Origin of the sequence: Janibacter sp. Y6 (genome assembly GCF_040900765.1) — a bacterium.
In the GTDB taxonomy this organism is placed as follows: Bacteria; Actinomycetota; Actinomycetes; order Actinomycetales; family Dermatophilaceae; genus Marihabitans; species Marihabitans melonis.
This window is the reverse complement of sequence record NZ_JAKLYZ010000006.1, coordinates 56,558-111,658: the sequence shown is the minus strand read 5'-3', so window position 1 is coordinate 111,658 and position 55,101 is coordinate 56,558. Positions and strand designations below refer to the sequence as shown.

The following is a 55,101-nucleotide window of genomic DNA, read 5'->3' as shown; positions in this document are numbered from 1 at the left end:
CTCCGTACGAGACCCCCTTCGGCGTCTCGACCGTGGGCCAGGTCCTCGACGACTTCTACGGCTTCGACATGGTCGTCCACCGGTGGGACCTCGCCCGCGCCACCGGGGGTGACACCTCGATCGCGGACGCCGAGCTGGACGTGCTCGACGCCGCGGCCGACGGCTGGGGCGAGCGCCTCTACGGCGACGGCATCTGCTCCGGCCCGCTCGAGGTCGGCGCCGACGAGCCGCGCCCGGTGCGGGTCCTCGCGCGCTTCGGCCGGGACGCCCGGTAGGGGCACCCCGGCCGAGGTGGGGGGTGGCGGGTCAGGGGGAGGTCAGGAGGAGACGGCCGCCGCGAGGTTGCCGAGGCTGTCCTCGAGCTGGCCCTTGCTGACGAGCGGGAAGCTCACCTGCTGCAGCAGCTCCTTGTCGGTGACCTTGCTCCAGTCGTAGGTGAGGCTGACGAGGGTGCTGTCGGGGCCCTGCGCGTCGAGCTCCCAGAGCCACTCCCAGCCCTTGGGGTCGGTGCCGGCGGGGGCGGTCTGCCAGCCGACCATCGTGTTCTCCGCGTAGGCGGTCACGTGGTTGTCGGTCTGGTACTCGCCGCCCATGTGCTCGCCCTCCATGTTCATCGTGAAGACGTCGCCGACGCCCTGGATGCGGTTGGACCTCTCGTCCGAGCGCACGAAGCCGGAGCCGTCGAGCTCGGTGTGGCGCTTGGGGTTGGTGAGCACCTCGAAGAGGTCCTTCGCGGACGCGTCGACGGTGCGCTGGACGGTGATCTTCTGATCGCTCATCTGTCGAGCGTGCCCAGGCGCGCCGGTCATGTCCACACCCTGTCGAGGGTGCGAGCATGGCGTCATGAGCGAGCACCTCATCGTCCTGCCCGACCGCGACGACGCCGAGCGCGTCGCCGACGACCTGCGCGAGGAGGGGCTCGGCGAGGTCCGGGTCGTGCGCGAGGCGCTGGCGGGGGAGGACGACGGCGAGGACCACGAGTGGGCCATCTACGTGCGTGTCGAGACCGTCACCGACGAGGCGAGCGCCGTCGGTCAGGGGCTGAAGGAGCGCTTCAGCGCGCTCGCCGAGGAGCACGACGGCTGGTACGACGACCGCACGGGCGGGCCGGCCTGATCTTCGCTCGGCCGGACGACGTCCGGGACCCGGCACGACGCGGGGCGCATCTCCCTTCGCATCCAGGCGACCTCCAGCCCGGTGTGCCAGGATCAGGCGGCTGACCGTGCCCGGCAGCCAGCTCCCGAACGACCCCAGGACTGCCCGTATGAGCGAGATCGGCCGACACCGGCGCGACAAGCCTGCGACCCCGATGCTCTCCGAGCGCGCGCGGTCCCGGCTGAGCCGCCGCTTCTACGTGCTCACCGCCGCGAGCACCGTCGTGCCCGGGCTCGGGCTCATCCCCAGTCGTCGGCGCACCGGGCAGGTCATGGTCGCCGCCTTCGTCGTCGCGCTCGTCGCGGGTGTCGCCTACCTGCTGTCGAAGGGGGTGACGACCTCGGTCCTCGAGGTCGGCGTGAGCCGCCGGGCGCTCGCCGTACTCATCCCCGTGCTCGTCGTCGGCGCGCTCGTCTGGCTCTTCGGCATCGTCGCCACCGCCCGCGACAACATGCCCGCGGACGTGTCGGGCCGGCCCCGCGTCGCGATGCTGCTCTTCGCCTCCTTCGCCGCCCTGCTCGTCATCGCCCCCGCGGTCCAGGCCGCGCGCTACGCCCTCATCCAGCGCTCGGTCATCGGCGAGGTCTTCTCCTCGATCCGGCCCGAGGGCGCGGCCGCACCGGTCGACGCGGAGGACCCGTGGGAGGGCACCGACCGGGTCAACATCCTGCTCGTCGGCTCCGACGCGGGGCCCGACCGGACCGGCGTGCGCCCCGACTCGACGATGGTCGCGAGCATCGACACGACGACCGGCAAGACCGTGCTCTTCGGCATCCCGCGCAACCTGCAGAACATCCCGCTCTCGCCCGACAGCCCGCTGCGCGCGCAGTACCCGGACGGCTACAGCTGCGGCGACCAGTGCCTCTTCGAGTACGTGTGGACGCTCGGCGAGGACAACGCGGCGCTCTTCCCCGGTGACCCCAGCCCCGGTCTCACCGTCACCAAGGACGCGGTGAGCCAGATCCTCGGGCTCGACATCGACTACACGACGATCATCGACCTCAAGGGCTTCACCGAGCTCGTCGACGCCATGGGCGGGGTGCAGATCGACGTCAAGGAGCGGGTCTGCGTCGGGTGCAAGGTCGAGGGCGGCGTCGTCGTCGGCACGACCGGCTACATCGAGCCCGGCGTCCAGCGGCTCGACGGCTACCGGGCGCTGTGGTACTCGCGCTCGCGCGCCGACAGCCGGGACGGCGACTTCAGCCGCATGCGGCGGCAGCGCTGCATGGTGGGCGCGCTCATCAACCAGGTGAACCCCGTGAGCATGCTGCGCCGCTACCCCGAGCTCGCCGCGGTGCTCAAGAAGAACGTCGCGGTCGACATCCCGCAGGACGACCTGTCGGCCTGGGCGGTCCTCGTCGAGCGGATCCAGGACGGCGGCTCGATCAAGTCGCTGCCCCTGACGAACAAGGTCATCGACGTGACCAACCCGGACTACGGCGTCATCCACACGAAGGTGCGTGACGCGATCGACCCGCCGCGTCGCAGCGCGACGAAGAAGCCCACCTCGAGCGCGAGCCCCAGCGCGACGCCGAGCGGCAGCTCGACGACCGAGCCCACCGACGAGCTGGCGGACATCACCGCCACCTGCTGACGGGCGGGGCCAGCCGGTCACCCAGACGGGGTCGGCAGGGCCTGCTCGGAGAGGTCGAGCACCTGACGCAGTGCCGGGCTCGAGTCTCCCGTCCGCCACAGCAGGCGGGCGGGCGCCCGCTCCGAGCTGTCGCTGAGCGGGATGACGACGAGACCCTCCCGGCCCCAGCCGGCGCCGAAGGCGGTGTCGACCGTGAGGGTGACGCCGAGGCCGGCGGCAACCAGAGCGAAGATCGCCCACGAGTCGGGGGCGTGCTGAGCAACCCTCGGCACGTACCCTGCGGCCTGCGCCTTGTGCAGGGTGATCTCGCGCAGGGTCGACCCTGTCGACGGCTCGAGCATGACCCAGGGCTCGTCCGCGAGGTCGGCCATCGCCACCGCGTCCCGGCCCGCGAGCCGATGGTCCTCGGAGAGGACGACGACGAAGCGGTTGAGCGCGACGACGCGGGACTCGAGACCGGCGGGGACGCTCGGGTACATGACGACGGCGAGGTCGAGCGAGCCCTCCACGATCCGCTCGATCGCGCCGCTGCCGTACGTCGTGCTCGTGAGGGACAGCTCGATCCCGGGCAGGTCACGTCGTACCCGGCGGGCCAGCTGGCTGATCGGTCGGTGCGAGGACGGCCCGGCGAACCCCACCCGGACCTCCCCGATCTCGCCGCTGCTGGCGTCGGTGACGGTGCGCTCGGCGGTCTCGACGGCACGCACGATCTCGCGGGCCGGGTCGACGAACGCGGCGCCCTGCGGGGTGAGCCGCACCGATCGGGTCGTCCGCTCGAAGAGGGGGGTCCCGAGCTGGCGCTCCAGCTGCCGGATGGTGCGGCTCAAGGGCGGCTGCGCCATGTGCAGCCGTGCCGCCGCCCGTCCGAAGTGGAGCTCCTCGGCGACGGCGAGGAAGGCGGTGACGTGGTGCAGCTCCATGAGGTCCTTCCGGTCCGGCGTCGACGAACCCAGCTGTTTCCGCCGGTGTATCAGTGCGATACCAACTATGCCCTTGATCGACATAATCCCCACCGGCAGTCTGGCGCACCGACGAAGGAGATCGACGTGGAGAGCACCGAGTTCGACGAGGTCCTGGCGACCGTGGCGTCGCTCGTGGAGGAGGTCGTCGTGCCCGCCGAGGACGAGATCGAGAGCACCGACGTCATCCCCGAGCGCGTCCGGCGCGCCGCGGCCGACATGGGCCTCTTCGGGTATGCGCTGCCCGAGGAGTACGGCGGGCTGGGGCTGACGATGAGCGAGGAGGTGCGGCTGGCGATGGTCGTCGGGCGCACGACTCCTGCCTTCCGCTCGATGTTCGGCACGAACAACGGCACCGCCGGCCAGGTGCTCGTGAACTTCGGCACCGACGAGCAGAAGCAGGCCTACCTGCCGGGCCTGGCGGCGGGCGAGCTCGTCGCGTCCTTCGCGCTCACCGAGCCCGACGCAGGATCAGACCCCTCGGGGCTGCGCACGAAGGCGGTGCGCGACGGTGACGGCTACGTCATCAGCGGGCAGAAGCGGTACATCACCAACGCGCCGCAGGCCGATCTCGTCATGGTCTTCGCCCGCACGGGCGACGTCTCCGAGGGCACGAAGGGGATCTCGGTCTTCGTCGTCGACACCTCGCACGAGGGCGTGACGGTCGGCCCGAAGGACGCGAAGATGGGCCAGCGCGGCGCGCACACCGCCGAGGTCTCCCTCGAGGGGGTGCGGGTCGGGGCCGAGTGCCTCGTCGGCGGGGTCGAGGGCGAGGGCTTCGCCGCCGCGATGCGCTCGCTGGCGAAGGGCCGCCTCCACATCGGCGCGACCTGCGTCGGTCTCGCCGAGCGGCTCACCGACGAGGCCCTCCGGCACTCCCTCGACCAGACCCAGGGGGGCACCCGCATCGCCGACTTCCAGCTCGTCCAGGGGATGCTCGCGGACTGCCGCACCGAGGCGATGGCCGGCCGGGCGCTCGTCATCGAGGCGGCCCGCGCCTACGACGACGGGAGCGACCGGCGCCTCGGCCCGTCCGCGGCGAAGCTCTACTGCAGCGAGATGGTCGACCGGGTGGCAGACCGGGCGGTCCAGGTTTACGGGGGCATGGGCTACATGCAGGACTCGAAGGTGTCGCGCTTCTACCGCGACGCCCGTCCCTTCCGCCTCTACGAGGGCACGAGCGAGATCCAGCGCACGATCATCGCCAAGCAGATGATCCGCGGGGCGCCGACCCGATGAGCGTCGCCGCCCCCTTCGTCAGCCGGACCGCCCCACCAGCTCGGGAGATCTCTCATGCGTGACCCCCAGGACGTCGTCGTCTGCGCCCCGTACCGCACCGCGGTCGGCGCGTTCGGCGGATCGATGCGGCCGTTGCTGCCTGCCCAGATCGGCACTCAGCTGATGACCGGTCTGATCGAGCGCACGGGCATCGACCCGGCCGCGGTCGAGGACGTGATCCTGGGCCACTGCTACGCCACCGGCGAGGCCCCGGCCATCGGCCGGGTCGTCGCGCTCGATGCCGGTCTGCCGGTCACGACGACCGGGATGCAGCTCGACCGCCGCTGCGGCTCGGGTCTGCAGGCGATCATCCAGGGCGTGATGCAGGTCCTGACCGGTGCCAACGACTGCGTCGTGGCCGGTGGGGTGGAGTCGATGAGCAACGCGCCGTTCTACTCCCTGGACATGCGCTGGGGCGCGAAGGGGACGGGGATGCGGGTGCACGACATGATGAGCCGCGGCCGCGAGACCGCGGGCGGGGTGAACCACCCGGTGCCGGGCGGGATGATCGAGACGGCGGAGAACGTGCCCCGCGAGTACTCCATCAGCCGTGAGGAGCAGGACGCGCTGGCGGTGCAGTCCCATCAGCGCGCCGCGGCGGCGCAGCGCGAGGGGCTGCTCGCGCAGGAGATCGTGCCGGTGCGCGTGCCGCAGCGCCGGGGCGAGGACCTCGTCGTCGAGGTCGACGAGCACATCCGCCCCGAGACCTCGATGGAGTCCCTGGCGCGGCTGCGCCCGATCCTGGGCGCGGGTGATCCCGAGGCGACCGTGACCGCGGGCAACGCCTCGGGGCAGAACGACGCGGCCGCCTTCGTCGTGATCGCTGATCGTGCGACCGCGGCCGCGCAGGGCCTGACCCCGCTGATGAGCCTGCGGTCGTGGGCCGTGGCGGGCACACCACCGAAGACGATGGGCATCGGCCCGGTCCCGGCGACCGCGAGGGCGCTGGACGTCGCCGGGCTGACCCTGGCCGACATCGACGTCATCGAGCTCAACGAGGCCTTCGCCGCGCAGGCCCTGGCGGTGATGCGCGAGTGGGGCTTCACCGAGGCCGACCACGAGCGCACCAACGTCCACGGCTCGGGCATCTCCCTGGGTCACCCCGTCGGGGCCACCGGCGGCCGGATGACCGGCGCGCTGGCCCGCGAGCTGCACCGCCGCGACGGCCGGTACGGCCTGGCCACGATGTGCATCGGCGGCGGTCAGGGCCTGGCCGCGATCTTCAAGAGGGCAGACGCATGAGCACCCCGCGCACCATCGCCACCATCGAGGACCTGCGGGCGCTCGTCGGGGACGAGCTCGGCAGCACCGAGTGGGTCGAGATCACCCAGGAGCGGGTCGACCTCTTCGCGGACGCCACCGGCGACCACCAGTGGATCCACGTCGACGTCGAGCGCGCCGAGGCCGGCCCCTTCGGCGGCACGATCGCGCACGGCTTCCTCACCCTGTCGCTGCTGCCCTCCTTCGGCGCCGAGCTCTTCGCGCTCGAGCTCGGCAGCGCCCGGCTCAACTACGGCCTGGAGAGCGTGCGCTTCACCAACCCCGTGCGGGTCGGCTCGCGGATCCGGGGGACCGCGACCTTCGAGGAGGTCAACGACCTGCCGAAGGGGACCCAGGTCGTCACCCGCTACGTCGTCGAGATCGAGGGTGTCGAGCGACCTGCCTGCGTCGCGCGGCAGATCACCCTCGTCACCGGCTGACGAGGCCCACCCCTCCGGGGACGGCGAAGGGGGACGAGGCCAGGCCTCGTCCCCCTTCGCACGTCCGCTGCGGGCTACCACGCAGTACTGGTCGCGATCACGACCACTACTGCGCCGTAGCGCGGGTCTAGCCGAGGACGTCCACCGAGCGGTGCTCGGCGACCCGGCTGCCCAGGGTCGCGAGGTGGCTGCGGGTGCTGCCCCACGTGCGCGAGATCATCGTCAGCCGCGCGCTGAGATGGCCCACCGGGTACTCCGCGGTGACGCCGATGCCGCCGTGCAGCTGGATGGCCTCCTGGCCGATGAGCCGGGCGGCCTTGTCGACGACGACCCGGGCCCGCAGGACCGCGTCGACGTCGACCGGCGACTCATCCGCCGACATCGCGGCGAAGAGGGTCGCGCTGCGCGCCAGCTCGAGCTGGGCGTACATGTCCGCGGCGCGGTGGGTGAGCGCCTGGAAGGCGGCGAGCGGGACGCCGAACTGCTTACGCGTGCGCAGGTAGTCGGTCGTCATCCGCAGCGCCTCCTCCATCGCGCCCAGCGCCTCGGCGCACAGCAACGCTCCGGCGACGGCGAGCGCGTCGCGCAGCGCCTCCTCGGCGGCCTCGCCCTCGGCGAGCAGGGTGACCGACGCGCCGTCGAGGTCGAGCCGCTCGGCGGTGGCGCCCGGGTCGGTGAGGAGGAAGACGCCCGTGCCGCTCGCGGTGCGGGCGGTGAGGACGACGTGGGTGGCGGCCGGGGCGTATCGCACCGGGGCCTTGACGCCGGTGACCTGCCAGCCGCCGGCGCCCTCCTCGGCGCGCACGTCGTGCGGTGTCGGGTCGAAGGTGCGCATCGGCTCGTCGAGCGCCGGCACGAGCAGGGCCTCGCCCTCGCTCACCGCGCCGAGGACCTGCTGGCGCAGCGCGGCCGGCGCGAGGCGGGCGACGAGGGTGCCGGCGAGGACGGTCTCGGCCAGCGGGGCCTGGATGCGGCCCCGGCCGAGCTCGGTCGCAGCGGCCGCGAGGTCGGTGATGCCGGCCCCGACGCCGCCGTCCTCCTCGGACCACGGCATCGCCGGGATGCCGAGCTCGACGAGCGCCTGCCACAGCGCGGTGTCGTGGGCGGGGGGCTGCGCGGAGGAGCCGGACTCGGCGGCGGGGGAGCCGTGGCGCGAGAGCACGCCCCGGGTGGCGTCGGCGAGGGCGCGCTGCTCGTCGGTGGTCGTGAAGTCCATGTGTCAGCCCTTCAGCTTCAGGATCGTGGCCGCGATGATGCCCCGCTGGACCTCGCTCGAGCCGCCGTAGATGGTCGCCTTGCGGAAGTTGAGGTACTCCGGGACCGAGCCGGTCGCCCAGTCGGGCAGCTCGTCGTCATCCCACACGTGGGCCATCGGGCCGGCGACGTCGATCGCCAGCTCGAGGACCTCCTGCTGCAGCTCCGAGCCGCGCAGCTTGAGGATCGACGAGGCCGGGTCCGGCCGGCCGTCCTTGCTGCCGCCGCTGACGCGCACGACGGTGAGCTCGAGGGCCATGAGCTCGGCCTCGAGCTCGGCGAAGCGGGCCGCGATCGCGGGGTCGTCGAGCAGGCTGCCCTCGCCCTCGCGGACCTGCGCGGCGTGCTCCTTGACCTCCGAGAGCCAGCGCTTGATGAGCCCGACGTTCGCGACGCCGACGCGCTCGTTGCCGAGGAGGAACTTCGCGTAGTCCCAGCCCTTGTTCTCCTCGCCGACGAGCTGGTCGGCGGGCACGCGGACGTCCTCGAAGAAGACCTCGTTGACCTCGACGCCGCCGTCGAGCAGGCGGATCGGGCGCACGGTGATGCCCGGGGTCTGCATGTCGATGAGCAGGAAGGAGATGCCCTGCTGCTTCTTCGCGGTCGGGTCGGTGCGCACGAGGGCGAAGATCCAGTCGGCGTGCTGGCCGAGCGTGGTCCAGATCTTCTGCCCGTTGACGACGTACTCGTCGCCCTCGCGCACCGCGGTCGTGCGCAGCGAGGCGAGGTCGGAGCCGGCGTCGGGCTCGGAGAAGCCCTGGCACCACCAGATCTCGCAGCTCGCGGTCTTGGGCAGGAAGCGCTCCTTCTGCTCCTGCGAGCCGAAGGTCGCGATGACCGGGCCGACCATCGAGGTGTTGAAGGCCAGCGGCGGCGCGACGGACGCGCGCTGCAGCTCGCTGTCCCAGATGAACTTCTGCAGGCTCGTCCAGTCCTGGCCGCCCCACTCGCTCGGCCAGCCCGGCGCAGCGAGCCCGGCACCGGCCAGCGCGGCCTGGCTGCGGCGCAGGTCCGCGGGGTCGAAGTCGTCGGATCGGGCGAGCAGGCCGCGCAGCTCCTGGGGGAACTCCGTGGTGAAGTACTCGCGCATCCGCTGCTGGTGGGCGGCGTCCTCAGGACTCAGGCGTCGGTGCATGTCTGGACCCTAGCTGAGCAAGCGCTCACCTAGAAGGGTCAGGTGCGCGCGGTCACGAGGTGCTGCATCCGCGGGCGATGGCCGGGCGCCGCGCCGTGGCGCTCGTCGGCCTCGTGGACCTCGGTGAGGTCGCGCACGACGACGTCGGTGAAGCCGGCCTCGCGGATCGCCGCGACCGTCGGCTCGATGCTCGACGCGAGGGCCAGCGGCAGGTCGGCGAGCACCGGTCCGTACGCGTCGACGAACTCGGGCGGAGAGCCCTCGAGGCCGTCGGTGAACCACGTGCTGTCGACGACGGCGAGCACCCCTCCCGGCCGCAGCAGCCCGCGCCACCGCGAGAGCGCGGCCACCGGGTCGCGCAGGGTCCACGTGACGTATCGGCAGATGACGGCGTCGAGCGAGCCGTCGGCGAAGGGGGGATCCACGGCGTCGCCGAGGGTGAAGGTGGGCGCGGGGCGACCGTCCGCCCGGGCGCGGTCGGCGTGCTCCTGCGCGATCTCGAGCATGCCCGGCGAGCTGTCGACGCCGGTGACGTCGTGGCCGAGCCCGGCGACGAGCAGCGCGGCGTGCCCGGTGCCGGTGCCGAGGTCGAGCACCCTCGAGGGGGTGGTCGGCAGCGCCTGCGACCAGATGGACGACCACATCGCCGCGTCGTCGTCCCAGCGCTCGGGGCGGCGCTGGCCGGAGTCGTAGGCGGGGGCCCGGTGGGTCCAGTAGTCGTCGATGCGGGGCTGGATGCTCATGCGGAGATCTCCTCGTGGCGGGCCAGGGGGGTGAAGAGCAGGTGGACGCGGCCGTCCCGGTCGAGCCGGTCGACGTCGATCTCGTAGACCCGGCGCAGCAGGTCGGGTTCGAGGACCTCGGAGGTCGTCCCGCGCCCGGCGACCCGACCGCGGTCGAGCAGGACGAGGTCGTCGCAGTAGGCCGCGGCGAGGTTGAGGTCGTGGAGCACGACGACGACGGTCTGCTCGAGCCCGCGCAGCAGGGTGAGCACCTCGTGCTGGTAGCGGATGTCGAGGTGGTTGGTCGGCTCGTCGAGGAGGAGGTGGCCGGCCTCCTGGGCCAGGCCGCGCGCGACGAGGACCCGTTGGCGCTCGCCGCCGGAGAGCTCCGAGATGTCGCGACGGGCGAGATGCAGCGCGCCGACCCGCACGAGTGCGGCCCGGGCCGCGGCCTCGTCCTGCGGGCGGGCCCGCACGAAGCCGCCGAGGTGCGCGGTGCGGCCGAGCAGGACGAGCTCGGCGACGCTCAGCGTGCTCTCGCCGCCGGCCTCCTGCACGACGACGGAGATCTCGCGGGCGAGCTGGGCCGGCGACATCGCGCTCACCGGGGTGCCGTCGACCGCCACCGAGCCGGCTCGCGGGCGCAGGCCGCCGTGGAGGCAGCGCAGCAGCGTCGTCTTGCCCGAGCCGTTGGGCCCGATGAGGCCGAGGACCCGGCCGGGCCGCACGGTGAGGTCGACGTCGTCGAGGACCGTGCTTGCGCCGTAGGTGAAGGTCAGCCCGCGCGCCTCGATCACCGGGCGTCCCCCGTCGCCAGCTCCTCGACGATGCGCTCGAGGCCGTCGACGGCGAGCGGGCTGGCCGGCTCGGTGAAGTTGAAGAGCTGGGTGATGACGGCGTCGGCGCGCACGGCCGTGAGGCGCTCGGCGCCCGGCAGCGCCGTGAGGGCGTCCTCGACCTTCGCCGGGTCGCCGTCGGAGTAGAGCAGGACGACGACGTCCGGGTCCTCCTCGAGCAGGCTCTCGGTGGTCACCTCGAAGACCCGCTCGTCGACGTCCGCGTAGACGTTGGTCAGCCCGGCCGCCTCGAGCTGCGGGTCGGCCATCGAGCGGCTGCCGTAGGCGTACGTGGTGCCGCCGCCGACCGTCGGGTAGAGCACGGCGGCCGTGCGGTCCTCGTCCGAGGGCACGGAGGCGGTGATCGTCTCGACGCGCTCCTCGAGGTCGCGGGCAGCCTTCGCCGCCTCGTCCTCGCGGTGGAAGACCCGCCCGAGCTCCTCGAGCTCGGTGCCGATCGCCTCGAAGGAGGGGTCGGGGCCCCCGGTCGGGCACAGGCCCCCGACCTCGAGCAGGGGGATGCCGAGCTCGGCGAGCGAGGCGCGGTCGATGTTCTCGACCTGACCGAGGACGAGGTCGGGCTCCCGGGCGACGACCGCCTCCTTGGAGATGAGCAGGTGGCCGCTCGAGTCCATCCGGTCGGTGAGCGAGTCGATGCCCTCGACCGCTGCGTTCGTCTCGTCGTCGTAGTAGCCCTGGGGGTAGGCGCCGGCCTTCGCCGTCACGTGGTCGAGGACGCCGAGGGTGTCGAGGTAGGGCACCCACGCACTCTTGAGCAGCACGACCTCGGTGGGCTCGGCCTCGATCGTCACCTCCTCGCCGCAGCTCGTCGTCGTCAGCGGGTAGTGCCCGTCGTCGGGCGCCGTCGCGGCGGTGCCCGCCGGCTCGTCGGTGCCGCAGGAGGTGAGCAGGGCGACGGCGGCGGCGAGGGACGCGGCGCGCAGGGGGCGAAGGGGCATCGAGGGCCTTCCGGGATCAGGTGGACGAGACGTGCATGCGGCGGATGAGGACGAGCAGGAAGGGGGCGCCGACGAGGCTGGTGAGGATGCCGATCGGGATCTCCTGCGGCTGGAGCAGGGTGCGCGCGACGACATCGGCCCAGACGAGCAGGATCGCGCCCATGAGCGCGGCGACGGGGACGACGGCGCGGTGCGACGAGCCGACCGCCCGTCGGGCGAGGTGCGGGACGACGAGGCCGACGAAGCCGATGCTCCCGGCGGCCGAGACGACGACGCCGATGCACAGCGAGACGAGCACGAGCAGGCGCACGCGCAGCCGGTCAGGCGTGAGCCCGAGGGTCTGCGCCGTCTCGTCGCCGATGGCGAGGACGTCGAGCCGACGCCCGGCGTGGGTGAGCACGAGGACGGTCCCGAGGACGACGACGCACACGACGGCGAGCGGGGCGGTCCACGACGCGAGGCCGAGCGACCCGAGGAGCCAGAAGAGCACCGAGCGCGACCCCTCGGCGGAGTCGGCGGCGAAGATGAGGAAGCTCGTCAGGGCGTAGAGCGCGTACCCGACCGCGACGCCGGCGAGCAGCAGCCGGATCGAGGTGACGCGCCCGCCGGAGCGGGCGACGACGAGCACGAGGAGGGAGGCGGCGAGCGCCCCGGCGAAGGCGCTCACCGGGAGGGCGTGCTGGCCCAGGCCCGCGCCGACGCCGAAGAGGATGGCGGCGGCCGCCCCGCTCGAGGCCCCCGAGCTCACGCCGAGCAGGTAGGGGTCGGCGAGGACGTTGCGCACCATCGCCTGGAGCGCGACGCCGCACACCGCTAGGCCGGCGCCGACCGCAGCGCCCAGGACGACGCGGGGGAGGCGGACGTCCCAGATGATCGCGTCTCGCGACAGGCTCCACGTCCGCTCGCCGAGGCCGAGAGCGTGGTGGCCGACGACGCGCAGGGTGGTGCCGGCGGGCACCGTGACCGCGCCGATGCCGACGGCGAGGACGAGGGTGGCGAGCAGGCCTGCGCCGAGGCCGAGCAGCCAGGCCGTCGTGCGGCGACGGCGGCCCGCGACGCCGAGGTCGTCCTGCGCGAAGAGCGTCGTGCGGCGGGCGGGCGAAGGGGTCGCCGGCCCGGCCGTGGGCGGGGCGGGCTGGGGCACGACGGCTCCTCGGGGTCAGGTCGCGTGTTGCGAACGATGTGCAGGTAGACCATACGCCCCGGACGGCGACGACGACGAAGTTGAGCGGAATAGACTCAACTTCGCAGGCGTTGTACCTGCCAGATCACCTTCCCTGCTCGTGAAGACAAGGAGTCACATGGAGCTCAAGCCGACGACCAAGGTCGCCGAGGCCCTCGCCCTCGCCCAGCGTTCCGCCCAGACCGAGGGGCACGCCGAGATCACCCCGGCCCACATCACCAGCGCGCTGCTGCGCGTCGACACCGCGCAGGCCGACGCGCTGCTGCAGGCCGCCGGCACCGGGGCGAGCCATGTGCTCGCCATGGCCGACCGGGCGGTCGCCGCCCTGCCGTCGGTCGCCGGGTCGACGACCCAGGCACCCACCTTCGGCCGCGAGGCGATGGCCGTCCTCCAGCAGGGCGACACCCTCATGCGGGCGAAGGGGGACACCTTCCTCGCCTTCGACCTCCTGCTGCTCGCGCTCGCCGAGACCGGTCACCTCGCCGCCGTCGAGAAGCGCGGCGCCGCCGACCTCGAGGCGAAGGTCGACGAGCTGCGCGCCGGTCGCAAGGTGACCTCGGAGACCCCGGCCGAGGGCGGCGACGCCCTCGCCGAGTACGGCACCGACCTCACCCAGATGGCGCGTGACGGCAAGCTCGACCCGGTCATCGGCCGTGACTCCGAGATCCGCCGCGTCGTCCAGGTGCTCTCGCGCCGCACGAAGAACAACCCCGTCCTCATCGGCGAGCCCGGCGTCGGCAAGACCGCCGTCGTCGAGGGTCTGGCGCAGCGCGTCGTCGACGGCGACGTGCCCGAGAGCCTGCGCGACAAGCGCCTCGTCAGCCTCGACCTCGGGGCGATGGTCGCCGGTGCGAAGTACCGCGGCGAGTTCGAGGAGCGGCTGAAGTCCGTCCTCGAGGAGATCAAGGCCAGCGACGGCGAGATCATCACCTTCATCGACGAGCTGCACACCGTCGTCGGCGCCGGCGCCACCGGCGAGGGCGCGATGGACGCGGGCAACATGCTCAAGCCGATGCTGGCGCGCGGTGAGCTGCGGCTCGTCGGAGCGACGACGCTCGACGAGTTCCGTCAGCACGTCGAGAAGGACCCGGCCCTCGAGCGCCGCTTCCAGCAGGTTTACGTCGGTGAGCCGAGCGTGCCCGACACCGTCGCGATCCTGCGCGGCCTCAAGGAGCGCTACGAGGCGCACCACAAGGTCGAGATCGAGGACTCGGCGCTCGTCGCCGCGGCCGCCCTGTCCGACCGCTACATCAGCGGCCGCCAGCTGCCCGACAAGGCGATCGACCTCGTCGACGAGGCCGCCTCGCGGCTGCGCATGGAGATCGACTCGAGCCCCGTCGAGATCGACGAGCTGCAGCGCGCCGTCGCGCGGATGGAGATGGAGAAGCTCCACCTCGCCCGCGAGACCGACGACGCCAGCCGTGAGCGCCTCGACCGGCTCGAGACCGAGCTCGCCGAGCGTCGTGAGGAGCTCGCCGCCCTCACCGCCCGCTGGGAGCAGGAGAAGTCGGGCCTCAACCAGGTCGGGGAGCTGCGTGCCCGCCTCGACGACCTGCGCACCTCCGCCGAGCGGATGCAGCGCGACGGCGACTACGAGGGGGCCTCGCGGGTCCTCTACGGCGAGATCCCGGCTCTCGAGGCCGAGCTCGCCCGGGCCGACGCGGCCGAGAGCGCCCGCAGCGGCGACGAGGACCTCATGGTCAAGGAGCGGGTCGGCGCCGACGACATCGCCGAGGTCATCTCGGCGTGGACGGGCATCCCCGCCGGTCGCCTGCTCCAGGGCGAGAGCGAGAAGCTGCTGTCGATGGAGTCGATCATCGGCTCGCGCCTCATCGGGCAGACCAGTGCGGTCCAGGCCGTGAGCGACGCCGTGCGCCGCAGCCGGGCCGGCATCGCCGACCCCGACCGGCCGACCGGGTCCTTCCTCTTCCTCGGGCCCACGGGTGTCGGCAAGACCGAGCTCGCGAAGTCGCTCGCCGACTTCCTCTTCGACGACGAGCGCGCGATGGTGCGCATCGACATGTCGGAGTACTCCGAGCGGCACTCGGTGGCCCGCCTCATCGGCGCGCCCCCCGGGTACGTCGGGTACGAGGAGGGCGGTCAGCTCACCGAGGCGGTGCGTCGTCGGCCGTACAGCGTCGTCCTGCTCGACGAGGTCGAGAAGGCGCACCCGGAGACCTTCGACATCCTGCTCCAGGTGCTCGACGACGGGCGGCTCACCGACGGCCAGGGCCGCACGGTCGACTTCCGCAACGTCATCCTCGTGCTCACGAGCAACCTCGGCAGCCAGTACCTCGTCGACCCGCTCGTCGACCCGGCGACGGCGCGCGAGGCGGTCATGGGGGCGGTGCGGACGGCCTTCAAGCCCGAGTTCCTCAACCGGCTCGACGAGGTCGTCATCTTCGACCCGCTGAGCCGCGACGAGCTGGGCCACATCGTCGAGCTGCAGGTGCGCGAGCTGGCGACCCGCCTCGCCGACCGTCGCATCGACCTCGACGTCACCGACGATGCACGGGCCTGGCTGGCGGAGAAGGGCTACGACCCGGCGTACGGCGCCCGGCCGCTGCGCCGCCTCGTGCAGAAGGAGATCGGCGACCGGCTGGCGACCGGCCTGCTCGGCGGAGACATCCGCGACGGGCAGACGGTGGTCGTCGACACCGACGACGAAGGGGTGTCCCTCACCCTGCGCTGACGGGTGGGGTTCCCCCTTCGCCCGGGTCGAGGTGATCCACGCCGACGAGGTCGGCGCGGATCACCTCGACTGCGTCCGGGGCCGCTCGAGGCGCCACCAGAGCAGGACGGGCACGAGGCACACGACGAGCAGGCCGGAGCCGAGGCCGAGCGCGGGGTAGCTCGTCGTCGCGACGACCACCCCGGACATGACGCCGGCCGACGCGCCGGACAGGGCGACGAGGACGTCGAGGTTGCCCTGCACGCGCGAGCGCTGCGCCGGTGTCGTCGAGTCGACGACGAGGGCGGTGCCCGAGACGAGGCCGAGGTTCCACCCGAGGCCGAGCAGGACGAGCGCCAGGACGAGGACCGGCAGCGAGTCGGCCGGTGCGACGGACGCGGTCACCCCGGCGCCGAGGAGGGCCACCGCCGCGCCGGCCGCGACGGGCACCCGGCCGAGCCGGTCGACGAGCATCCCGGTGACGGGAGAGGGCAGTACATCGCGGCGATGTGCAGCCCGATGACGAGACCGACCGCGGAGAGGTCGTGGTCGTGCGCGCGCATGTGGACCGGGGTCATTGTCATGACGGCGACCATCGCCACCATCGCCAGCTGCGTGAGAACCATGGTCGCCCCGCCGACGACGGCGCCGCGGCCGACCGGTGCGGTGACCGCGCCGGCGTCGGCGGTCGTCGCGTCGGTGGCGGCACGGCTCTCGAGCTGCCGGGCGAGGAGCAGGGGGTCCGGGCGCATGAGGACGAGCACGGCGACCCCGGCGGCGGCGTAGGCGACGCACGCGAGGAGGAAGGGGCCCGCGAGCGCCGGCAGCCCGAGGCCCTCGGCGAGGTCGCCGAGCGGCGAGACGAGGTTGGGCCCGGCCACCGCGCCGAGCGTCGTCGAGACGAGGGCGACGCTGATGGCTTTGCCCCGCTCGTGCGGCTGGGCGAGGTCGGTGCCGGCGTACCGGGCCTGGAGGTTGGTCGCCGTGCCCGCCCCGTAGACGAAGAGGGCCACGAGGAGCAGCGGCACGGCGTCGAGCGCCGCGGCGACGACGACCCCGGCGGCGCCCACGCCACCGGCGACGAAGCCCGCCCCGAGACCCACCCTGCGCCCGCGACGCTGGCTCACCCGGCCGACGAGGTAGGCGGTGAGAGCCGAGCCGAGGGTGAAGAGCGCGGTCGGCAGCCCGGCGAGACCGGCGCTGCCGAGCATCTGCTCGGCGAGCAGCGCGCCGACGGTCACGCCCGCGGCGAGCCCGGCGCCGCCGAGCACCTGCGCGAGGACGACGACGCGCAGGACCCGTCGCTGGACGGTGGCGGGGTCGTGCTCGAGGACGGGTGCGCGCGGCTCGCCACGGGAGCGGCGGCGCGACGGATACCGTGGCGCCCATGCGCCGACGCCCGCTGATCGCCCTGCTCCCGCTGGCCCTGCTCCTGCCCGCATGCTCGGGCGGCGAGGAGGCCGCGGCGCCCGCGGACGCGATGCGCACGGCGCAGGAGCGCTTCGAGCAGGCCGGGGGAGTGCACATCGAGCTGAGCAGCTCTGGCCTGCCGCAGGGCCAGGACGGCGTGTCGAAGGCGAGCGGCGACGGCTCGGTCGACGCGAGGACCCCGGCCTTCTCCGGCGAGGTGACCGGAGTCATCGACGGCACCGCCGCGTCCGTCGAGATCATCGCCGTCGGGGCCAAGACGTGGATGTCCTTCTTCTCCTCCGACTTCAACCCCGTCGCCATGAGCGACCTCGGCGCGCCCAACCCGGCGGAGTTCTTCCGCACCGGCTCCGGGGTCGGCCAGGTCGTCGCCGAGAGCACCGGCGTCACGGCCGGCGAGCGCACCCGGGACGGCGACGTCGTCCTCCAGTCCTACACCGGCAGCGTGCCCGCGAAGCCCGTCCAGGACCTCTTCCTCCTCGGCGAGGACGCCGACACCTTCGAGGTGACGTACGGCATCGAGCCGGGGTCGGGCGAGCTGCGCACCGCCGAGATCACCGGGGAGTTCTTCACGGGCGAGACCACGACGTACACCGTCGACCTCAGCGAGTACGGCAAGGACGTCACCGTCGAGCCACCCGCGTGAGCGCCACCGCCGTGGGGCAGACCACCCGGCCCCGGGCGCTCCTCGCTCTCGCGTGCGCCGGCGTCGCCCTCGCGGCAGCCGACACCTACGTCGTCGTCCTCGCCCTCACCGACATGATGGCCGGGGTCGGCCTCACGCTCGACAGCCTGCAGCGGGCGACGCCGATCATCTCCGGCTTCCTCCTCGGCTACATCGCGGTGCTGCCGCTCATCGGACGCCTCGCCGACCTCGTGCCCCGCGGCCGGGTCCTCCTCGCCTGCCTCGTCCTCTTCGTCCTCGGCTCCGGGGTCACCGCGCTCGCCGTCGACCTCGACGTCCTCGTCGCCGGGCGGGTCGTCCAGGGGATCGGCGGCGGCGGCCTCGTCCCGGCGACCCTCGCGATCGTCGCCGACCTGTGGCCCGTGGGCCGCCGCGGCGTGCCGCTCGGGATGGTGGGCGCGGTCCAGGAGCTCGGCAGCGTCCTCGGGCCGGTCCTCGGCGCCGCCGTGCTCGCGGTCGCCGACTGGCGGGCGATCTTCTGGCTCAACGTCGCCCTCGCCCTCGTCCTCGCCGTCGCCCTGCGGGTCGTCGACCGTGAGGGGGCGAAGGGGGACCCGCTCACCCGCCCGGCCCGCCTGGGCCTCGCGCTGGGTGCGGTCGCGGTCGCCCTGCTGTGGCTGGCGCTCGCCGCGCCCCGACGGCTCGTCACCGACGTGACGCTCGGGCTCCCCTTCGTCCCCCTCGGGGGCACGGACCACCGCCTGGTCACGCCGGTGGGGGCGCTCGCGCTGGCCCTCGGCGCGATCGCGCTCGCGGTCGCCCTGCGGCGGGGGTGGCCGACCCTGCGCGAGGGCGACCTGGTCGGCGCGCTGCTGCTCGGCACCGCCCTCGGCTGCGTCGTGCTCACCTTCGCCGCCGCCGACCCGGAGCGCGAGGTCGTCGGGCCGCTCGGCTACGCGCTGCTCCCGGTCGCGCTCGTCGCGGCAGGCCTCTTCGCGTGGCGTCAGCGCACCGCCCCGTCGCCGCTCGTGCCCCGCGGCACCCTCGGCGGACGGACCGGGTGGGCGCTCCTCGTCTCGGTGCTCGTCGGCGTCGCGCTCGTCTCCGTCGTCGTCGACGTGCCGCTGCTCGCCCGGCTGACGACCGACGGCGGCCAGACCCATGCGGCGATGGTCCTGCTGCGCTTCCTCGTCGCGGTGCCCGTCGGTGCGCTCGTCGGGGGCTGGCTGCTGCGCCACCTCGGGGCCGGCCTCGTCGCGGGCACGGGCCTGGCGCTCATGGCCGCGGGGCTCGGGGCGATGTCGACGTGGGGGACCGGCTCGCTCGACGCGGTCGTCAGCTCGACCGCCGTCCTCGTCATGGCGGGCCTCGGCGCCGGGCTGGCCCTCGCACCGGTCAACGACGCCGCCCTGGCCGACGCGCCGTCGCACGCCCATGGCACCGCGAGCTCGCTCGTCGTCGTCGCCCGGATGATCGGGATGGTGGTCGGCCTGGCCCTGCTGACAGGGGTCGGGCTGCACCGCTACTACGAGGCGGTCGCGGCGCTCAGCCCGGCCGACCGGACCTCGGCCGACGCGCTCGTCGGCGCGGCGATGGTGCAGGTCGAGACGGTATTCGCCGGGGCCGCTCTGGCCGCGGGCCTGGGGGCCGTCGTCGCGGTGCTCACGCTGGGGCGCTCGCCCGAGCGGGTCAGGGCGTCGGCGAGCTCCTGAGCGGCCGCCCGAGGAGCAGGTCCTCGAGGTGCTCGACCACCCGGTCGGTGGCCTCGTAGGCGAGCATGTGCCCCGCGCGCGGCACGACGTCGAGCACCGCCCCGGGGATGCGCTCGTGGTACATCCGGCTCCACCGCGCGGGCGTGAGCCGGTCGCGCTCGCCCGCGAGGACGACGGTGGGGATGCCGGCGAAGACGCGCAGGGAGCCGATCTCGTCGTGGCCCTGCAGAGCGGAGAAGTACCGGCCCGTCGCCCGCGCGCTCGTCGCCCGGCCCATGCTCACGACGTGGGCGAGGTCACGGGGGTCGGGCTCGTCCGCGCCGAAGGTGGCCCGGCGCACCATGTCGCGAGACATCGGCAGGGACGGGACTGCCGAGGGGAGGACGGCCTGCAGACCCATGACCACCCCTTCGCCCCGGATCGGGCGGCGCAGGGAGGCCAGCTCGGGGGTCGTCGCCATGAGCAGGACCCCGCGGGCGCGCTCGTGCAGCTCGTCGGGGTGCGCCCCGGCGTACGCCATGACCGTCATCCCGCCCATCGAGTGGCCCCCGAGGACGAGGGGTCCGTCGGGGACCACCTCGCACAGGACCGCGCGCAGGGTCTCGCCGAGGTCGCGCACGGTGGCCCGACGCCCGCGCCCGAGCGTCGACAGCCCGTGGCCCGGCTGGTCGTAGGTGACGACGCGCACCGCGTGGCGCTGCTGCAGGGCGGAGACGACGCGCGCCCAGCTCGACTGGTCGAGCGTCCACCCGTGGGCGAGGACGAGCGTCGGCAGGTCGCCGTCGCCGGTCGTGCGGTGGTCGAGGACGTGGACCCGGGCGCCGTCGGGGCTGACGACCTCGCGGGTGACGACCTCGGAGGTGCCCGTCATCTCGGTCAGTCCTTCAGCTCGACGACGACGGGGGCGTGGTCGCTCGCGCCCTTGCCCTTGCGCTCCTCGCGGTCGATGGCCGCGCCGAGGACGCGGTCGGCGAGGGCGGGGGTGCCGAGGACGAAGTCGATGCGCATGCCGCGCTTCTTCGGGAAGGCGAGCTGCTGGTAGTCCCAGTAGGTGAAGGTGCCGGGGCCCGGTGCGTGCGGGCGCACGACGTCGACGAGGCCGTCGTCGAGGAAGGCCTGGAAGGCGGCCCGCTCGCGCGGGGAGACGTGGGTGCTGCCCTCGAAGGCCGACATGTCCCACACGTCCTCGTCGAAGGGGGCGATGTTGAAGTCGCCGCCGAGCGCGAGCGGCAGGTCGGGCTCGGCCGCCCGCCAGGCCGCGGTCTGGGCGCGCAGGGTCTCGAGCCACTGCAGCTTGTACTCGAGGTGCGGGTCGTCGAGGGTGCGCCCGTTGGGCACGTAGAGGCTCCACGCGCGCACGCCGCCGCACGTCGCGCCGATGGCGCGGGCCTCGGGGGCCGCGGGGTCGCCCCAGCCGGGGACGTCGGGGAAGCCGACCGACACGTCCTCGAGCCCGACCCGCGAGGCGATGGCGACGCCGTTCCACTGGTTGAGGCCGTGGTGCGCGACCTCGTAGCCCAGCTCCTCGAAGCGGGCGAAGGGGAACTGCTCGTCCTTGGCCTTGGTCTCCTGCATGAGCAGGACGTCGGTCTCGGAGCGACCGAGCCAGTCGACCACCCGGTCGACACGAGAGCGGATGGAGTTGACGTTCCAGGTCGCGATGCGCACGGCCGCCACCCTACGCAGCCCTCCCGACAAGGGCCCGCCCCGTCGAGGGTCGAGGGCGAAGGGGGAGCCGCAGTGCTGGTCGAGGTGCGACGAAGGGGCCGGTTGCTGGTCGAGGTGCGACGAAGGAGCCTCGAGACCACTGCACTCGCGCAGGTGGTCTCTAGGCTCGGGCGCTGCGCGCCCTTCGCACCTCGACCATCGAGGGCTCGACCATGACGACCTGACGTCGATCCGTGCACCTGGCACGGGACGTACCGCGTGCCAGGTGAGCACATCGCCGTCAGGCCGCCCGATCTTGCTGGTCGAGGTGCGACGAAGGAGCCTCGAGACCACTGCCCACGCGCCAGGTCTCGAGGCTCGTGCGCTGCGCCCCCTTCGCGCCTCGACCATCGAGTGCTCGGCCGGCCACGACCCCTCGAGCGAAGACAGGGGCCGCCGCAGGCCGTAGCGTCGCTGTCATGCGACCCCTCATCGAGATCCCCGCCGCCGACGGCACCGCGGAGGCCGTCGTCGCCCGCCCGGACGCCGACGGCAGCTACCCGGGTGTCCTGCTGTGCATGGACGCCATCGGCCTGCGCCAGCAGATCGAGACCATGGCCGACCGCATCGCCTCCTGGGGCTACGTCGTCCTCGCGCCGAACACCTTCTACCGCTCCGGCACCGCCGCGCAGACGACGCCGACCGCCGACCTGCGCGACCCGGCCGAGCGCAAGGCCTACGGCCCGATCTCCATGGGCTACCTCGCCGAGCTGACGACCGAGCGCATCGAGGCCGACCTGCCCCACTACCTCGCCGCGCTGCGCGCCCTGCCCGGCGTCGCCGACGGCCCGGTCGGCGTCACCGGCTACTGCATGGGCGCCCGCCTGGCGACCATCGCCGCCGGCATCGACCAGGGCGTCGCGGCCGCGGCCGGCTTCCACGGCGCCCGCGTCGCCGTCGACGCGCCTGACAGCCCCCACCTGCGCCTGTCCGGCGCACGCGCAGACTTCGTCTACGGCCACGCCGACAACGACGGCGCCAACCCGCCCGAGGACGTCGCCCGTCTCGACGACGCGCTCGCCGAGCACGGCCTGTCCGCCCGCACCGCGGTCTACCCCGACGCCCCGCACGGCTTCACGATGGCCGACACGAGCAGCTACCAGGAGGCCGGCGCCGAGCGTCACTTCGACGAGCTGCGCGAGCTCTTCGCACGCACCCTCGGCGGCCGATGAGCACCGCTCTCGTCACCGGCGCGACCGCCGGCATCGGGCGCGAGTTCTGCGAGCAGCTCGCGGCGAAGGGGGATGACCTCGTCCTCGTCGCCCGCGACGCGGCCCGCCTCGAGCGGGTCGCTGACGAGCTGCGCGAGCGCCACGGCGTCGCCGTCGAGGTCCTCGTCGCGGACCTGTCCGACCGCGCCCAGCTGCAGCGGGTCGCCGACCGGCTGGGCGAGGCGGCCCGGCCGGTCGACGTCCTCGTCAACAACGCGGGCTACGGGCTGTCCACCCCCTTCGCCCAGTCCGAGATCGCCGACGAGGAGCGCCTCCTCGACGTCCTCGTCCGCGCGGTCCTCGTCCTCTCGCACTCCGCCGCGCGCGCGATGACCACCCGCGGGCACGGGCGGATCATCAACGTCTCGTCGGTCGCCGGCTACCTCGCCGGCGGGCCGTACTCCGCGGCCAAGGCGTACGTCACGACCCTCACCGAGTCGCTCTCGGGGCAGCTGCGCGGGACCGGTGTCACGGCCACGGCGGTGTGCCCGGGCTACGTCGTCACCGAGTTCCACGAGCGGGCCGGCATCGACCACGGCGCGCGGTCCGGGCCGTTGTGGCTGGACGCCGCCGACCTCGTGCGCGAGGCGCTCGCCGACGCCGAGCGCGGTCGCGCCGTGAGCGTCCCGAGCGTGCAGTACAAGGCGATCGCCGCCGCGCTGCGCCATCTGCCGCGCGGCGTCGTGCGTCGCGCGACGACCCGCAGCCCGCGCGGCGGTCGCTGACGAAGGGGGGACTCGTCCCCCTTCGCCACCCCTCCTACAAAACCCTGCTGGCTGGGTCTTGACGAGCCACGACCCCTTCGAGAGGGTCCTGGCTCGTCGAAAGGCTGCTGGCAGGGTCTTGTAGGGGCGCCGCGGACCGGGCGACCCGGCCGGAGCGCGATCCCTAAACTCGACGACCATGACCGACATCGCTGCCGACCGCGCCCGCCTGCTCGAGATCGTCCGCGAGAAGGCGATCGTCCACGGACGGGTCACCCTCTCCTCGGGCAAGGAGGCCGACTACTACGTCGACCTGCGGCGGATCACCCTCGACGGCGAGGCCAGCCCGCTCGTCGGCCGCGTCATGCGTGACCTCGTCGCCGACCTCAACGTCGTCGCCGTCGGCGGCCTCACCCTCGGCGCCGACCCCGTCGCCACCTCGATGCTCCACGCCGCCGCCGCGGCGGGGGAGCGGCTCGACGCCTTCGTCGTGCGCAAGCAGGGCAAGGCGCACGGTCTCCAGCAGCGCATCGAGGGTCCCTCGGTCGCCGGCCGACGCGTCCTCGTCGTCGAGGACACGACGACGACGGGCGGCTCGCCCCTCGACGCCGTCGCTGCGGTGCGCGAGGCCGGCGGCGAGGTCGTCGCCGTCGCGACGATCGCCGACCGCGACACCGGGGCGGGGGCGCGCATCGAGGACGAGGCGGGCGTGCCCTACCGCTTCGTCTACTCGCTGGCTGACCTCGGTCTGGCCTGAGGGCGGGGCGCGGCGGGGACCAGCACGGTCCCGCTCCGCGGAACATCGACGGACGAGACTTGCCTCGAGGGGTTAGGTCCTCCTAAGTTAGGCCTGCCTCACTGAGGCAGCGCTGACCTCGGCGCCCCGTCGTCCGTGAAGGAACCTCGCATGACCCGCCTCTCCCGCCGATCTTTCGTCGGTGCCGTCGCCCTCGCCCCCGTCGTCGCCCTCGGCGCCTGCTCGACCGGTCCGAGCGAGGACACCGCCGCTGCCGGCTCCGGCGCGAGCACCTCGGCCGCGGCCGACGCCTTCCCCGTGACCATCGAGCACGCCCTCGGCGAGACGACGATCGAGAAGGCCCCGACGAAGATCGCGACCGTCGGCTGGTCCGATCAGGACGTCGTCGCCTCCTTCGGCGTCGTGCCCGTCGGCGCGCCGGCCATCACCTGGGGCGGCAACAAGGACAAGTCGACCGACTGGTTCGACGCCGCCGTCGACGAGATCGACCCCGACGCCGAGATCGTGCGCTACGACGACGCGGACGGCGTCCCCGTCGACGAGATCGCCAAGCTCGCCCCCGACCTCGTCCTCGGCGTCAACTCCGGGATGTCGCAGGACGAGTACGACAAGCTGACGAAGATCGCCCCGACCGTCGCCTACCCGGGCGCCCCGTGGGGCACTTCGTGGGAGGACTCGGTCGAGTTCGTCGGCAAGGCCCTCGGCCAGGAGGACAAGGCGACGCAGATCACCGACGACCTCAACGCCGACATCGACGAGGCCGTTGCGAAGTACCCCGAGATCAAGGGCAAGTCCGCCGCCTGGATCTGGTTCACCCCCACCGACCTGTCGACGATCGGCGTCTACGCGAGCACCGACCTGCGCCCGCAGATGCTCGAGCGCTTCGGCATGACCGAGCCCGACTTCGTGACGAAGGGGAGCAAGGACGGCGCCTTCAGCTTCGAGCTGTCCTCGGAGCGCTCGACCGACGTCGACGCCGACCTCGTCGTCTTCTACGTCGAGGAGGACGGTCAGGTCGAGAAGCTCAAGAAGGACCCGCTCCTCGGCAAGATCCCGGCCCTCAAGGACGACCACTACGTCGGCTCCGCCGACAACGCCACGGCGCTGTCGATGTCCTCGCCGACACCGCTGTCGCTGCCGGTCGCGCTCGAGGACTTCCTGCCCAAGCTCGCGTCCGCGGCCGAGGGCAAGCCCGCGTCGTGACCTCGTCGGCGAAGACGACCGTCGTCGCGGCGAGCGGCCTCGCGCTGCTCGCCGCGACGGCGGCGCTCTCGCTGCTCGTCGGCTCCCAGGGGATCTCCCCGGCCGCCGTGCTCGGCGCCCTGCGCGGCGCCGGTGACGACCTCGCGAGCGGCATCGTCGCCGCCCGGGTCGACCGCACGCTCATCGCCGTCGTCGTCGGGGCGTGCATCGCCCTGGCCGGCGTCGTCCTGCAGGGCCTGACTCGCAACCCCATCGCCGAGCCCGGCATCCTCGGGCTCAACTCCGGCGCCGCCCTGCTCGTCGTCATCGGCATCCGGCTGGGCCTGCTGAGCGACGTCGTCGACTACCTGTGGACCGCGCTCGTCGGCGTCGTCATCACCGGTCTCGTCGTGCACCTCATCACCCTCAGCGTGCCGGTGCAGCGTCAGCCGATGACGACCGCGCTCGCCGGCGCCGCGATCCTCGCGGCGACCTCGAGCATCATGGTCGGGCTGCTCGTCAGCGACGACGGGGCGCTCGACGTCTTCCGCTACTGGCAGGTGGGCTCGGTCGCCGGCAAGGACGCCTCGATCATCGTGCAGGTCCTGCCCTTCCTCCTCGTCGGTCTCGTGCTGACGCTCGCCTCGGGCCGCACGCTCAACACCATGGCACTGGGCGACGACGTCGCCCGGGCGCTCGGCCAGCGGGTGCTCCTCGCCCGCGGGTCGGCCCTGCTCGGTGCGCTGCTGCTCACCGCCACCGCGTGCGCGCTCGCCGGCCCCATCGCCTTCGTCGGGCTCGCCGTGCCGCACGTCGTGCGCCTGCTCGGCGGCTCGGACAACCGCCGGGTGCTCCTCGGCTCCCTCCTGCTCGGCCCGAGCCTGCTCCTGCTCGCCGACAGCCTCGGCCGGGTCGTCAGCCCGCCCTCGGAGGTCCAGGTCGGCGTCATGACGGCGGTCATCGGCGCGCCGGCGCTCATCATCGTCGCCCGCCGGGCGGTGCGCGGATGAGCACCACCCTCGCCCCCGCCGAGCAGGTCCGTCAGGTCCGCCGCTCGCGCTCGCGGCGGGCGCTGCGTCGCACCCTCGTGCTCCTCGTCCTCGTCGTCGCCGCCTTCGTCGTGCGCGTCACCCTCGGCGACTACACGGTGACGGTCCCCGACACGCTGCGCATCATCGGCGGCGAGAGCATCCCCGGCGCGTCCTTCATCGTCATGGAGTCGAAGCTGCCGCGCGCGGTCCTCGCCCTCCTCGCCGGCGGCGCGCTCGCCGTCGCGGGCGCGCTCATGCAGGACCTCGTGCGCAACCCCCTCGCGAGCCCCGACATCCTCGGCGTGAGCGGCGGCGCGTCGACCGGCGCCCTCTTCGCGCTCGTCGTCCTCGGCTGGCAGGGCGGGGCGGTCAGCGCCGCAGGCTTCGCCGGGGCGGTCGTCGTCACCGCCCTCCTCCTCGTCCTCGGGCGGGGTGCGAAGGGGGGAGAGCAGGCGGTCATCGTCGTCGGCGTCGGCTGCGCCGCCCTCCTCGTCGCGCTCACCCACTGGGTGCTGCTCAAGGCCGACATCTACCGCCTCACCGAGGCGATGTCGTGGCTGTCCGGCTCCGTCGCCCAGGGCACGTGGACCGACATCGGCCGTCTCGCCGCGGTCGTCGCGGTGCTCCTGCCCACCGTGCTGGTCCTCCACCGCGAGCTGCGCGTCGTCATGCTCGGCGACGACCTCGCCGCCGGGCTCGGCGTGCCCGTGGCCCGCCGCCGCGCCCTGGCCCTGCTGTGCATCGTGCTGCTCGTCGCGACGACGTGCGCGATCTGCGGCCCGATCGCCTTCGTCGCCCTGCTCGCCGGGCCGATCGGGCGGCGGCTGCACGGCGGCCGCACCCGGCTCGTCGACATCGCCCTCGTCGGCGCGCTCATGACGATCGTCGCCGACTACGTCGCCGCGTACCTCGTGCCCGGCGGCGCGAACCTGCCCGTGGGCGTCGTCACCGGTCTGGCCGGTGCGCCCTTCCTCCTGTGGCTCATCGCCACCCGATCCCGAGTGGAGCTGAGATGACGGTGACCGCTGCGCGACCGATCACGACCGAGCAGGCGGCCCCGACCGCCTCTCGTCTGCGTGCCGAAGGGGTGAGCCTGGGCTACCGCGACCGCACCGTGGTGCAGGGCCTCGACCTGTCGGTGCCCGACGGCCGGGTGAGCGCCATCGTCGGCCCCAACGGCTGCGGCAAGTCGACCCTGCTGCGCGGACTCGTGCGTCTGCTCGCCCCGAGCGCGGGCCAGGTCGTGCTCGACGGTGAGGACATCTCCTCGATCCCGACGAAGGAGGTGGCGCGCCGCATCGGGCTGCTGCCGCAGGCGCCGCTGGCCCCGGAGGGACTGAGCGTCGCCGAGCTCGTCGCCCACGGCCGGCACCCCCACCACTCGCTGCTGCGCCGCCCCGGCCCGCAGGACGACGCGATCGTCGCCGAGGCCCTCGAGCTCACCGACACCCTCTCGCTCGCCGACCGTGCGGTCGACGAGCTGAGCGGCGGCCAGCGCCAGCGCGTGTGGATCGCCCTCGCGCTCGCGCAGCAGCCGGGCATCCTCCTGCTCGACGAGCCGACGTCCTTCCTCGACATCGCCCACCAGGTCGAGGTGCTCGAGCTGGTGCGCCGGCTCAACGCCGAGCGCGGCACGACGTGCGTCATGGTCCTGCACGACCTCGCGATGGCCGCCCGCTACGCCGACCACGTCGTCGCCATGCGCGACGGCGAGGTCGTGGCGCAGGGCTCGCCGGTCGAGGTCGTCACCGAAGAGCTCGTCTCGAGCGTCTTCGACATCCGCTGCCGCATCCTCACCGACCCCGACACGGGGACCCCCGTCGTGCTCCCGCGCGGCATGCCGACCCCGACCGCGAAGGACCAGGAGATCTCATGACCGCGATCGTCACCAAGGCCGGCGCGAAGGTCCGCGACGCCCTGCTCGAGGGCGCCTCGAAGGCCTACGGCTCGGCGATGGCCCCGACCCGTGACCGGGACGGCCACGAGCAGCTCGAGATGACGGTGAGCCGGGTCGTCGACCTCAGCGCGTCGGTGCGGCGCCTGACCTTCACCTCCGAGGACCTGCGCCACTTCGAGCGGGTGGGTGCCGACGAGTACTTCGGGCTGCTCATGCCCCGCCGGGGCGTCCCGCTCGTCATGCCCGACCCGGAGCGCCGCGACTGCCGGGCCGCCGTCGCCGACATCGACGAGGACGTCCGCCCCGACCTGCGCTGGTACACGATCCGCGCCCACCGCCCCGAGCTCGGCGAGATCGACGTCGACGTCGTGACCCACGGCGACTCGGGCCCCGGGTCCTCCTGGGTGCGTCGGGCGACTGTCGGCGACCCGGCCGGCCTGCGCTCGGGTGGTGCCCTCTACCGCGGTGACGACGTCGCCGGGCCCCAGCTGCTCGTCGCCGACGAGACGGCGATCCCGGCCCTGCTCGCGATCCTCGACGACCGAGCCGCACGGGGGCTGACCGGCGAGGTCCGCATCCACGTCGAGGTGCCCGACGCCGAGACGGCGACCGCCATGGGTGTCCCCGCGGGGGTACACGTGCACGCGCGCGGCGAGGCGGCCCCCGGCACCGTCGTCCTCGAGGCGATCCGTGGCGAGCACGCGCGCGACACCATCGACCTCGACTACGCCTGGCTGTGCGGCGAGTCCGGTCTCGTCACCTGCCTGCGTCGCCACCTCGTCAAGGAGCTCGGGGCCGAGCGCCGCCGCGTCCTCTTCAGCGGCTACTGGAAGCTCGGGGCCGCCCGCCCCTGACCCGGGGCCGGCTTGGCCCCCCTTCGTGCCTCCTCTACCGCGAGCTACGGCGCAGTAGTGGTCGTGATCGCGACCAGTACTGCGCCGTAGCCGGAGGGGTAGCGGGGTGGGGGCGAAGGGGGATCAGCGCGCGGCGAGCGTGACGGCCGTCGCGAGCGCGGCGGTCACCGCCTCGTAGCCCTTGTCCTCGCTCGACCCCGGCAGGCCCGCGCGGTCGAGGGCCTGCTCGTCGGTGTCGCACGTGAGCACGCCGAAGCCGACGGGCACCCCGGTGCGCACGCTCACCTCGGTGAGCCCGACCGTCGCGGCCTGGCACACGTACTCGAAGTGGGGCGTGCCACCGCGCACGACGACCCCGAGCGCGACGACCGCGTCGTGGTCCTGCGCCAGCCGCGCCGCGGCGACCGGCAGCTCGAAGGTCCCCGGCACCCGGACGACCTCGATCTCGGGCAGACCGCAGTCGGCGGCGCCCCGGCGAGCCCCGTCGATCAGCCCGTCCATGACCTCCTCGTGCCAGCTCGCGGCGACGACGACGGCACGCAGGCCGCTCGCGTCGCAGGTGGTGCTGCTCGGTGCTCCGTGGCCGCTCATGCGGGTCTCCTGCTCGTCGTCGTGGGGGTGCTCGGTGCGGTGGGGGTGGTGGGGTCGGCCGACGCAGCCGCGACGGGCGCCGCGCCCGTGGGCGGCCCGGTGTGCCCGAGCCGGTCCCGCTTCGTCGCGAGGTACCCGGCGTTGTCCGGGCCCTCGCCGACGTGGATCGGCACCCGGCGCACGGTGATCTCGCCGCGCTCCAGCGCCTCGACCTTCGCCGGGTTGTTCGTCATGAGCTCGATGTCGGTGAGCCCGAGGTCGTGCAGCACGGCGACGGCGGCGCCGTACTCACGCGCGTCGACGGGCAGGCCGAGCGCGATCTGCGCCTCGACGGTGTCGGCGCCGGCGTCCTGCTCGGCGTAGGCGCGCAGCTTGTCGAGCAGCCCGACGCCGCGGCCCTCGTGCCCGCGCAGGTAGACGACGGCACCGCCGTGCTCGGCGACCTCGGCGAGCGCGGCGTCGAGCTGGGGCCCGCAGTCGCAGCGCCGCGAGCCGAAGGCGTCGCCGGTGAGGCACTCGGAGTGCACCCGGACCCGCGAGCCCCCCGGCCGCATGAGCGCGACGTGCTCGGCGCCGGTGACGAGGTCGCGGTAGCCGTGGGCGACGAGCCGGCCGTGCCGGGTGGGCAGGGTTGTCGTCGTCACCCGCTCGACGCGGTCGTGCAGGCGACGCCACGCGACGAGGTCGGCGATGGTGACGACCGGCAGGTCGTGCTCCGCGCCGAGCGCGAGCACCTCGGGGGTGCGCAGCATCGTGCCGTCATCGGCGGTGAGCTCGCCGATGGCGCCGACCGGCTCGAGACCGGCGAGCCGGCACAGGTCGACGGTCGCCTCGGTATGACCGCGGCGCACGAGGACGCCTCCGTCACGGGCGCGAAGGGGGACGACGTGCCCCGGGCGCACGAGGTCGCCGGGGGTGGCCGTGGGGTCGGCGAGCACGTGGAGGGTGCGGGTGCGGTCGGCGGCGCTGATGCCTGTCGTCACCTGGGCCGCGGCGTCGACGGTGATCGTGTACGCGGTGCGCAGCGAGTCCTCGTTGCGCGTCACCATGAGCGGCAGCTCGAGCCGGTCGGCGCGCTCCTCGGTCATCGGGGCGCAGATGTAGCCCGACGTGTACCGGATCGTCCACGCGAGCCACTCGGCGGTGGCCGTCTGCGCGGCGAGCACGACGTCGCCCTCGTCCTCGCGGTCGGCGTCGTCGAGCACGAGCACCGGGCGACCGGCCCGCAGTGCCTCGAGGGCGTCGGGGATCGTCGCGAAGCCGCTCATGACGCGGCCTGACGGTCGCCGAGCAGCCCGGCCACGTACTTCGCGAGCACGTCGGTCTCGAGGTTGACCCGGTCGCCGACCGCCCGCCGGCCGAGCGTCGTCTCCGCGAGCGTCGTCGGGATGAGCGAGACCTCGAAGCCGGCGTCGGTCAGCCCGCTCACGGTGAGCGAGGTGCCGTCGACGGCGACCGAGCCCTTGCGCACGAGGTGGGGGCGCAGCTCGTCGGGCACGCTCACCTCGAGCACCTCCCAGCGCTCGTGCGCGGTGCGCGCGACGACCTCGCCGACGCCGTCGACGTGGCCCTGGACGACGTGCCCGTCGAGCCGGCCGTCGGCGCGCAGCGCGCGCTCGAGGTTGACCGGGTCGCCCGGGGCGAGCCCGCCGAGGGTGGTCCAGCGCAGGGTCTCGCCCATGACGTCGGCGGTGAAGCGCTCGCCGTCGTGCTCGACGACGGTGAGGCACACCCCGCCGACGGCGATGGAGCACCCGGGACGGGCGTCGACGAGCACGCCCGGGCCCTCGATCGTCATCCGGGCGCTGCCGACGTCGGCCTCGCCCCCGTCACCGGGCTGCTCGTGCTCGACGGCGAGCACGGTCCCGACCTCCTCGATGATGCCGGTGAACATCAGTCCTCCTCGTGGTGCTGGTCCGGGTCGGCGGTGCCGACGCTCAGGTCGATGCGCACGTCGTCGCCGACGAGGCGCACGCCCTCGGTGCGCAGACGACGTGCCTGGGTGATGGTCGTGACGCCGAGATCGCCGAGCGCGGACGGGCCGGCGCCGAGCAGCGCGGGGGCGAGGTAGGCGATGACGTCGTCCACGCAGCCCGCGCGCCAGAAGGCCGCGGCGACGGTCGGCCCGCCCTCGAGCCACACCGAGCGCACGCCCCGGGCGTGCAGCTCGGCCAGGGCCGCCCGCACGTCATGGGTCGGCAGGTGCAGGGTCGGGGCGTCGCCGTCGAGCACCCGCGCGCCGCGGGGGACGAGACGGTGCCCGAGCACGACCCGCAGCGGCTGCCGGGGGAGGAGCTCGCCGTCGGCGTCGCGCGCGGTGAGCTGGGGGTCGTCGGCGAGCACGGTGCCGACGCCGACGAGGACGGCGCCGTGCTGCGCCCGGGCCCGGCCGACGTCGACCCGGGCCTCCCGCCCGGTGATCCACCGGCTCGTGCCGTCGGCGGCGGCCACGCGACCGTCGAGGGTCGACGCGTACTTCCACGTGACGCGGGGGCGGCCGTGCACGATCGCGAAGCGCCAGTCGCGCACGAGCGCGTCGGCCTCGTCGGCGAGCACGCCGCCGCGGACCTCGACCCCGGCGTCGCGCAGCACCTGCGCCCCGCCGCCGGACCCGGCCCCCGGGTCGCTGCTCGCGTGGACGACCCGCCCGACCCCGGCCGCCAGCAGCGCCTCGGTGCACGGGCCGGTCCGGCCGGTGTGCGCGCACGGCTCGAGGCTCACGTAGGCGGTCGCGCCCCGTGCTCGCTCGCCGGCGGCCTCGAGCGCGACGACCTCGGCATGCGCGGTGCCCGCGCCGTGGTGCCAGCCCTCGCCGACCACCTGCGGGCCGTCGGGCCGGTCGGCCACGAGGACCGCGCCGACCCGGGGGTTGGGGTCGACGGCGGGGCCGCGCTCCGCCAGCTCGAGGGCGCGCCGCACCCACCGCTCGTCATCATCAGGCCCGGTCACCCTGGGTCCTCCTGCCGTCGCCGTCTCCAGGCTCCGGGGGGTCGCGCGAGGGTGCGCAGGCCACGGGTGCGCACAGCGCACCCGCCACCACGTGCTGCCTCCCATCCGGACTTTCACCGTCGGTCGAGGAATCTCACCTCGTCAACCGCTCGCTGGCTGCGAGCGGGTCGCGGACTGTCACCGCCGGCTCGGAATTGCACCGACCCCGGAGCACGTACCCCTCCACGGTAGCCCCCGCCGGGCGGGCCGGTCGAGACGTGTCAACTCCCGAGGGCGGTGAGCGGCGTCACGGCGGATAGGTTGCGGGCGTGGACGCGCACATGATCTGCCTCGACCTCGACGGCACGACGATCACGCACGAGGGGGTCCTGCGCCCCGCCGTCCGCGAGGCGGTGCGGGCGGTCCTCGCTGCCGGTCACCACGTCGTCGTCGCCACCGGTCGCGGCATCGTCGCGACGACCCCGATCCTCGACGCGCTCGGCCTGACGAAGGGGTGGACGGTCTGCTCCAACGGCGCGGTGACGGTCCGTCTGGACCCCCGCGCCCCGCAGGGCTGGACGCTCGACGAGGACGACGTCGTCACCTTCGACCCCGCCCCGGTCCTCACCCGCCTGCGTCCCGTGCTGCCCGACGCGCTCGTCGCGGTCGAGGACCTCGGCGTCGGCTTCCGGCTCAGCGCGCCCTACCCGCCCGACGAGCTCGTCGGCGAGCAGACGGTCGTGCCGTGGGAGGAGCTCCTCGCGCACCCGACGACCCGTGTGACCCTGCGGATGCCGGAGGCGACGAGCGAGGAGTTCGCCGAGGCGGTCGACCGCGCCGGTCTGCACGGCGTCGCCTACTCGGTCGGCTTCTCGGCCTGGCTCGACATCAACCCCGAGGGCGTCTCGAAGGGGTCCGCGCTCGAGATCGTGCGCCGTCGCCTCCACGTCGAGCCGGGTCTGACCGTCGCCGTCGGCGACCAGCGCAACGACGTCGAGATGCTGCGCTGGGCCGCCCGGGGCGTGGCGATGGGCAACGCACCCGCCGAGGTGCAGGATGTGGCCGACGAGGTCACCGGAGTCGTCGACGACGACGGGCTCGTCCCCGTCCTGAGGAGCCTGCTGTGAGCACGTCCGAGCACCGTCCCCGCCGCGCCTCCAGCCGGGCGGCTGACGCCGCCGACGAGGCCGTCGACGACGCGGTCGACGCCGTCGACGACGCGAGCTCGCACCCCGTCGTCATCGCCCTCGCCCGGGTCGGTCACGCCGTCAACGGCGTGCTCCACCTCGTCATCGCAGGCATCGCCCTCCAGCTCGCCTGGGGCGCGGCCGGCGGGGAGCAGGCCGACCAGTCCGGGGCTCTCGCGGCGCTCGCCGGCCAGCCCCTCGGGGCCCTGCTCCTGTGGGTCTTCGTCGTCGGCGGCACGGCGCTCGGCCTGTGGTACCTCGCCGAGGTCGTCGCGCCCTCGCCGGGCGACGGCGGCGCGTCCGAGCGGGCCAAGTCCGGCGCGAAGGGGGTCGTCTACCTCGCCATCGCGTGGTCGGCCTTCCGCTTCGCCACCGGGTCGGGACAGTCCGGCTCGAGCGAGGACCAGACGCAGAGCCTCACCCAGACCCTTATGCGCCAGCCCGCCGGTCAGTGGCTCGTCGCCGCGGTCGGCCTCGTCGTCGTCGCGGTCGGTGCGTACTACGTCCAGAAGGGCGTGCGCCAGCGCTTCATGAAGGACCTCACCCGTCACCCGGGGGTGTGGGCGGTGACCGCCGGCACCATCGGCTACCCGGCGAAGGGGGCCGTCCTCGCCCTCGTCGGCATCTTCTTCGTCGTCGCCGCCTGGCAGCACGACGCCGACGAGGCGCAGGGCCTCGACGGGGCGCTCAAGGCGGTCAAGGGCGCCGAGTACGGCCCCTACCTGCTCACCGCGATGGCGCTGGGCATCATCGCCTTCGGCATCTACTGCATCGCCCGCGCGCGCTACGCCCGGTTGGACTGAGGCGGGGCGGTCGGCCCCGGCCGGGGCCGCAGACCGATCGTCAGCGCGGCGGCGGTCATCGCGCTCCCGACGAGCACCCCGGCGACGACGTCGGTCGGGTAGTGGACCCCGAGGTAGACGCGGTCGAGGCACGTGAGCACGACGAGGGTGGCCGCGGCCACGACGAGCGTCGTGCGCGTCCACATGCGGCGCGCGAGGGGCCACAGCAGGACGACGAGCAGGATCATCGCGATCGTGCTGCCCGTCGCGTGGCCGGAGGGATAGCTGTAGCCGTCGGCGACGGTGATCGCCTCGGGCGGCACCGGGCGCGGGCGCCCGACGATGTACTTGCACGTGATCGACAGCCCCCAGCCGACGAGCCCCACGGGCACGACCCACAGGGCGCGACGCCGGACGAGACCGCGCCAGTGCAGCACCCCCGCGAGCAGCGCGAGGACGAGGAAGAGCACCCACGGCTCGGTGAGATGGGCCCACAGCAGCAGGGCGTCGACGAGCCCGGGCCGCTCCAGCGCGTACCCGGTCGTCGCGTCGATGACCGAGGCGTCGCCGCGACGGATCGAGCTCGACGCGAGGACGACCTGACGTCCGACGAAGGCGGTGACGAGCATCGCCGCCGCCATGACGAGCAGCGCGAGGAGCAGCCGCCCGGCCTCGGGCCTCCTGGGCTCGAGGTGCTGCGACGTCGACGTGTCCTCCAGCTGGCCGGGCATCGGCCCAGTGTGCGGCATCCTGGGTGGGCCATGGCTGATCTGCACATCACCTCCCCGTCCAACCCGCGCCTCAAGGAGCTCGTCGCGCTGCGCCGTCGCCGCGCGCGCGACGAGAGCGGCACGACCCTGCTCGAGGGCACCGAGGAGCTCCTCCTCGCGCTCGAGGCGGGGGTGACCCCCTTCGCCGTCTACCACTGCCCCGAGCTCATGCACGAGGCCGGACCGGGTGCCGTCGAGGCGGCCCGTGCCGCCGGCGCGGAGGTCGTCGAGCTCTCGCGGACCGCCTTCGACAAGGTCTCCTACCGCGAGGGGCCGGACGGCGTCCTCGCGAAGGTGCCCGCCCCCGGGCTGTCCTGGGACGACGTCGAGCTGGGGGAGTCCCCCTTCGTCCTGCTCGTCGAAGGGGTGGAGAAGCCGGGCAACCTCGGCGCGATGCTGCGCACGGCCGACGCCGCGGGTGTCGACCTCGTCGTCGCCGCCGACTGCGTCACGGACTGGGGCAACCCCAACGTCATCCGGGGGAGCAAGGGCACGGTCTTCTCGGTGCCGGTCGTCTCGACGACCCGCGCCCAGGCCTGGGCCCGTCTGACCGGGCACGGCGTGGCCGTCGTCGCGACGACGCCGGACACCGACGTCGTGCACACCGACGTCGACTACACCGGGGGCGTCGCGGTCGCCGTCGGCTCGGAGAAGTACGGGCTCACCGACGAGGCGCTCGCCGCCTCGACCCACCGCGTGCGCATCCCCATGGTCGGCCGGGCGAACTCGCTCAACGTCTCGACCTCCGCCGCGGTCGTCGTCTACGAGGCGGTGCGGCAGCGTACGCGGTGACCGGTCGGTACGCGACCGCTCGTCGGGGGTCGATTACGTCGTGAGACGCACCCCGTGCCACGATGCCCCTATGCGCGTCGACCACGTCTCTTTCGCCGCAGAGCCTGCAGGGCTGCAGGCCACCGCCAAGCGCCTCGCGGAGGCCATCGGGGTGGAACCGCTCGACGGCGGCATCCATCCTCGCTTCGGCACGCGCAACATGATCCTGCCGCTGGCTCACGAGCGCTACATCGAGGTCGTCGAGGTCCTCGACCACCCGAGCGCCGACAAGGCCCCCTTCGGCCAGGCCGTGCGCGCCCGCTCCGAGCAGGGCGGCGGCTGGATGGGCTGGGTCGTCGCGGTCGACGACCTCGGCGTCGTCGAGCAGCGCCTCGAGCGCGAGTCGGTCCCCGGGTCGCGCCGCATGCCCGACGGGCGCGAGTTCAGCTGGCGCCAGATCGGCGTCAAGGGCCTGATGTCGGACCCGCAGCTGCCCTTCTTCATCAAGTGGGACGAGGGCTCGGACCACCCGAGCGCCGACAACCACAGCGACGTCGTCATCGAGTCGCTCATGGTCGCGGGCGACCCCGAGCGGGTCCACGACTGGCTGGGCCTGCCCGCCACCGAGACCTCGTCGGTCATCACCTTCGAGTTCGTCGCCCCCCACGGCCAGCCGGGTCTGCTCTCGGTCACCCTGAGCACCCCCAAGGGCACCGTCACCATCTGAGGCATCACCCGCGACGACCTGGTGCCAGGTCGCACGACGAAGGGGGAGGGACCGGGTCACCCGGTCCCTCCCCCTTCGTCATGCCCGGGGCGAGCCCTACGCCCGGCGCAGCCGCAGGCTGCTGAGGACGACGCACACCGAGCTGAAGGCCATCGCCGCGCCCGCGATCATCGGGTTGAGCAGGCCGGCCATGGCGAGCGGGATCGCGAGCGTGTTGTAGCCGAAGGCCCACACGAGGTTCTGCTTGATGACCTGCAGCGTGCGTGCCGACAGCGCCATCGCCTCGGGCACGGAGGCGAGGTCGTCACGCACGAGGACGATGTCGGCGGACTCCATGGCGACGTCCGTGCCCGCGCCCATCGCCATGCCGAGGTCGGCCTGCACGAGGGCGGCGGCGTCGTTGACGCCGTCGCCGACCATCGCGACGACCCGGCCGGACTCCTGCAGCTCGGCGATGCGGGCGTGCTTCTCGTGCGGCTTGACGCCGGCGACGACGTGCTCGGGCTCGATGCCGACCTTCGCCGCGACCGCTCGCGCGTTGATCTCGGTGTCGCCGCTGAGCAGCCAGGCCTCGAGCCCGGCGGCCCGCAGGTCGCGCACCGCCTGGGCGGAGGTCTCGCGCACGTCGTCGGCGACGGTGAGCGCGCCGCGGGCGCGGCCGTCCCACCCGACGAAGACGGTGGTCCCCGGCCGGTCGAGGGTCGCGAGCTCGGCGGGCACCTCGTCGAAGAGCTCGGGCAGGCCGACGGTCACCTCGGTGTCCCCGACGACGGCGCGGGCACCGGAGCCGGGCAGCGCGACGAAGTCGCGGGCGTCGGGGATCTTCAGCCCCTTCTCCTCGGCGCGCGCGACGACCGCCCGGGCGACCGGGTGCTCGCTGCCGCGCTCGACGGCGGCGGCAGCGACGAGAGCGGCGAAGGGGTGCAGCCCGGGCTCGGCGGCCAGACCGGTGAGCCGGGTCCGGCCGGTCGTGATCGTGCCCGTCTTGTCCATGACGACGGTGTCGATGCTGCGGGTGTCCTCGAGGACCTGGGGGCCCTTGATGAGGATGCCCTTCTGCGCACCGCGCGAGGTGCCGACGAGCAGGGCGGTCGGCGTGGCGAGGCCGAGCGCGCAGGGGCAGGCGATGATGAGCACGGTGATGGCGACGCCGATCGCCGTCGTCGCGCTGCCGGACCCGATCCACCAGCCGACGAAGGTGAGCAGCGCGAGGGCGAGCACGACGGGCACGAAGACCGCGGAGACGCGGTCGGCGAGACGCTGGACGTCGGCCTTGCCGGTCTGGGCCTGCTCGACGAGCCGGGTGATCGCGGCGAGCGTCGTGTGCGCACCGACCGCCGTCGCCTCGACGACGAGCCGGCCCGAGGTGTTGATCGTCCCCGCGTCGACCGTGCTGCCCGCCTCGACGTCGACGGGCACGGACTCGCCGGTGACGACCGAGGTGTCGATGGCCGAGACGCCGTCGACGACGACGCCGTCGGTCGCGACCTTCTCACCGGGTCGCACGACGAAGTGGTCGCCGACGCGCAGGTCGTCGACGGGGATGACGACCTCGGTCGTCGCGCGGGTGGTCGCCGAGATGCGCTGGACGGCGACCTCCTTGGCCCCGAGGTCCATGAGAGCGGTGAGCGCGGAGCGGCCCTGCGCCTTGGCCCGCGACTCGAGCCACCGGCCGAGGAGGAGGAAGGCGGTGACCACCGCTGCCGTCTCGAAGTAGTAGTGCCCCTCCTCGCGGGGGTGGTGGCCGGGGCCGACGACGAGCGCGACGCTCGACCACACGAAGGCGGCGGTGACGCCGAGGCTGACGAGCGTGTCCATCGTCGAGGTGCGGTGCCGGGCGGCCGCGACCGCCGCACGGTGGAAGGGCCAGGCGCACCACACGACGACGGGGGCGGTGAGGACGAGCTGCAGCCACGGGTTGGCGGCGAAGGTCCACGGGCCCATGGCGAGCAGGACGACGACGAGCGCGAGCGGCCCGGCGACGAGCAGGCGTCGGCGCAGGTCGTCCTCGCGCACGTGGGTGTGCTCCGGCGGCGCGAGCCGAGTGCCGGGGTCGAGGACGGTCGCGCCGTAGCCGCTCGCCTCGACGGCCCCGACGATCTCGTCGTGGGTGACGTGCCCCGGGTAGGTGACGTGCGCACGCTCGGTCGCGAGGTTGACGCTCGCGCTCACGCCGTCGAGACGGCCCAGGCGCTTCTCGACGCGGGCGACGCACGACGCGCACGTCATGCCGGTGATGGCCAGGTCGACCTCGTGGACGTCGGCGGCGTCCGCGGTCGAGGGGTCGGCGTCGGTGGGGTGGGTGGTGCTCATCGCGGGGCGACCGTGTACCCGGCCTCGTCGACCGCGGCGGCGATGTCCTGCGGGCTCACGTGCCCCTCGCTCGTGAGCGTGACCGGCGAGCTGCCGCCGGCGACGAGCTCGACGGCCACGGCCGAGACCCCGGAGATCTCGCCGAGCTCCTCGGACACGTGCCGGACGCAGTTCTCGCAGGTCATGCCGTCGACGTAGATGGTGGTCTGCTCGCTCATGGTGGTGCTCCTTCGTCGATGGTGGGTGGTCTGGGGGAGGGGCGTCAGGAGCGCACGAGGCGCGCGATCGCCGCGCTGGCCTCGCGCACCTTCTCCTGGGCGGCCTCGTCGCTCTCGCGGGCGGCGTCGACGACGCAGTGCCCGACGTGGTCCTCGAGCAGGCCGAGGCTCACGGCCTGCAGCGCCTTCGTCGCGGCGCTCACCTGGGTGAGGATGTCGATGCAGTACTCGTCGTCGTCGACCATGCGGGCGATGCCGCGCACCTGCCCCTCGATCCGCTTGAGACGCTTGAGGTAGGCGTCCTTGTCGGCGGCGTATCCGGCCACGGCGGTCTCCCTTCGTCCCCTCGAAGATACCCCCAAGGGGTATGAAGGGACAAGCCCTAGGCGGTTACTGGATGAAGCGGAAGAGCGGGCTCGAGGGGCGGATGCGCTCGATGCGCACCGGCGAGGCCTCCATCCGGCGCAGGAGGGGGTCGAGGTCCTCCGGGGCACCGAGCTCGACGCCGACGAGGGCCGGCCCGGTCTCGCGGTTGCTGCGCTTGACGTACTCGAAGAGCGCGATGTCGTCGTCGGGCCCGAGGACCTCGTCGAGGAAGCGGCGCAGCGCCCCGGGCTCCTGCGGGAAGTCGACGAGGAAGTAGTGCTTGCGCCCCTGGTGCACGAGGGCCTTCTCGACGACCTCGGCGTAGCGGGAGACGTCGTTGTTGCCCCCGGAGACGACGGCGACGACCGTGCTGCCCGGCGTGACCCCGAGCTCGTCGAGGTCGATCGCGGCGAGGGCGGCGGTCGCCAGCGACCCCGCGGGCTCGGTGACGATGCCCTCGGTCTGGTAGAGCGCGAGCATCTCGACGGCGACCGCGCCCTCGGCGATGGAGTGCACCGGCGCGTCCGTGGCTGAGACGGCTGAGTAGGTGAGCCCGCCGACCTCGCGCACCGCGGCGCCGTCGACGAAGGGGTCGACGTCACCGATCGCGACCGGGCGGCCCGCCTCGAGGGCGGCCGACATCGACGCCGCCCCGGAGGGCTCGATGCCGACGACCTTCGTCGTGGGGTGGTGCTCGGCGAACCACGTCGCCATCCCGCCGAGCAGACCGCCCCCGCCGACGGGGACGAGCACGACGTCGGGTGCCCCGCCGAGCTGCTCGACGACCTCGAGGGCGACCGTGCCCTGGCCGGCCATCGTGTCGACGTGGTCGAAGGCGGGCACCACCGTCGCCCCGCTCTCGCGGGCATGACGAAGGGCGGAGGCCGCCGCGTCGTCGTAGACGTCGCCGCCGACGACGACCTCGACGTGCTCGCCGCCGAGGGCGGCGACGCGGTCGCGCTTCTGGCGGGGGGTGGTGCGGGGCAGGTAGATCCGGGCCTGCACCCCGAGGCGCGCGCAGGCGTACGCGACGCCCTGGGCGTGGTTGCCGGCGGAGGCTGCGACGACCCCCTTCGCCCGCTGCTCGGGGGAGAGGCGCGCGATGAGGGTGTAGGCGCCGCGGAGCTTGTAGCTGCGCACCGGCTGGAGGTCCTCGCGCTTGAGGAGCACGTGCGCGCCGGTGGCGGTGCTGTGCCGGGCGGAGGGCTGGAGCGGGGTGGGGTCGAGGAGGTCGTGCAGCAGGACCGCGGCCGCCTCGACGTCCTCCGCGCGGATCGGAGAGCTCACGCTCGCAGGCTAGACCTCGTCGCCGACGTCGTGCTGCGAGGTCCGCGCTGCGTCGCGTAGTGTCGGCACCGAGTCAGACGCACACCAGTGCAGAGGGAATCCGGTGAGAGTCCGGAGCTGTCGCGCAGCGGTATGGGTGACTGACGGGGTGAGATCCACTGGGCCAGAAGGCCTGGGAAGGGACCCCGTCGGGACGACCCCGAGTCCGAAGACCTGCTGACTCGCTGGACCCCGACAGGGCCTCGCGATCCGGGCCCCCGACGCACCTGGAGACCCCCGTGTCCCACGACCGCCCCGGCGGCCGGCGGCTGCCCGTCGTGCCGCTGCTGCTCGTCCTGCTCGTCCTCACCGTCGTCAGCGGCGTCGTCTCGCTCGGTCTGGGGTCCGAGCCGCTGCCGCTGCACGGGGTCGTCGACGTCCTGCGCGCCCGGGTCGTCGGCGCTGCGGGCCCGGACCCCGCCCTCGACACCATCGTGTGGGAGCTGCGCGCACCGCGTGCCGTCATGGCGATGGTCGTCGGCGCCGGCCTGGCCGTCGCCGGCGCGTGCATGCAGACCCTCGTGCGCAACCCGCTCGCCGACCCCTACCTCCTCGGGGTCTCGGCCGGGGCCGGCGTCGGCGCCACCCTCGTCATCCTCCTCGGCGCGCTCGCCGGGCTCGGGGTGTGGGCGCTCTCCCTCGGCGCCCTCGGCGGGGCTCTCGTCGCGACCGCCCTCGTCCTCGGCATCTCTCTCGCCCAGGGCGGGATCACCCCCCTTCGCCTCGTGCTCACCGGTGTCGTCATGTCGGCGGCCTTCTCCTCCGTCTCGAGCCTGCTCGTCTTCCTCAGCGCCGACCCGCGGGCGACGCAGTCGGTCCTCTTCTGGCTGCTCGGCAGCCTCTCCGGGTCGGTGTGGCAGCAGGTGCTCCCGCCCGTGCTCGTCGTCGTCGTGTCCGGCGTCGTCCTCCTCGCGCTGCACCGCTGGCTCGACGCGCTGGCTGCCGGACCCGACGTCGCGGGCGGTCTGGGCGTCCCGGTCCGAGAGCTGCGGCTCGCCCTCTTCGTCCTCGTCTCGGTCCTCGTGGGGGTGCTCGTCGCCGTCTCCGGCGGCATCGGCTTCGTCGGGCTCGTCGTCCCGCACATCGCCCGCATCCTCGTCGGCGCGCGGCACCGCTACGTGCTGCCGGTCGCGGCCGCCGGCGGCGCGCTCTTCCTGCTCTGGGTCGACGTCGCGGCGCGGACCGTCGTGCGCCCGCAGGAGATCCCGCTGAGCGTCGTCACCGGGCTCGTCGGGGCGCCGATCTTCCTCGTCCTGCTCGGCAGACGGCACTACTCGTACTCGGGGGGCGCCGGATGACCCACCTGTCCACGACCGGGCTCGCCGTCGAGATCGGTGGGCGCACGATCGTCTCCGGTGTCGACCTCGACGTGCCGCCCGGGTCGATGCTCGCCCTCGTCGGCCGCAACGGCAGCGGCAAGTCCACCCTCATCAGGTCGCTCGTCGGCCTGCGACCCCCGGCCGCCGGCACCGTGCACGTGGACGGGGTCGACCTCGCGCGCCTGTCGTCGCGACGGCGGGCCACCCGGGTGGCCTACGTCGCGCAGGAGGACGGGCCGCCCGAGGACCTCCTCGTCGGCGAGATGGTCGCGATGGGGCGCACCCCGCACCGACCGCCATGGGCCGTCGACGAGCGCTCCGAGCGCGAGCTCGTGCTCGAGGCGCTGCGTCATGTCGGCATGGCCGCGAAGGTCGACCGCCCCTGTCAGCACCTCTCCGGGGGCGAGCGCCGCCGGGTGATGCTCGCCCGTGGCATCGCCCAGGGGTGCGACCTGCTCGTCCTCGACGAACCGACGAACCACCTCGACGTGCACCACCAGGACCAGCTGCTCCAGACGGTGCGTCTCCTCGGGTGCACGGTCGTCGCCGCGGTCCACGACCTCTCGCTCGCGGCCGCCCACTTCGACGCCGTCGCCGTGCTCCACGACGGCGCCGTCCACGCCGTCGGTCGTCCCCGCGACGTCCTCACCCCCGAGCTCGTGCGCGACGTCTTCGACGTCGGCGCCCGTCATCTCACCGACCCGGTCACCGGCCGGGTCCACCTCGTCCTCGGTGCCGGCGCCCCGCCGGTGCCCGCTCCTCGAGAGGCAGTCCTGTGACCCCCCTTCGCCCCGCCCGAGCCGCCCAGGCCCTGTCCGCCGCCGTCCTGCTCGGCTCTCTGCTCGTCGGGTGCGGATCCGCGACGTCGACCACCCGCAGCAGCGCGGACGGCGCCGGCGAGGTGACGGTGTCGACGTGCGGCGAGGACGTGCGATTCCCCTCACCCGCGCAGCGGATGTACGTCGCCGGCGACGGCAACCTGCTCGCGATGGTGCTCGCCGTCGGGGCGCAGGACCAGGTCGCCGGGGCGAGCGGTACGACGGACACGGCGCAGGCCCTCTCGCGGGTCTACGGGTCCGAGGTCGTCGACGGCATCCCCGTCGCCACCCGCGACCAGCCGACGATGGAGAACGTCCTCGCCCAGCGGCCCGACGTCATGCTCGCCGGGTGGAGCTACGGCTACACCGAGGAGCGCCGGCTCACGCCCGAGCTGCTGAGCGGCCGGGGGATCGCGCCGTACGTGCTGTCGGAGAGCTGCCGGCAGGAGGACGGCGCGCGCGGCACGATGCCGCCGTGGGAGGCGCTCTCGGCCGATCTCGAGGCGGTCGGCGCGATCACCGGGCACGTCGACGAGGCGGCCGAGGTCGACGCCGACATCACCCGCCGCCGGGAGGCGCTGGAGGCGGCGCCCCAGGCGGCCGAGCGACCCACGGTCTTCCTCTTCGACTCGGGCACGAAGGAGATCTTCACCTCGGGCGCCTTCGGCGGGCCGCAGGCGATCATCGAGGCGGCGGGGGCGAAGAACGCCACGGCCGACGTCGACGACACGTGGACGACGGTGTCGTGGGAGCGGCTCGTGCGCTCGTCGCCGGACTTCATCGCCTTCGTCGACTACGACGGGCAGACCTTCGAGCAGAAGGTCGAGGTGCTGCGGACCAACCCGGCGACGAAGGACCTCCCCGCGGTGCGCGAGGAGCGCTTCCTCAACCTGCCGATCCCGGCGTGGACGAGCAGCCCGCTCAACATCGACGCGGCGGAGGCGCTGCGCGCCGAGCTCGAGGAGCACGAGCTCGTGCCGGCGAGCGGGATCACGCCCGAGCACGACCTCGAGCCGTGACGCGTCCGACGCCCCGTGACCACGTGGTCCACGGGGCGTCGGCCGCCTGGGGGAGGTTCTTACAGCAGGCCGTGCTCGACGAGCTCTTCTTGCGACATCAGCCGGGAGCGGATGAGGAAGCGCACCCCCTCGGGGGCCTCGACGGAGAAGCCGGACCCCCGTCCCGGCACGACGTCGACGGTGAGATGGGTGTGCTTCCAGTACTCGTACTGGCTCACGCTCATCCAGAACTCGACCGGTGTCGCCGACCCCACCTCGAGCGTGCCGAGGAGGATGTCGGCCTCGCTGGTGATGAAGTCACCCGCGGGGTAGCACATCGGCGATGACCCGTCGCAGCAGCCGCCGGACTGGTGGAACATCAGCGGCCCGTGGGTGCGCTCGAGGCGCTCGACGAGCTCGACCGCGGCGGGCGTGATGTCGACCTTGTCCGAGGGCATGGCTTAGAAGAAGCCGAGCTTGTCGGGGCTGTAGCTGACGAGGAGGTTCTTCGTCTGCTGGTAGTGGTCGAGCATCATCTTGTGGTTCTCGCGCCCGATGCCGGACTGCTTGTAGCCACCGAAGGCGGCGTGCGCCGGGTACTGGTGGTAGCAGTTCGTCCACACGCGGCCGGCCTTGATCGCCCGGCCCATCTCGAAGGTCGTGTGCGCGCTGCGCGACCACACCCCGGCGCCGAGGCCGTAGAGGGTGTCGTTGGCGATCTGCAGCGCCTCGGCCTGGTCGGCGAAGGAGGTGAGCGAGACGACGGGGCCGAAGATCTCCTCCTGGAAGACGCGCATCGAGTTCTTGCCCTCGAAGACGGTCGGCTGGATGTAGTAGCCGCCCGCGAGGTCGCCCTCGAGCTCGAGTTTGTCGCCACCGGTGAGGACCTTCGCGCCCTCCTGCTTGCCGATGTCGAGATAGCTCATGATCTTCTCGAACTGGTCGTTGCTCGCCTGGGCGCCCATCATCGTGTCGGTGTCGAGCGGGTTGCCCTGCTTGACCGCCTTGACCCGCTCGAGGGCGTCGCCGACGAACTGGTCGTAGATCGAGCCCTGGACGAGCGCACGCGACGGGCAGGTGCAGATCTCGCCCTGGTTGAGGGCGAACATCGCGAAGCCCTCGAGCGCCTTGTCGTAGAAGGCGTCCTTGCTGCTCGCGACGTCCTCGAAGAAGACGTTGGGGCTCTTGCCGCCGAGCTCGAGAGTCACCGGGATGATGTTCTGGCTCGCGTACTGCATGATCAGGCGGCCGGTCGTCGTCTCGCCGGTGAAGGCGATCTTGGCGATGCGGGGGCTGGAGGCCAGCGGCTTGCCGGCCTCGACGCCGAAGCCGTTGACGATGTTGAGCACGCCCTCGGGCAGCAGGTCGCCGATGAGCTCGGCGAGCTTGAGGATCGACCAGGGGGTCTGCTCGGCCGGCTTGAGGACGACGCAGTTGCCCGCGGCGAGGGCCGGCGCGAGCTTCCACACCGCCATGAGGATGGGGAAGTTCCACGGGATGATCTGCCCGACGACGCCGAGCGGCTCGTGGAAGTGGTAGGCCATCGTCGTCTCGTCGATCTCCGAGATGCCGCCCTCCTGGGCGCGGATCGCGCCGGCGAAGTAGCGGAAGTGGTCGACGGCGAGGGGGATGTCGGCGGCGAGGGTCTCGCGGACCGCCTTGCCGTTGTCCCACGTCTCGATGACCGCGAGGTCCTCGAGGTTGTCCTCCATGCGCTGGGCGATCTTCAGCAGGATGTTCGAGCGCTCGGTGGTGCTCGTGCGGCCCCAGGCGTCGGCGGCGGAGTGCGCGGCGTCGAGGGCGGCGTCGATGTCCTCCGCGGTGCCGCGGGCGATGGACGTGAAGACCTGGCCGGTGACCGGCGTCGGGTTCTCGAAGTACTGACCACCCTTGGGTGCGACCCACGTGCCGCAGATGTAGTGGTCGTACTTCTCCTTGACCTCGATCGCGCTGTCGGCGCTCCCGGGCTGTGCGTAGACGGTCATGCGTGCCTCCGGCAACTCGTCGGCAGTGCCTCGTCGCGCTGCCGTTGCCGGGACCGTAGGTCGCCCCGGGTTGGTCGAAGGTTGGTCGGCCCGGTCCCCCTTCGCCCGGCGATGACCGGTAAACCCGACGCTGACCGGGCAGCTCGCTGCTGACGCAGACATAACCCGGTCAGTCCTCGGTATCTCGGCCCGCCCGAGGCATCTCGGCCACCCCCCGTAGACGCGCGGACGCCCCCTTCGCCAGGTGACGAAGGGGGCGTCGGGCGCGCTGCGCAGGTCAGTAGCGGATGACCACGCGCCCGTCGATCGCGCCGTCGCGCATCTCGTCGAAGACCGTGTTGATCTCGTCGAGCTCGCGGGCCTGCCACGTGGGCTTGACCAGGCCCCGCGCGTAGAAGTCGATCGCCTCGACCATGTCCTGGCGGGTGCCGACGATGGAGCCACGCACGGTGAGCGCCTTGAGGACGATGTCGAAGATCGGGGCGGGGAAGTCACCCGGCGGCAGGCCGTTGAAGACGATCGTGCCGCCGCGGCGCGTCATGCCGATGGCCTGCCCGAAGGCGGAGGGGTGCACGGCGGTGACGAGCACGCCGTGGGCGCCACCGGTGGCCTCCTGCATCGCCTCAACCGGGTCGGTGGTGCTCGCGTCGACGACGACCTCGGCGCCCAGGCGGGTGGCGAGGTCGAGCTTCGCCTGGGAGACGTCGACGGCGGCGACGCGCAGGCCCATCGCCACGGCGTACTGCACGGCGACGTGACCGAGCCCGCCGATGCCGGAGATGACGACCCACTGGCCGGGGCGGGTGTCGGTGACCTTGAGGCCCTTGTAGACGGTGACGCCGGCGCACAGGATCGGCGCGACCTCGAGCGGGTCGACACCGGCGGGGATCCGCGCGGCGAAGCGCTCGTCGACGAGCATGTACTGCCCGAAGCTGCCGTCGACGGAGTAGCCGCCGTTGGTCTGCTCCTCGCACAGCGTCTCCCAGCCGGTGCGGCAGTGCTCGCACGTGCCGCACGCCGACCACAGCCAGGCGTTGCCGACCATGTCGCCGACGGCGAGCGTGGTCACCCCGTCGCCGAGCTCGACGACCTCGCCCACACCTTCGTGGCCCGGCACGAAGGGGGGCTGCGGCTTGACCGGCCAGTCGCCCTCGGCCGCATGGAGGTCGGTGTGACACACCCCGCTCGCGACGAGCCGGACGAGCGCCTGGCCCGGCCCGGGCCGGGGGATGTCGATCTGCGACACGTCGAGCTTCTCGCCGAACTCACGGACCACTGCTGCCTGCATCGTGCTCATGCTGCGTCTCCTCATCTGGGTGAGGGGACCTGACGGTGCGGCTGGTGGCCGGACGCACCGTCGCGCCCCTGTCGTGCCGCAGACGCTAGGGAGGCGCGGGTAGGTCACAGGTTGGGCGATGTGTCACCGGTCGAGGTGGTCGCGGGGCTTCGCTGGTCGAGGTGCGAGCGCCCGCCAGGGCGCGAGCCTCGAGACCACGTCGTCAGGATTGGACAGGCCGCCCCCGACGATGCCCCACCGGCAGCGAGACGACCTCGAACCTCGTGCTCACGTCAGGAGCGATCGCGCCCTGCCGCGTCGTGGCCTCCAGGCGCGCCCGATCACGTGATGCGTGGGCAGCCACACCGTTCACCTCGCCGGCCGAGGCGCGCAGCACGAGATGCACCCGACCGTCGTCGGTGTCGTCGTCCGAGGAGGCCGGCCGGAGCGCGTGGTGCTCGAGCCTCGCTGTGTCGACGTCGGCCATCGCGTCCTCGGCCTCCCGGTCGGACCCGACGACGGCGAGGACATGTCCTGCCGCTTGCTCGCCCCCGGCTCCGTCCAGCACGAGACGCACGACACCGTCGGGGAGGTCCCGATCAGGTCTGCCCGGCCAGGGCGCGAAGGGCCACCCGGCGCGGCGGTAGCCGATCGGCAGCGAGACGACGCTGAGGTCGCCCGAGGACGTGCCCCGGTCGCGCACGACGCGCTCGGCCGCCCCGCGGGTCGATCGCACGGCGATCCCGATCGGGCCCGCCAGCTCGTCCGGTGCGTCGGGCATCCCCAGCTCTGGAGCACCCAGGAGCACGACGTGCACGACGCCCTCGGTGGGCACGGGGCCGGTGTCGTGCGTCTCCCACGACACCGAGGACGCGGGGTGCCGGGCGACGACGGAGCGCTCGAGGCCTGCTGCCTCGCTCTCATCGGTGACGACAGCGACGAGAGGCTCGACGACGTCCTCGCCGTCGCCGGGCCCGGACCGGGCGAAGACGAGGTAGACCGTCGTGGCCGGCGATGCCTGAGGTGGCTTTCTCACCCGCCGAGCACGTCGTCCACGAGCGCCTTCGCGTCCGCCTGCACCTGCGCGAGGTGCTCGGCCCCGCGGAAGCTCTCGGCGTAGATCTTGTAGACGTCCTCGGTGCCGCTCGGGCGGGCGGCGAACCACGCCGACTCCGTCGTCACCTTGAGCCCGCCGACGGCGGCTCCGTTGCCCGGGGCCTCGGTGAGCTTGGCGGTGATCGGCTCGCCGGCGACGGAGTCAGCGATCACGGCGTCCGGGCTGAGCGAGGACAGCCGCGCCTTCTGCTCGCGGTCGGCGGGTGCGTCGATGCGGGCGTACGCCGGGTCGCCGTGCGCCGCGACGAGGTCGGCGTAGTGCTCTGACGGAGAGCGCCCCGTCTTCGCCTGGATCTCCGAGGCGAGGAGGGCGAGGATGATGCCGTCCTTGTCGGTCGTCCACACCGTGCCGTCGGTGCGCAGGAAGGACGCCCCGGCCGACTCCTCGCCGCCGAAGCCGACCGACCCGTCGAGCAGCCCGGGGACGAACCACTTGAAGCCGACGGGCACCTCCCACAGCTCCTTGCCGAGGTCGGCCGCGACCCGGTCGATCATCGAGCTCGACACGAGCGTCTTGCCGATCCGCTCGCTGCGCCAGCCCGGTCGGGCCCCGCCGTAGAGGTACTGGATCGCCACCGCGAGGTAGTGGTTGGGGTTCATCAGCCCGCCGTCGGGCGTGACGATGCCGTGCCGGTCGGAGTCGGCGTCGTTGCCCGTCGCGATGTCGTACTCGTCCTTGCGCGCGACGAGCGAGGCCATCGCCGACGGCGAGGAGCAGTCCATCCGGATCTTGCCGTCCCAGTCGAGCGTCATGAAGCGCCACGTCGGGTCGACGACCGGGTTGACGACGGTGAGGTCGAGGCGGTGCCGCTCGGCGATGGCCTCCCAGTAGTGCACGGCGGCGCCACCGAGCGGGTCGGCACCGATGCGCACCCCCGCGTCACGGATCGCGTCCATGTCGAGCACCGACGGCAGGTCGTCGACGTAGGTGCCGAGGAAGTCGTAGCGACCCACCTGCGTGATCGCCCGGGCGAAGGGGGTGCGCCCCACCCCGTCGAGACCCCGCCGGAGGTAGTCGTTGGCCGCGGCCGCGATGACCTTCGTCGCGTCCGAGTCGGCCGGCCCGCCGTGCGGAGGGTTGTACTTGAAGCCGCCGTCTCCCGGCGGGTTGTGCGAAGGGGTGACGACGATCCCGTCGGCGAGGCCCGCCCCCTTCGCGCCGAGGTCCTTGCCCCTGTTCGCCCGGAGGATCGCGTGCGAGACGGCCGGGGTGGGTACGACCCCGTCCTGGCTGTCGACGAGCACGGTGACCCCGGCGGCGACGAGGACCTCGATCGCCGTCGTCCAGGCCGGCCCGGAGAGGGCGTGCGTGTCGGCGCCGAGGAAAAGCGGTCCGTCGACCCCCTGCTCGCGGCGGTAGTCGACGATCGCCTGCGTCGTCGCGAGGATGTGCTGCTCGTTGAAGGAGGTCTTCAGCGAGCTGCCGCGGTGCCCCGAGGTGCCGAAGGCGACCTGCTGGTCGACGTCCTCGGGGTCAGGGGTGAGCACGTAGTACGACGACACCAGCTGCGGCACGTCGACGAGGTCGGAGAGCTGCGCCGGCTGCCCGGCCCGATCGGAGGTCATGGCCCGACGCTACCGAAGCTCACCCCGCCGCGGGCCCGCCCCGGTCGAGGTGATCCACGCCGTCAGGTCGGTCGTGGATCACCTCGACCCGAGCTCAGGCGACCGGGGCCGACGCCGCTCAGTGAGCCACCGGCAGGGGCGCGCTCTCGTCGGTCTCGGGCCGGCGCACGAGCAGGCTCGCCGCGACCCCGACGAGGCTGATGCTCGCGCCGACGAGGAAGGCGAGGTGCACGCCCGCGGCCGTCCTGGCCCGCTCGTCGGCACCGCCCGCTGCGGCGGTGTGCTCCGCCGCCGCCATGACGGTGATGAAGAGCGCCGTGCCCACCGCACCCATGACCTGCTGCACCGTGTTGAGCACCGCGCTGCCGTGCGAGTACAGCGCCGGCTCGAGCGAGCCGAGGCTCGCGCTGAAGAGCGGGGTGAAGGTGAAGGACAGCCCGATGTTGAGCAGCACGTGCACGACGACGATCATCGCGATGCTCGTGTCCTCGTGCAGCAGCAGCGACATCAGCCAGAGGGCCACGCTGATGAGCGTCGCGCCGACGGGCAGCAGAGGTCGCGGGCCGAGGGCGTCGTACAGGCGCCCGACGACGGGGGAGAGCAGACCCATCGCGAGACCGCCCGGCAGGAGCAGCAGCCCGGTCTCCAGGGTGCCGAGACCGAGGACGCTCTGCGTGTAGATGGGCAGCAGGACGAGGCTGCCGAAGAGGACGAGGCTGGCCAGCGCGATGAGCACGATCGAGAAGGTGAAGTTCTTCGTCGCGAAGGTGCGCAGGTCGAGCAGGGGGCTGCCCGTGCGCGCTAGGCGCACCTGGCGCAGGACGAAGAGGACGAGCGCGACGACGCCGACGCCGGCCGGGAGCGCGGGGTCGACGGCCTGACCCTCCGACGCGCCCTCGCCGAGGGCCGACAGCCCGTAGACGAGCCCGCCGAAGCCGAGCGCGGACAGGACCACGGACGGGACGTCGAGGTCGACCTCGCGCGGGGTGGTGACGTCGACCATCTTCTTCGCCCCGACGACCAGCGCCACCACCGCGACGGGCAGGACGACGACGAACATGAAGCGCCAGCTGAGCACGCTGAGCACGAGCCCGGAGATCGTCGGGCCGATGGCGGGCGCGACGGCGATGACGACGGAGATCGTGCCCATCGTGCGGCCGCGGGCGTGCGCCGGCACGAGGCTCATCGCGGTCGTCATGAGCAGCGGGATCATGATCGCGGTCCCGCTGGCCTGCACCACCCGGGCGAGCAGCAGCACCCCGAAGCCCGGGGCGAGGGCCGCGAGCAGCGTGCCGGCGGTGAAGAGCGACATCGCGAGCAGGTAGATCGGCCGGGTGTGGAAGCGCTGCAAGAGGTAGCCGGTCACCGGGATGACGACCGCCATCGTCAGCAGGAAGCCGGTGGTGAGCCACTGCGCCGTGGCCGCGGTGATGCCGAGGTCGACCATGAGGGTCGGCAGGGCGACGCTCATGACCGTCTCGTTGAGCACGACGACGAAGGTCGACACCACGAGGATGCCGATGACGAGGCGGTTGCGTGCGGTGTCGTCGGCGTCGAGCCGAGGGGGCGCCGCGGGGTCGTGCGGCGAGATCGCCACGGAGTCGGTCACTGGTGCTCCTCGTGAGGTCTGGCGGGGCCAGGGGTGGGGGCCGGGCGGGCTCGGCTCTGAGCGCCGCGGCGGTGTGCGCGCCGGTCGGGGGCGATCGGCGAAGGGGTGTCGTACGGGGGTGGTGCGGGGCCGGCCTAGCGCCGGCTGATCGCCGCGGCCGCCGAGGAGACCGCGGCCACCGTGGCCGGGTCCTCCAGGCACGTGCGCAGCGCTGCGTCGTGCACCGGGCGGGCGGCGGCGAGCAGGTCCCGCCCGTCGTCGGTGAGCTCGGTGTAGATGCCCCGGCGGTCGGACGCGCAGATGACCCGTCGCAGCAGACCGCGCGACTCGAGCCGCCCGACGAGACGCGTCGCCGCCCCGGTGGTGAGCGCGGCGACGCAGGCGACGTCCTGCATCCGCAGGTGGGCGTCGACCTGCTCCTCGAGGATGTCGAGGACGGTGAACTCGACGAGCGAGAGCCCGACCTGCGCGACTGCCGTCGACAGCGCGTGGTCGACATGGCAGTGCGCCGACCTCATCGCGCGCCAGTCGGCGACGAGGTCACGGCGCGGGTCGGCCCCGGCGGACCAGCGCAGGGCCGCCGCGGCGTCGTCCACGGGGCGCTGGGTGATCTCGGTCGTCGTCACCGGGCGAGCATACATCTGCAGGCGTCGATAGCCGTCGCGTGCAGATATCCGCTCGTGCAGAGACCCCGGGAGGCGGGCAGGACGCATTCACTCGCCGCGTGCGGCGCGCAGCGCGAGCAGCTCGGCGCGAAGGGGGTGCCCCCCGGGCGTCGCGTCGACCCGGTCGAGGGCGAGGTCGACGACCTCGGTGTCGTAGGGCGCGGCCTCGGCGTAGCGCACGACGGCAGCCGGGTCGGGGTCGGCGATGAGGCTCTCGCGCACCGCGACCGCGAGGTACTCCGCCGTCTCGGTGAGGCCGGGGGAGTCGGTGCCGGGCACGAGGTCCCCGCCATACGCCTCGACGGCCGCGCGCACGTCACCCCGGCGCACGGCCTCGCGCACCGTCGCGACGTCGGAGGTGACGGGCAGGTCGAGACGGTAGGGCCGCGAGGCGAGGCGACCGCCCAGCGCCGACCGCAGGTGCGAGACCTCCGCCTTGAGGGTGCCGAGCGAGACGGCCCGGTCGCCGTAGAGCTGGGCGTGCAGCTGCTCGAGCGAGAGGCCGTCGGGGTGCAGGACGAGCAGCGCGAGGATCTCGCCCTGCCGCCGGGTGAGGAGCAGGCGGCTGCCGTCGAGCCAGCCCTCGACCCGGCCGAGCAGACGCAGGTGCAGGCCGTCGAGCGGCGTCTCCTGCCGGTAGGCACCCGGCTCGGTGCCGAGCCGCAGCCGGCTCTCGACGAGCCGGGCGAGGGCCTGCGCCGTCGTGCCGCCGAGCGGGTGCGCGCGGTCCCACGTCGTCGACAGGTCGAGCACGCCGAGCTGCGCGCCGGTCACCGGGTCGTGGACCGGGGCGGCCCAGCACACCCACGAGTGGACGATCGGGGCGTAGTGCTCGGCGGAGAAGACCGTCGTCGTGCGGTCGGTGCGCAGCGCGAGGTTGAGCGCGTTGGTGCCGATGCTCTCCTCGTCCCACCGGCCGCCGGCGACGAAGTTCACCGACTCGGCCCGGCGCCGCATGACCCGCCCGCCGTAGGTCCACAGGATGCGGGTCTGCGGGTCTGTCACCGCGACGACGAGGTCGCCGTCGTCGGCGACCGACCGCAGCTCCGCCTCGAGGTCGGACACGGCTCGTCCGAGCGTCGACTGGGTGAGGTAGGCCGAGGTCTCCGCCTCGTCGGACATCGGCGCGCTGCTCGGCGCGCTGCTCAAGGTGGCCTCGCTGCGACGCCACGAGTCGAGGATCTCCGGGCGCACCGGGGCCGGCTCGTCGGGGCGGTCGTCGTCCGTGCGCTCGACCCAGCCCTCCCACGCGCGCTCGACCGCGCGGCGCTGCCCGTGCAGGCCGTCGCCGGTGGATCGGGTCATGGCTCCCCCTTCGCGTCGTCGCGGGGCACCCAACCTAGCGCCAACTCCGAGCCGGCGGGAGGGCTTCGCTCAGCGGCGGGCGGGCCGCAGACGCACGCCCTGGCCGGGCACGAGCTGCGCGAGCAACGGCAACGAGGCCGGCACGACCACGGCGCACACCGGGTAGCCGCCGGTCGTGGGGTGGTCGGCGAGGAAGACGACCGGCTCACCGGACGGGGGCACCTGCACGGCGCCGGGGACGACCCCTTCGCTCGGCAGCTCCGCGTGCACCGCTCGCTCGACGGCCGGCCCGCTGAGGCGCACCCCGACCCGGTCGCTGCGGCTGCTCACCACGTAGACGGCGCTCGTCAGGGTGCGCCACGCCTCGTCGCTCACCCAGTCGCGCCGCGGGCCGGGGTCGACCTCGAGCGCCGGGTCGCTCGACCACGTGCGCACGGGTGCGACGTCGACCGGCACGACGGGCACCTCGTCCACCCTCCCGAGAGGCACCCTCGTGCCCGCGCCGAGCGGCAGCGGGGCGATGCCCGAGAGCACGTCCTGGCTGGCCGAGCCGAGCACCGGCGCGACCGCCAGCCCGCCCCGGACCGCGAGGTAGGAGCGCAGGCCGTGCGCCGGGGACCCCACGCGCAGCCGCGCGCCCGCCCTCAGGACGAAGGGGGAGCCCACCCCGACCGGGGTGCCGTCGACCTCGACGGGGGCGTCGGCGCCCGTGACGACGCACCACCGAGTCGCCGTGAGCCCCACCTCGAGCCCGCCGAGGGTCGCCTCGACGACCGAGGCCCCCTCGGGGTTGCCGAGCAGGCGGTTGGCCAGGCGCAGCGAGGCCCGGTCGGCGCCACCGGACCGGGGCACGCCGAGACCGGCCAGACCCGGCCGGCCGAGGTCCTGCACCGTGCTCAGCAGGCCGGTGGCGTGCACGACGAGCTCGGCGGGGCGCTCGCTCACGACACCTCCACGAAGCGCACCCGGTCGCCGGCCCGCAGCAGCGCCGGCTCCTCCCGGTCGAGGTCCCACAGGACGAGGTCGGTGGAGCCGATGAGCTGCCAGCCGCCGGGCGAGGACCGCGGGTAGACCGCGGTGAGCCCGCCCGCGAGCGCCACCGCGCCCGGCGGCACGGCCGTGCGGGCCTCGTCCCGTCGGGGCACGTGGAGGCGCTCGTCGACGCCGCGCAGGTAGGCGAAGCCGGGCGCGAAGCCGACGAAGCCGACCGTGCACTCGACGCCGGTGTGGGCCGCGACGACCTCGGCGCGGCTCAGACCGGTGAGCCGCGCGACGTCGTCGAGGTCGGGGCCGTCGTAGCGGGTCGGCACCTCGACGAGCCGGCCGACGACCTCGTCCCCGTCGACGGGGGCGAGGGTGCGCAGCCGCTCCTGGGCGGCCGCCCGGCTCGCCTCGTCGACGAAGGTCACGAGCACCGTCCGGGCTGCAGGGACGGACTCGAGGACGCCCGGCAGCGCGGCGGCGACCACGGCGCGGTGCAGCGCGAGGGTCTGCGCGTCGTCGGGCGCCTCGAGCAGGGTCGCGCGGCGGCCGTAGGGCAGGAGGGTCGTCATCGGCTCAGGCGAAGGGGGCGACGCGCACCCCGGCGTCGACGAGGGCGTCGCGGACCCGGCGCGCGATGTCGACGGCGCCGGGGGTGTCGCCGTGCACGCACACCGAGGCGGCGTCGACGGCGACGCTCGAGCCGTCGACCGCGACGACGCTGCCCTCGAGCACCATCTGCAGCGCCCGCCGGACGACCTCGCCGGTGTCGTGGACGACGGCGCCGGGCTCGTCGCGGGGCACGAGGGTGCCCTCGGCCGTGTACGCGCGGTCGGCGAAGACCTCGTGCACCGGGCGCAGCCCGGCCGCCTCGGCCTGCTCCAGCCAGACCGCCCCGGGCAGCCCGAGGACGACGGTGCCGGGGGCGCC

General features: G+C 73.5%; 56 protein-coding genes and 2 riboswitches (2 of these 58 only partly in view). Of the genes, 24 read left to right on the top strand and 32 right to left on the bottom strand.

Annotation, left to right across the window (positions count from 1 at the left end; translation table 11 throughout):
- Positions 1-275: the final stretch of a TIGR03086 family metal-binding protein gene (locus tag L6241_RS13890; RefSeq protein ID WP_251720881.1), read on the top strand. 289 nt of this gene lie to the left of the window's left edge; 275 of the gene's 564 nt are visible here — the last part of the coding sequence; the start codon falls outside the window, past its left edge; its stop codon occupies positions 273-275.
- A 42-nt stretch (positions 276-317) separates the two neighbouring features.
- Here the strand turns inward: L6241_RS13890 and L6241_RS13885 are convergent, their stop codons facing one another.
- The gene (locus L6241_RS13885; RefSeq protein ID WP_368246750.1) at positions 318-779 is read right to left on the bottom strand and encodes an SRPBCC family protein; all 462 of its coding nucleotides are present in this window, start codon (positions 777-779) and stop codon (positions 318-320) included.
- Between the two features lie 64 nt (positions 780-843).
- Between L6241_RS13885 and L6241_RS13880 the strand changes: the two genes are divergently transcribed.
- Both L6241_RS13880 and L6241_RS13875 read left to right on the top strand, forming a co-directional pair.
- Positions 844-1,116: a ribonuclease E inhibitor RraB gene (locus tag L6241_RS13880; protein ID WP_123092589.1), complete on the top strand. Its 273-nt coding sequence runs from the start codon at positions 844-846 to the stop codon at positions 1,114-1,116.
- Between the two features lie 148 nt (positions 1,117-1,264).
- Entirely contained in the window at positions 1,265-2,749 is a 1,485-nt protein-coding gene (locus L6241_RS13875) for an LCP family protein (RefSeq protein ID WP_368246749.1), read from the top strand.
- Between the two features lie 17 nt (positions 2,750-2,766).
- Here the strand turns inward: L6241_RS13875 and L6241_RS13870 are convergent, their stop codons facing one another.
- Positions 2,767-3,669: a LysR family transcriptional regulator gene (locus L6241_RS13870; RefSeq protein WP_368246748.1), complete on the bottom strand. Its 903-nt coding sequence runs from the start codon at positions 3,667-3,669 to the stop codon at positions 2,767-2,769.
- Between the two features lie 126 nt (positions 3,670-3,795).
- Here L6241_RS13870 and L6241_RS13865 point away from each other — a divergent pair, with 126 nt between their 5' ends.
- Genes L6241_RS13865 through L6241_RS13855 form a run of 3 tightly spaced genes read left to right on the top strand, consistent with a single transcriptional unit; the run spans position 3,796 to position 6,686 of the window.
- Entirely contained in the window at positions 3,796-4,947 is a 1,152-nt protein-coding gene (locus L6241_RS13865; RefSeq protein WP_368246747.1) for an acyl-CoA dehydrogenase family protein, read from the top strand.
- A gap of 54 nt (positions 4,948-5,001) precedes the next feature.
- Positions 5,002-6,228: an acetyl-CoA C-acetyltransferase gene (locus L6241_RS13860; RefSeq protein WP_368246746.1), complete on the top strand. Its 1,227-nt coding sequence runs from the start codon at positions 5,002-5,004 to the stop codon at positions 6,226-6,228.
- Positions 6,225-6,686: a MaoC family dehydratase gene (locus L6241_RS13855; protein ID WP_368246745.1), complete on the top strand. Its 462-nt coding sequence runs from the start codon at positions 6,225-6,227 to the stop codon at positions 6,684-6,686. Before L6241_RS13860 ends, L6241_RS13855 begins: the two co-directional genes overlap by 4 nt.
- Before the next feature lie 127 nt (positions 6,687-6,813).
- On the opposite strand, the gene L6241_RS13850 is transcribed toward L6241_RS13855, so the two are convergent.
- From L6241_RS13850 to L6241_RS13825, 6 genes are read right to left on the bottom strand one after another with little or no spacing between them, the layout of a single operon-like run.
- On the bottom strand, positions 6,814-7,902 hold the full coding sequence (locus L6241_RS13850; RefSeq protein WP_368246744.1) for an acyl-CoA dehydrogenase family protein: 1,089 nt from the start codon (positions 7,900-7,902) through the stop codon (positions 6,814-6,816).
- Positions 7,903-7,905: 3 nt separating this feature from the next.
- On the bottom strand, positions 7,906-9,075 hold the full coding sequence (locus tag L6241_RS13845; RefSeq protein WP_368246743.1) for an acyl-CoA dehydrogenase family protein: 1,170 nt from the start codon (positions 9,073-9,075) through the stop codon (positions 7,906-7,908).
- A gap of 38 nt (positions 9,076-9,113) precedes the next feature.
- Entirely contained in the window at positions 9,114-9,818 is a 705-nt protein-coding gene (locus L6241_RS13840) for a class I SAM-dependent methyltransferase (RefSeq protein ID WP_368246742.1), read from the bottom strand.
- Complete coding sequence (locus L6241_RS13835; RefSeq protein ID WP_368246741.1) at positions 9,815-10,594, bottom strand: ABC transporter ATP-binding protein; 780 nt, start codon at positions 10,592-10,594, stop codon at positions 9,815-9,817. The genes L6241_RS13840 and L6241_RS13835 overlap by 4 nt, the downstream gene beginning before the upstream one ends.
- Entirely contained in the window at positions 10,591-11,592 is a 1,002-nt protein-coding gene (locus L6241_RS13830) for an ABC transporter substrate-binding protein (RefSeq protein WP_368246740.1), read from the bottom strand. Before L6241_RS13830 ends, L6241_RS13835 begins: the two co-directional genes overlap by 4 nt.
- 16 nt (positions 11,593-11,608) lie before the next feature.
- Positions 11,609-12,736, bottom strand: coding sequence for an iron ABC transporter permease (locus L6241_RS13825; protein ID WP_251720426.1), 1,128 nt, complete (start codon positions 12,734-12,736; stop codon positions 11,609-11,611).
- Between the two features lie 157 nt (positions 12,737-12,893).
- Here L6241_RS13825 and clpB point away from each other — a divergent pair, with 157 nt between their 5' ends.
- On the top strand, positions 12,894-15,467 hold the full coding sequence (gene clpB, locus L6241_RS13820) for an ATP-dependent chaperone ClpB (protein ID WP_368246739.1): 2,574 nt from the start codon (positions 12,894-12,896) through the stop codon (positions 15,465-15,467).
- Positions 15,468-15,527: 60 nt separating this feature from the next.
- On the opposite strand, the gene L6241_RS13815 is transcribed toward clpB, so the two are convergent.
- Positions 15,528-15,920 carry an MFS transporter gene (locus L6241_RS13815; protein WP_368246738.1) on the bottom strand — a complete coding sequence of 131 codons (393 nt, stop codon included), beginning with the start codon at positions 15,918-15,920 and terminating at the stop codon, positions 15,528-15,530.
- Positions 15,848-16,717 (bottom strand): MFS transporter, encoded by an 870-nt coding sequence (locus L6241_RS13810; RefSeq protein ID WP_368246737.1) that lies wholly within the window; start codon positions 16,715-16,717, stop codon positions 15,848-15,850. Before L6241_RS13810 ends, L6241_RS13815 begins: the two co-directional genes overlap by 73 nt.
- A gap of 116 nt (positions 16,718-16,833) precedes the next feature.
- Here L6241_RS13810 and L6241_RS13805 point away from each other — a divergent pair, with 116 nt between their 5' ends.
- Entirely contained in the window at positions 16,834-17,520 is a 687-nt protein-coding gene (locus L6241_RS13805) for an LppX_LprAFG lipoprotein (protein ID WP_252976380.1), read from the top strand.
- Positions 17,517-19,211: an MFS transporter gene (locus tag L6241_RS13800; protein WP_368246736.1), complete on the top strand. Its 1,695-nt coding sequence runs from the start codon at positions 17,517-17,519 to the stop codon at positions 19,209-19,211. Before L6241_RS13805 ends, L6241_RS13800 begins: the two co-directional genes overlap by 4 nt.
- Here L6241_RS13800 and L6241_RS13795 read toward each other — a convergent pair.
- Together L6241_RS13795 and L6241_RS13790 are read right to left on the bottom strand one after the other, a co-directional pair.
- On the bottom strand, positions 19,189-20,082 hold the full coding sequence (locus L6241_RS13795; RefSeq protein WP_368246735.1) for an alpha/beta fold hydrolase: 894 nt from the start codon (positions 20,080-20,082) through the stop codon (positions 19,189-19,191). The genes L6241_RS13800 and L6241_RS13795 overlap by 23 nt on opposite strands.
- A gap of 5 nt (positions 20,083-20,087) precedes the next feature.
- A complete protein-coding gene (locus tag L6241_RS13790; RefSeq protein WP_191680801.1) occupies positions 20,088-20,879 on the bottom strand; it encodes an exodeoxyribonuclease III in 792 nt (263 codons plus the stop codon).
- 458 nt (positions 20,880-21,337) lie between these two features.
- On the opposite strand from L6241_RS13790, the gene L6241_RS13785 reads away from it, so the two are divergent.
- The 8 genes from L6241_RS13785 to L6241_RS13750 all read left to right on the top strand — a co-directional run bounded on the left by L6241_RS13785 (position 21,338) and on the right by L6241_RS13750 (position 28,554).
- Positions 21,338-22,090: a dienelactone hydrolase family protein gene (locus L6241_RS13785; RefSeq protein ID WP_191680800.1), complete on the top strand. Its 753-nt coding sequence runs from the start codon at positions 21,338-21,340 to the stop codon at positions 22,088-22,090.
- Positions 22,087-22,854 carry an SDR family oxidoreductase gene (locus L6241_RS13780; RefSeq protein WP_251720409.1) on the top strand — a complete coding sequence of 256 codons (768 nt, stop codon included), beginning with the start codon at positions 22,087-22,089 and terminating at the stop codon, positions 22,852-22,854. The genes L6241_RS13785 and L6241_RS13780 overlap by 4 nt, the downstream gene beginning before the upstream one ends.
- A 178-nt stretch (positions 22,855-23,032) precedes the next feature.
- Positions 23,033-23,590, top strand: coding sequence for an orotate phosphoribosyltransferase (gene pyrE / locus L6241_RS13775; RefSeq protein ID WP_368246734.1), 558 nt, complete (start codon positions 23,033-23,035; stop codon positions 23,588-23,590).
- Between the two features lie 150 nt (positions 23,591-23,740).
- Positions 23,741-24,793, top strand: coding sequence for an ABC transporter substrate-binding protein (locus L6241_RS13770; protein ID WP_368246733.1), 1,053 nt, complete (start codon positions 23,741-23,743; stop codon positions 24,791-24,793).
- A complete protein-coding gene (locus L6241_RS13765) occupies positions 24,790-25,782 on the top strand; it encodes a FecCD family ABC transporter permease (RefSeq protein ID WP_368246732.1) in 993 nt (330 codons plus the stop codon). Before L6241_RS13770 ends, L6241_RS13765 begins: the two co-directional genes overlap by 4 nt.
- On the top strand, positions 25,779-26,819 hold the full coding sequence (locus tag L6241_RS13760; RefSeq protein ID WP_368246731.1) for a FecCD family ABC transporter permease: 1,041 nt from the start codon (positions 25,779-25,781) through the stop codon (positions 26,817-26,819). Before L6241_RS13765 ends, L6241_RS13760 begins: the two co-directional genes overlap by 4 nt.
- Positions 26,816-27,679, top strand: coding sequence for an ABC transporter ATP-binding protein (locus L6241_RS13755; protein ID WP_068271951.1), 864 nt, complete (start codon positions 26,816-26,818; stop codon positions 27,677-27,679). Before L6241_RS13760 ends, L6241_RS13755 begins: the two co-directional genes overlap by 4 nt.
- On the top strand, positions 27,676-28,554 hold the full coding sequence (locus L6241_RS13750) for a siderophore-interacting protein (protein WP_368246730.1): 879 nt from the start codon (positions 27,676-27,678) through the stop codon (positions 28,552-28,554). Before L6241_RS13755 ends, L6241_RS13750 begins: the two co-directional genes overlap by 4 nt.
- A gap of 123 nt (positions 28,555-28,677) precedes the next feature.
- On the opposite strand, the gene ribH is transcribed toward L6241_RS13750, so the two are convergent.
- The 4 genes from ribH to ribD are packed head-to-tail and all read right to left on the bottom strand — an operon-like array spanning position 28,678 to position 32,094.
- Entirely contained in the window at positions 28,678-29,145 is a 468-nt protein-coding gene (ribH, locus tag L6241_RS13745; protein ID WP_368246729.1) for a 6,7-dimethyl-8-ribityllumazine synthase, read from the bottom strand.
- A complete protein-coding gene (ribB, locus tag L6241_RS13740; RefSeq protein ID WP_368246728.1) occupies positions 29,142-30,413 on the bottom strand; it encodes a 3,4-dihydroxy-2-butanone-4-phosphate synthase in 1,272 nt (423 codons plus the stop codon). Before ribB ends, ribH begins: the two co-directional genes overlap by 4 nt.
- The gene (locus L6241_RS13735) at positions 30,410-31,039 is read right to left on the bottom strand and encodes a riboflavin synthase (protein WP_368246727.1); all 630 of its coding nucleotides are present in this window, start codon (positions 31,037-31,039) and stop codon (positions 30,410-30,412) included. The genes ribB and L6241_RS13735 overlap by 4 nt, the downstream gene beginning before the upstream one ends.
- Positions 31,039-32,094 (bottom strand): bifunctional diaminohydroxyphosphoribosylaminopyrimidine deaminase/5-amino-6-(5-phosphoribosylamino)uracil reductase RibD, encoded by a 1,056-nt coding sequence (gene ribD / locus L6241_RS13730; protein WP_368246726.1) that lies wholly within the window; start codon positions 32,092-32,094, stop codon positions 31,039-31,041. Before ribD ends, L6241_RS13735 begins: the two co-directional genes overlap by 1 nt.
- An 87-nt stretch (positions 32,095-32,181) precedes the next feature.
- Positions 32,182-32,312, bottom strand: a riboswitch (FMN riboswitch).
- Between the two features lie 90 nt (positions 32,313-32,402).
- On the opposite strand from ribD, the gene L6241_RS13725 reads away from it, so the two are divergent.
- Positions 32,403-33,200 (top strand): HAD family hydrolase, encoded by a 798-nt coding sequence (locus L6241_RS13725; protein WP_368246725.1) that lies wholly within the window; start codon positions 32,403-32,405, stop codon positions 33,198-33,200.
- Positions 33,197-34,063: a DUF1206 domain-containing protein gene (locus L6241_RS13720; RefSeq protein WP_368246724.1), complete on the top strand. Its 867-nt coding sequence runs from the start codon at positions 33,197-33,199 to the stop codon at positions 34,061-34,063. Before L6241_RS13725 ends, L6241_RS13720 begins: the two co-directional genes overlap by 4 nt.
- Here the strand turns inward: L6241_RS13720 and L6241_RS13715 are convergent.
- Entirely contained in the window at positions 34,045-34,773 is a 729-nt protein-coding gene (locus tag L6241_RS13715; RefSeq protein ID WP_368246723.1) for a phosphatase PAP2 family protein, read from the bottom strand. The genes L6241_RS13720 and L6241_RS13715 overlap by 19 nt on opposite strands.
- Positions 34,774-34,803: 30 nt before the next feature.
- On the opposite strand from L6241_RS13715, the gene L6241_RS13710 reads away from it, so the two are divergent.
- On the top strand, positions 34,804-35,604 hold the full coding sequence (locus tag L6241_RS13710; protein WP_368246722.1) for an RNA methyltransferase: 801 nt from the start codon (positions 34,804-34,806) through the stop codon (positions 35,602-35,604).
- 70 nt (positions 35,605-35,674) lie between these two features.
- Positions 35,675-36,310: a VOC family protein gene (locus tag L6241_RS13705; RefSeq protein WP_068271975.1), complete on the top strand. Its 636-nt coding sequence runs from the start codon at positions 35,675-35,677 to the stop codon at positions 36,308-36,310.
- A gap of 96 nt (positions 36,311-36,406) precedes the next feature.
- Here the strand turns inward: L6241_RS13705 and L6241_RS13700 are convergent, their stop codons facing one another.
- The 4 genes from L6241_RS13700 to ilvA all read right to left on the bottom strand — a co-directional run bounded on the left by L6241_RS13700 (position 36,407) and on the right by ilvA (position 40,494).
- Positions 36,407-38,623 (bottom strand): heavy metal translocating P-type ATPase, encoded by a 2,217-nt coding sequence (locus tag L6241_RS13700; protein WP_368246721.1) that lies wholly within the window; start codon positions 38,621-38,623, stop codon positions 36,407-36,409.
- Positions 38,620-38,841, bottom strand: coding sequence for a heavy-metal-associated domain-containing protein (locus L6241_RS13695; protein ID WP_368246720.1), 222 nt, complete (start codon positions 38,839-38,841; stop codon positions 38,620-38,622). Before L6241_RS13695 ends, L6241_RS13700 begins: the two co-directional genes overlap by 4 nt.
- 44 nt (positions 38,842-38,885) lie before the next feature.
- Entirely contained in the window at positions 38,886-39,167 is a 282-nt protein-coding gene (locus L6241_RS13690) for a metal-sensitive transcriptional regulator (RefSeq protein ID WP_068271984.1), read from the bottom strand.
- A 64-nt stretch (positions 39,168-39,231) separates the two neighbouring features.
- Complete coding sequence (gene ilvA / locus L6241_RS13685) at positions 39,232-40,494, bottom strand: threonine ammonia-lyase IlvA (RefSeq protein WP_368246719.1); 1,263 nt, start codon at positions 40,492-40,494, stop codon at positions 39,232-39,234.
- Positions 40,495-40,540: 46 nt separating this feature from the next.
- Positions 40,541-40,730, top strand: a riboswitch (cobalamin riboswitch).
- 42 nt (positions 40,731-40,772) lie between these two features.
- Between ilvA and L6241_RS13680 the strand changes: the two genes are divergently transcribed.
- The 3 genes from L6241_RS13680 to L6241_RS13670 are packed head-to-tail and all read left to right on the top strand — an operon-like array spanning position 40,773 to position 43,689.
- Positions 40,773-41,831, top strand: coding sequence for an iron ABC transporter permease (locus L6241_RS13680; RefSeq protein WP_236571911.1), 1,059 nt, complete (start codon positions 40,773-40,775; stop codon positions 41,829-41,831).
- Entirely contained in the window at positions 41,828-42,631 is an 804-nt protein-coding gene (locus L6241_RS13675; RefSeq protein ID WP_251720380.1) for an ABC transporter ATP-binding protein, read from the top strand. The genes L6241_RS13680 and L6241_RS13675 overlap by 4 nt, the downstream gene beginning before the upstream one ends.
- Positions 42,628-43,689, top strand: coding sequence for an ABC transporter substrate-binding protein (locus L6241_RS13670; RefSeq protein WP_368246718.1), 1,062 nt, complete (start codon positions 42,628-42,630; stop codon positions 43,687-43,689). Before L6241_RS13675 ends, L6241_RS13670 begins: the two co-directional genes overlap by 4 nt.
- A gap of 59 nt (positions 43,690-43,748) precedes the next feature.
- Here the strand turns inward: L6241_RS13670 and L6241_RS13665 are convergent, their stop codons facing one another.
- The 11 genes from L6241_RS13665 to L6241_RS13615 all read right to left on the bottom strand — a co-directional run.
- On the bottom strand, positions 43,749-44,126 hold the full coding sequence (locus tag L6241_RS13665; RefSeq protein WP_251720376.1) for a DUF779 domain-containing protein: 378 nt from the start codon (positions 44,124-44,126) through the stop codon (positions 43,749-43,751).
- A gap of 3 nt (positions 44,127-44,129) precedes the next feature.
- Positions 44,130-45,653 (bottom strand): aldehyde dehydrogenase, encoded by a 1,524-nt coding sequence (gene adh / locus L6241_RS13660; RefSeq protein WP_252975907.1) that lies wholly within the window; start codon positions 45,651-45,653, stop codon positions 44,130-44,132.
- Positions 45,654-45,930: 277 nt separating this feature from the next.
- Complete coding sequence (gene adhP / locus L6241_RS13655) at positions 45,931-46,950, bottom strand: alcohol dehydrogenase AdhP (RefSeq protein ID WP_368246717.1); 1,020 nt, start codon at positions 46,948-46,950, stop codon at positions 45,931-45,933.
- Positions 46,951-47,152: 202 nt separating this feature from the next.
- Positions 47,153-47,965 (bottom strand): hypothetical protein, encoded by an 813-nt coding sequence (locus L6241_RS13650; protein ID WP_368246716.1) that lies wholly within the window; start codon positions 47,963-47,965, stop codon positions 47,153-47,155.
- The gene (gene pgm, locus L6241_RS13645) at positions 47,962-49,611 is read right to left on the bottom strand and encodes a phosphoglucomutase (alpha-D-glucose-1,6-bisphosphate-dependent) (RefSeq protein ID WP_368246715.1); all 1,650 of its coding nucleotides are present in this window, start codon (positions 49,609-49,611) and stop codon (positions 47,962-47,964) included. Before pgm ends, L6241_RS13650 begins: the two co-directional genes overlap by 4 nt.
- A 118-nt stretch (positions 49,612-49,729) precedes the next feature.
- Complete coding sequence (locus L6241_RS13640; RefSeq protein ID WP_368246714.1) at positions 49,730-51,220, bottom strand: DHA2 family efflux MFS transporter permease subunit; 1,491 nt, start codon at positions 51,218-51,220, stop codon at positions 49,730-49,732.
- A 134-nt stretch (positions 51,221-51,354) separates the two neighbouring features.
- Entirely contained in the window at positions 51,355-51,846 is a 492-nt protein-coding gene (locus L6241_RS13635) for a MarR family winged helix-turn-helix transcriptional regulator (RefSeq protein WP_236571912.1), read from the bottom strand.
- An 87-nt stretch (positions 51,847-51,933) separates the two neighbouring features.
- The gene (locus L6241_RS13630) at positions 51,934-53,190 is read right to left on the bottom strand and encodes a transcriptional regulator (protein WP_251720364.1); all 1,257 of its coding nucleotides are present in this window, start codon (positions 53,188-53,190) and stop codon (positions 51,934-51,936) included.
- A gap of 69 nt (positions 53,191-53,259) precedes the next feature.
- A complete protein-coding gene (locus L6241_RS13625) occupies positions 53,260-54,135 on the bottom strand; it encodes a biotin-dependent carboxyltransferase family protein (RefSeq protein WP_368246713.1) in 876 nt (291 codons plus the stop codon).
- Entirely contained in the window at positions 54,132-54,743 is a 612-nt protein-coding gene (pxpB, locus tag L6241_RS13620) for a 5-oxoprolinase subunit PxpB (protein WP_368246712.1), read from the bottom strand. Before pxpB ends, L6241_RS13625 begins: the two co-directional genes overlap by 4 nt.
- Positions 54,744-54,747: 4 nt before the next feature.
- Positions 54,748-55,101 carry the final stretch of a LamB/YcsF family protein gene (locus tag L6241_RS13615; RefSeq protein WP_368246711.1) on the bottom strand. It continues 435 nt past the right edge of the window, so the window shows 354 of its 789 coding nt (coding positions 436-789); its start codon lies off the right edge, out of view — the gene reads right to left on this strand; its stop codon occupies positions 54,748-54,750.

Bases quoted from the DNA above. Each gene is read 5' to 3' on its own strand.
- pxpB (WP_368246712.1), bottom strand. From the start codon at position 54,743: ATGACGACCCTCCTGCCCTACGGCCGCCGCGCGACCCTGCTCGAGGCG.
- L6241_RS13870 (WP_368246748.1), bottom strand. From the start codon at position 3,669: ATGGAGCTGCACCACGTCACCGCCTTCCTCGCCGTCGCCGAGGAGCTC.
- pyrE (WP_368246734.1), top strand. From the start codon at position 23,033: ATGACCGACATCGCTGCCGACCGCGCCCGCCTGCTCGAGATCGTCCGC.
- L6241_RS13675 (WP_251720380.1), top strand. From the start codon at position 41,828: ATGACCCACCTGTCCACGACCGGGCTCGCCGTCGAGATCGGTGGGCGC.
- L6241_RS13760 (WP_368246731.1), top strand. From the start codon at position 25,779: ATGAGCACCACCCTCGCCCCCGCCGAGCAGGTCCGTCAGGTCCGCCGC.
- L6241_RS13795 (WP_368246735.1), bottom strand. From the start codon at position 20,082: ATGACGGGCACCTCCGAGGTCGTCACCCGCGAGGTCGTCAGCCCCGAC.
- pgm (WP_368246715.1), bottom strand. From the start codon at position 49,611: ATGACCTCCGATCGGGCCGGGCAGCCGGCGCAGCTCTCCGACCTCGTC.
- L6241_RS13855 (WP_368246745.1), top strand. From the start codon at position 6,225: ATGAGCACCCCGCGCACCATCGCCACCATCGAGGACCTGCGGGCGCTC.
- L6241_RS13705 (WP_068271975.1), top strand. From the start codon at position 35,675: ATGCGCGTCGACCACGTCTCTTTCGCCGCAGAGCCTGCAGGGCTGCAG.
- L6241_RS13785 (WP_191680800.1), top strand. From the start codon at position 21,338: ATGCGACCCCTCATCGAGATCCCCGCCGCCGACGGCACCGCGGAGGCC.
- L6241_RS13755 (WP_068271951.1), top strand. From the start codon at position 26,816: ATGACGGTGACCGCTGCGCGACCGATCACGACCGAGCAGGCGGCCCCG.
- L6241_RS13710 (WP_368246722.1), top strand. From the start codon at position 34,804: ATGGCTGATCTGCACATCACCTCCCCGTCCAACCCGCGCCTCAAGGAG.
- L6241_RS13840 (WP_368246742.1), bottom strand. From the start codon at position 9,818: ATGAGCATCCAGCCCCGCATCGACGACTACTGGACCCACCGGGCCCCC.
- L6241_RS13815 (WP_368246738.1), bottom strand. From the start codon at position 15,920: ATGCTCGTCGACCGGCTCGGCCGGGTGCCCGTCGCGGCCGGCGCGGCG.
- L6241_RS13750 (WP_368246730.1), top strand. From the start codon at position 27,676: ATGACCGCGATCGTCACCAAGGCCGGCGCGAAGGTCCGCGACGCCCTG.
- adh (WP_252975907.1), bottom strand. From the start codon at position 45,653: ATGACCGTCTACGCACAGCCCGGGAGCGCCGACAGCGCGATCGAGGTC.
- L6241_RS13880 (WP_123092589.1), top strand. From the start codon at position 844: ATGAGCGAGCACCTCATCGTCCTGCCCGACCGCGACGACGCCGAGCGC.
- L6241_RS13875 (WP_368246749.1), top strand. From the start codon at position 1,265: ATGAGCGAGATCGGCCGACACCGGCGCGACAAGCCTGCGACCCCGATG.
- L6241_RS13695 (WP_368246720.1), bottom strand. From the start codon at position 38,841: ATGAGCGAGCAGACCACCATCTACGTCGACGGCATGACCTGCGAGAAC.
- clpB (WP_368246739.1), top strand. From the start codon at position 12,894: ATGGAGCTCAAGCCGACGACCAAGGTCGCCGAGGCCCTCGCCCTCGCC.
- L6241_RS13830 (WP_368246740.1), bottom strand. From the start codon at position 11,592: ATGCCCCTTCGCCCCCTGCGCGCCGCGTCCCTCGCCGCCGCCGTCGCC.
- L6241_RS13715 (WP_368246723.1), bottom strand. From the start codon at position 34,773: ATGCCCGGCCAGCTGGAGGACACGTCGACGTCGCAGCACCTCGAGCCC.
- L6241_RS13780 (WP_251720409.1), top strand. From the start codon at position 22,087: ATGAGCACCGCTCTCGTCACCGGCGCGACCGCCGGCATCGGGCGCGAG.
- ribH (WP_368246729.1), bottom strand. From the start codon at position 29,145: ATGAGCGGCCACGGAGCACCGAGCAGCACCACCTGCGACGCGAGCGGC.
- ribB (WP_368246728.1), bottom strand. From the start codon at position 30,413: ATGAGCGGCTTCGCGACGATCCCCGACGCCCTCGAGGCACTGCGGGCC.
- L6241_RS13805 (WP_252976380.1), top strand. From the start codon at position 16,834: ATGCGCCGACGCCCGCTGATCGCCCTGCTCCCGCTGGCCCTGCTCCTG.
- L6241_RS13700 (WP_368246721.1), bottom strand. From the start codon at position 38,623: ATGAGCACCACCCACCCCACCGACGCCGACCCCTCGACCGCGGACGCC.
- L6241_RS13630 (WP_251720364.1), bottom strand. From the start codon at position 53,190: ATGACCCGATCCACCGGCGACGGCCTGCACGGGCAGCGCCGCGCGGTC.
- L6241_RS13860 (WP_368246746.1), top strand. From the start codon at position 5,002: ATGCGTGACCCCCAGGACGTCGTCGTCTGCGCCCCGTACCGCACCGCG.
- L6241_RS13885 (WP_368246750.1), bottom strand. From the start codon at position 779: ATGAGCGATCAGAAGATCACCGTCCAGCGCACCGTCGACGCGTCCGCG.
- L6241_RS13770 (WP_368246733.1), top strand. From the start codon at position 23,741: ATGACCCGCCTCTCCCGCCGATCTTTCGTCGGTGCCGTCGCCCTCGCC.
- L6241_RS13665 (WP_251720376.1), bottom strand. From the start codon at position 44,126: ATGCCCTCGGACAAGGTCGACATCACGCCCGCCGCGGTCGAGCTCGTC.
- adhP (WP_368246717.1), bottom strand. From the start codon at position 46,950: ATGAGCACGATGCAGGCAGCAGTGGTCCGTGAGTTCGGCGAGAAGCTC.
- L6241_RS13735 (WP_368246727.1), bottom strand. From the start codon at position 31,039: ATGTTCACCGGCATCATCGAGGAGGTCGGGACCGTGCTCGCCGTCGAG.
- L6241_RS13850 (WP_368246744.1), bottom strand. From the start codon at position 7,902: ATGGACTTCACGACCACCGACGAGCAGCGCGCCCTCGCCGACGCCACC.
- L6241_RS13845 (WP_368246743.1), bottom strand. From the start codon at position 9,075: ATGCACCGACGCCTGAGTCCTGAGGACGCCGCCCACCAGCAGCGGATG.